This window comes from Colwellia ponticola, from assembly GCF_005885605.1.
Classification (GTDB): Bacteria; Pseudomonadota; Gammaproteobacteria; order Enterobacterales; family Alteromonadaceae; genus Colwellia; species Colwellia ponticola.
Genome location: NZ_SZVP01000012.1, coordinates 1 through 57,671 on the forward strand (window position 1 = coordinate 1; position 57,671 = coordinate 57,671).

Here is a 57,671-nt window from a genome sequence, read left to right on the forward strand (position 1 = left end):
TGAAGACTGACAAAGACATGAAAATGTAAAATCACGTACTGCGTGTTACTTGACTAAAGAAAACCAAACGATATTTATCGCTCAATGAGCAAAGCTTTCCAAGATTGTCCCCTTTTTGTTTAGCGACAATAGCGCTGTGGCCCCACCTGAACCCATTCCGAACTCAGAAGTGAAACGCAGTTGCGCCGATGGTAGTGTGGGAGTTCCCATGTGAGAGTAGGACATTGCTAGACTTCTAATTTGTGCAAAAGCACTAGAGAAGCCCGATTCGAAAGAGTCGGGCTTTTTGCTTTCTGTCATTTGAAAAAATTTGAAAAACAGGTAGATTGAACCCATGCGCCAAGGGTAGTGTGACTAATACCAGACATGCCCATGTGAGCGTAGGACATTCTCCACGGCTCATTTGTGCGAAAGCACTAGAAAAACCCGTCGTTAACGCTACGGGTTTTTTGCTTTCTGTCATTTGAAAAAATTTGAAAAACAGGTAGATTGAATCCATGCGCCAAGGGTAGTGTGACTAATACCAAGTCTATTAAGTTATTTCCCACTCAGCGAGAATTAAAAGGCTTAGAGGCAAGGCATTGATTGAAGAGAATGGTTATTCCCTTGTCAAAATCAATAACGCCGCATGTAAGCCTTTTAAACTCGCCCTTGGGAGCTTATTAGCAAACTGATAACAGCACAAAATTAATGAAATATAGAATAACTATAGTTAACAAATTTTGCTTGTTCTAAGCTCGCTAATACAGCTCTGAGTTGTGAATAAATTTAATAGAATTGGTATAATACCAGACATGCCCATGTGAGAGCGTAGCCGGACATTCTCCACGGCTCATTTGTGCGAAAACTCTAAAGAACCCCGTCGTTAACGCTACGGGTTTTTTGCTTCCTGGGATTTGAAAAACAGGTAGATTGAACCCATGCGCCAAGGGTAGTGTGACTAATACCAGACATGCCCATGTGAGAGCGTAGCCGGACATTCTCCACGGCTCATTTGTGCGAAAGCACTAAAGAAACCCGTCGTTAACGCTACGGGTTTTTTGCTTCCTGCGATTTGAAAAACAGGTAGATTGAACCCATGCGCCAAGGGTAGTATGACTGATACCAGACATGCCCATGTGAGATAGGATATTGCTAGACTTCCATTTAGAAAAGCCCGATTCGAAAGAGTCGGGCTTTTGCTTTTTTGGCTTTTAATAATCAGCGGCTTAATTGATAAAGTGGTATTGAGGTTATATCAATGCTGCTATGTCAATGTCACTTTACTAAAGGCGTCAATAAGGACTTGTCCATCGGCGCCTTCTTTACCGGCACATTCACTTAAGTGCTGTCTGAACTTTCTAGCGCCTGATAAGCCATTACAAAGCCCCAACATATGACGTAAGACATGCCAAGCTCTACCACCGTCTTTAATGGTTGCATTGATGTAAGGTACCATTAACTCAATAACTTCTGTTCGAGTTAGTTTAGTCGTATTGGTACGGTATATATCTGTATCGGCATCAGTTAGCATATAAGGGCTGTTATATATCTCTCTACCAATCATTACCCCATCAATATGTTGTAGATGCTCATTTGCTTCAGTGAATGACTTAATTCCGCCATTAATAGATATTTCTAATTTAGGGAAAGCCTTCTTGATTTGGTAAACACGGTTATAGTCTAAAGGTGGAACATCACGATTCTGTTTAGGACTTAACCCTGTTAACCAAGCTTTTCTCGCATGAATGATGACGTGTTTACAGCCAGCGTCTGAGACTTGCTCGATAAAGGTATGCAAGAACTCGTAAGAGTCGAGATCATCAATACCAATGCGTGATTTCACGGTAACTGGAATATTTGTCGCTGCTTGCATCTCATGCACACACTCTGCAACAAGTGCTGGCTCAGCCATTAAACACGCGCCAAACCGGCCATTTTGCACTCTGTCAGATGGGCAACCGACGTTTATATTCACTTCATCGTAACCGTATTGCTCTGCCATTTTTGCACATTCGGTCATTGCCTTTACATCACTACCGCCAAGTTGTAATACTAAGGGATGCTCTGCATCGTTATAAGAAAGATAATCACCTTTACCATGCAAAATAGCGCCGGTAGTGACCATTTCAGTATACAAGACGGTATGTTGTGACATTAACCGGTAAAAATAGCGACAATGCTTGTCAGTCCAATCGAGCATTGGAGCAATAGAGAGCTTATGTGAGATCATAATAGGATATCTTTTAGGGAATTAAACCGAATAGGTTGAGAGTTAAACCTCGTTAGTAGCAATTATAATTTAATTCACCTAAGTAAACAAAGTCATTACGCACTGCTAGTCGCGTAAATTAATGATAATAAATTATTGTTAAGCATGACTTAACAATATACACAATTGAACTTTACTTTGATAGAATATGAAAATTTTAATGAGAGAACATTTATGCCAAATTACGTTGTAGGTCACAAGATACCTGATTCAGACTCTATCTGTTCGGCGATCGCTTTATCATATTTAAAAACTACTTTGGGTGAGGATACTGTTCCTGCACGTTTAGGTGAGTTAACTCCTGAGACTATGTTTATTCTCGACAAGTTTGGTTTTGAACAACCTGAGCTTAAAACAAGTTACGCAGGTGAAGGTGTATATATTGTTGATCACAGTGATATTGAACTTGCTCCTGATGATATCGATAAAGCTACAATATTAGGCATTATTGATCACCATAAACTTGGTGATTTAACAACCACATCGCCACTTGAAATTTGGGTACGTCCAGTCGGCTGTACAAATACTATTATCAAGATGATGTATGATTTTCACAATGTAGAGATCCCAAAAAATATTGCGGGTGCAATGTTATGTGCCATTTTAAGTGATACCGTTATTTTTAAATCGCCAACGTGTACAACCGCTGATATTAAATGTGTGGAAGCATTGGCAGAAATTGCAGGTATAGAAGATTTTAAAGAACTTGGCATGGAGATGTTTCGAGTAAAGTCTGCTGTTGCCGGAACACCGATTAGAGAACTAGTTCAACGTGACTTTAAAGACTTTAATATGAATGGTCACAAGGTTGGTATTGGTCAACTTGAAGTAATCGATTTATCTGTTTTCGATGAAATTAAAGAAGCGTTGTATGCAGATATTGCAGTATTAAAAGATGAAGGTAATCGCCATAGTGTCTTCTTACTTTTGACTGATATCATGAAAGAAGGCTCAGAACTTTTAATTGCAAGTGATAGTGATACATTAGCAGAACAAGCATTTGGTGTTGTACCAAAAGATGGCAAAGCTTGGTTAGCAGGTGTGTTAAGTCGTAAAAAGCAAGTTGTTCCGCCGTTACAAGAAATTTTCATTAAATAGTTATTAATAGGTAAAAATAAAAAACCCAGCCAATAGCTGGGTTTTTTGTGTCTGTGTTTTATGTCTGTAATTAACTATTAAACACGTTCAAATACAGTCGCTATACCTTGGCCTAGCCCAATACACATAGTGGCTAAACCAAGATTGACATCTTGACCTTCCATTAAGTTAATCAAGGTACCTGAAATACGTGAACCTGAACAACCTAACGGGTGACCTAGTGCAATAGCGCCACCATTTAAGTTAATCTGATCCATCTTGTCTTCTACTTTTAATGCGCGAACACAAGATAATGCTTGTGCAGCAAATGCTTCGTTAAATTCAAATAATTCAATATCGGCAATAGATAAACCAGCGCGCTTTAAGGCTTTGTTAGTTGCTGGAACTGGACCAAAGCCCATTGTTGATGGATCACAACCGGCAACAGCCATTCCACGTATTTTAACGCGTGGTGTTAAGCCGAGTTTTTTTGCTTTGTCAGCAGACATCACTAACATTGCTGAAGCACCATCTGATAGTGCAGATGAAGTACCGGCAGTTACCGTACCATTGACTGGGTCAAATACCGGACGCAATGTAGATAAGCTTTCAGCGGTTGTTTCAGGGCGAACTACTTCATCATGCTCAACTAAGGTCAATGCGCCAGTAGCGTCATGACCTTGTGTTGCAACAATTTCATTATCCCAACGACCCGCTAGTTGTGCTTCATAAGCTTTTTGATGCGAACGCGCACCAAAAGCATCTTGCATTTCACGAGTAATACCGTGTTGCTTACCTAGTAGTTCAGCAGTTAAGCCCATATTACCTGACGCTAAAGCAATGTGCTTGTTTAGCGCAGGGTCAAAGTCAACATCGTACATCATAGGTACGTGACCCATATGCTCAACACCGCCAATAAGAAATACATCGCCTTGACCAGACATAATGCTAGTGCTTGCTTGGTGTAGAGCTTCCATAGAAGAACCACATAAGCGGTTAACTGTTACGCCACCAATAGATTTTGGTAAACCAGCAAGTAATGAGGCATTACGTGCAATGTTAAAACCTTGCTCTTTAGTTTGCTTAACACAACCCCAAATAACATCTTCAATGTCTTCTGGATTTAATGCGGGGTTACGGACTAATATTTGTTTCATTAAGTGCGCTGACAATGTTTCAGCACGTACATTGCGAAAAACGCCGGCCTTAGAGCGACCCATTGGAGTGCGTATGCAGTCTACAATTACAACTTCGTTCATTTTATTCTCCTGGGTTAAGCGTTAGTTTTAACGTCTGTAGTAAAATAAGATTTACCTGATTTAGCCATATCACGTAGGCCATCAGTCACTTGATAAATTTCACCTAAATGCGCATATTTGTCAGCCATTGCGATAAAGTTATCTAAACCGAGTGTTTCTAAGTAACGAATAGCACCACCTCTAAAAGGTGGGAAACCAACACCGTAGATTAAGCCCATATCAGCTTCAGCTGCCGTATCAACAACACCTTCCTCTAAACAGCGCACCACTTCATTAATCATAGGGATCATCATACGGGCAATAATTTCTTCACTGCTAAAGTCTTTTTTGTCAGCACAATGTTGTCCTAATAATTCATAGGCAACCGGAGCGGCTACTTTCATTGGACGACCACGCTTGTCTTTCATATGGTCATAGAAGCCTTTGCCATTTTTCTGACCAAAACGTTCATTAGCATATAAAGTACTGACTGGATCGTTAGCTATTTTTTTCATACGAGTTGGGAAACCAGATGACATAACACCTGTACAATGATCAGCCGTATCGACACCTACAACATCAAGTAGATAAGCAGGACCCATTGGCCAGCCAAATTGTTTTTCCATGACTTTATCAATAGCAGTAAAGTCAGCACCTTCAAGTACTAATTGACTAAAGCCGGCAAAGTAAGGAAACAAAACACGGTTCACGTAAAAACCAGGGCAATCGTTAACAACAATCGGTGATTTACCCATTTTAGCGGCGTAAGCAACGACGGCGGCAACTGTTTCATTAGAAGTATCTTTACCACGAATAACTTCCACTAATGGCATTTTATTAACGGGATTAAAAAAGTGCATACCACAGAAGTTTTGTGGACGTTTCACGCTTTTGGCTAATAAATCAATGGAAATAGTTGAGGTGTTTGAAGTAAGGATAGCATCTTCACTAATAACACTTTCTACTTCAGCTAACACCATACCTTTAACTTTAGGGTTTTCAACGACAGCTTCAACAACAATGTCGACATCTTTAACGCTGTCATAGCTTAAGCTTGGCGTAATATTATTCAATACACCGGCCATGGCTTTAACATTCATACGGCCACGTTCAACTTGTTTGGTTAATATGCTTGTTGCTGTCGATAAACCTAAATCAAGTGCTTGATCATTAATATCTTTCATAATGATCGGCGTGCCTTTATAAGCGGATTGGTAAGCAATACCCCCCCCCATAATACCAGCACCTAATACTGCGGCTTTATTCACCGTTTTTGTTGCAAGTTTACTGGCTTTTTTGGCTTTACTTTTAATAACTTGGTCAGCCATAAATAAGCCAATTTGCGCTGTTGCGGCATCAGTTTTGGCTAATTTGGCAAAGCCAGCATTTTCTGCAAGCATTGCACCACTGCGATCTAAGCCCGCAGCAGCAATTAAAGTATTTATCATGACCATTGGTGCTGGGTAATGCTTACCTGCTTGGGCAGCAATCATACCTTTACAGGTTGTCGAAGACATGATCATTTCAGTTTGAGATAACGTTAACGGCTCTAGTTTAGCTTGACGCTTAGCACGCCAATCTAGCTTGCCATTAATGGCCAATTTAAGCATATTAATAGCAGCAGTACGTAGGTTTTCAGGTTCTACAACGGCATCAATAGCACCCTGTGCTAGCGCTGCAGCTGGTTTAAATGCTTTACCTGTAGACATCCAAGTAGCGGCATTGTCAAAGCCTATTATACGTGGCAGTCTTACCGTACCACCAAAACCAGGCATTAACCCTAGTTTCACTTCTGGAAGGCCTATACTGGCATTAGTATCAGCAACACGATAATCACATGCTAAGGTCATTTCACAGCCACCACCTAAAGCGATGCCATTAATAGCGGCTATAGTAGGTAATTGAATATCTTCAAATGAGTCGAAAACATCAGAGGCAGTTTTTGCCCAAGCAGCTAAAGTGTCTTCTGGCTGACTAAATGACGTTAGAAATTCTGTGATATCCGCGCCAACAATAAATGTTGATTTACCCGAGGTAACCATAACTCCTTTGGCATCACTACAGTTATTAATGGCTGTAACGACAGCTCTATATTCTTCAAACGTTGCTTGATCAAACTTGTTTACTGATCCTTGAGCATCGAACTTAAGTTCGACAATGCCGTCTTCTAGTAACTGGGCTGAAAGGCTGTTGCCTTGATATATCATGCTTTATCTCCTTCACCTGAAAGCGGTGTTGATGTTTTGATGATTAATTGAGGCTTTTTAGTGTAATTTTTACGTAAAAAAACCTGAATAACTAATAATAGCTGACTGAGTGTGCCTTGAAAGAAAATTAAAAGCAATAGATTTAAACGGGTGTTTTAATCACTTGTTTTTATTTGAGCAGTCTCGCTGAAAATAGCGGTTGAATGACTTACGTTCATATTTTATGAGCAGAGTAATAAAAGATAGGAGTATTTATTTAATCACGAATAAAAGATATTAAGCTCCGTTTAAGCATTTATAAATAATAGCTAACTAGTCGGAGAGTTAACTTGTTAAACTAAAAATAAGAGAAGATGAAGTGGTAAAGGACAATATATGGATAAGTTAGTTGATATCTTTTTGTGATGGAGGTGATTTTTTTAGTATTTACTCTTAGAGAGTAGAAGCAATATGACAACGAGAGCAGTGATTATTACCTCGAATATGTTAATTATTTCTTATAGTGATGCTTATATTTATTTTAGCTACACTCGGCTCTTTATAGGGGATTTCTAAAGCATGTTGAAGTGGTCAAGTAATATTGGCTGTTTGAGAGGTGGTACGAGGTATTAGAAGATGATCTGATGATAGGACTTTTTGGGGAGCTTAAGTATGAGTAATAACTTCCAATCCCAAATAGTTCCTATGGTCTGATATATTTATATTTGAAGCATTTCTAGTGACTTAGCCTGTTTAAAATTAACAGTACCTACGTAACCAACGATACCTTCTCTTTCAGGTTCAGACTTTGCTGTTAAGTACGCTTGAACAAATTTAATATAGCGACTATCAGTGATCTTCATCGAGGAATGAGAAAGTTCGATGTTAAATGCAACTACTGAATCAGATGGCGGAGATTCTTTTTCTGCATTTAATGAAAAATGTGAACGCTTCGCTGCATCTTTTAATAATTCCATTTGCTTTGTTAACTCTTGTATAGAGTCGCTTGATATAACAATATCATCCATATATACACTAATGTTTAAAGTTGAATTGTTTGAACATGCTTTAATACATTCACCTAATGTACTGTCATCGAGGCATACTGAGGCTAAAATAGGGGACTGCACAAAGCCAAACGGTAGAGAATGCGAATGTTTCTCTAGTTTATAGTGTTTAACTGTAGAGGCCATTGCTATTTCTCTAGCTTGTTCATATCCAAAGTTTCTTTTAAGAGATCTTGTAATCCGACTTCGGCTAATGGAACCAAAGAAATCACTAATATCAATGCTCGCAAAATAATTGTCATTTAAATGTGAATGCAAGGCTTTAACGTGACCACCTTGATTTAGGTGATAAAAATAATTAGGAGCATGCCAAACACTTTTAACTTGCTTGGTTATTCGCTCTCCAAGGACTCTAGTTGCTGTTGATGGAATATACACCCACGACCCTGGCTTAACTTCAAATTTATGAATCCAAGGGGGGGCAAAGGACATATCAGCCAACGTACCTGTTTAGATGAGTAGTAAATAGCCATGTTAATGAGTTCAATAGCTACAGGTAAAAATTCACCTGTAACTTTTAGTAGTTTAACTATCAAGATAGCAACCACTAAACGCTCTTTAACGAGGCTATGATTTGAATTATTATTCATAATCACGCCCTCCGTATAATCCTGACGTGCCTAGCGCAAGCGCATGACTAAAACTAACTTTTCAGGACAACCATTATAAAATTGAAATCAATAAACATTGAAAGCAACAACATAGCATCCATAAGAATCACAATGTGACAGCTACAGAGGGGGCAACAAGTGCCTAACATCAGGAAAAGCAATCATATTTTGGAGTAGGCTTGCTGTCAATGTAATTCAGGAGGTAAACACTTATAAAATTCAAATACAGAGAGCAGAACAGGCCCGTTAATTCCCAATTCTACCGACCTAAATACCTAGAGTGATCATGTTGAAGAATAATTAATGTGGTCAGAGCGTTTGAAATAGGCGTTTGAGTTTTATTTTTGCAGTTAGGAAGTCTTTTCAGGTTAGAGTCCCAACTACAGCAATGAGCGGTATAGCTGCCAATCATGTTGTAGTGGCATAGTTAATTTGGCCACTTACAATAGATTGAAAAAATTAATATATTGATATGATGATAGTTAATGAGTATTTTGGATAAAAAATAATTAAATGATGTTATTAACCATAGCGATATTAGCAAGATCTGCTGATGTATTTGCATTAAGTTTATTTTTAATTTGAGTATTATAATTACAAATTGTTTTATAGCTCAAACAGAGTTCATTAGCGACATTATGCGCGTTTAGTCCCTTTGAGAGCAGACGAAAAACATCAAATTCACGTGGCGATAAAACTTTAAGTTTATGTTTTACTTTTTCATTTTCGGTTAAGCAAATATCATTTACTTCTGGTAATAAACCTTCCTCAATATAGCGTTTACCACTAGCGATAACAGCAACAGCCTTCGCTAAAACTTCAGCGGCACTATTTTTACTAACATAACCCCTTGCACCAGCTTCTAACGATCGTTCAATATAAATTTTTTCATCATGAATGCTATAAACTAAAATCAGTACCCCAGGGTAATGTTTACAGAGGCGGCGAATTGTTTCTAAGCCACCAATCCCAGGCATTGATAAATCCATTACCACCACGTCAGGCTGAAAACTATTATATTCTTTAACGGCAAGTTCACCGCGGTCAATATCAACAATAGTGCCAATATAGCACTGAGAAGCGAGTAGCATTTTAAATCCAGCTCTAACGACAGCATGATCATCAACCAGTAAGACTTTTATTTTTTTTGTTTTCATGACTTATCTTCTCTGTAAGGTAATTCTACATTGACGGTAACACCGCTATTTTTTGCAGCTTGTAGTTTAAATGTTCCTCCTAAACTTTCTGCTCTTTCACGCATCCCTAATAACCCAAAACCTGGGGAATTTAAGTACTTTGCTTGACCGTTATCCGAGACGGTAATGAGTACTTTACTATTTTTCTTGATGACCCGAATAACCACCTTGGATGCCTTGGCATGTCGAACAACGTTGGTTAAACACTCTTGAACAATTCGATATACATGAATAGTAATATCTTGACTTAAATTCTCTAAGGAAGCGTCATAATCTAAATCTAACTGTAAATTACCACTACGTCGTTGCCACTCGTTAATTAATTCAGATAAGGTTGCACCTAAACCAAGATCCGTTAGGCTAAGCGGATGTAATGTTTTCATCATTGAGCGAACAACTACCGATAAATGGTTACAAATATCAATAATAGAGCTTGTTACAGCGTTAACATCAGTATTAGCCTGTTGACAAGTGACCGCCATCGCTTTAATAGCTGTTAATGATTGCCCCATTTCATCATGTAATTCACGAGACATATTTTGTCGCTCTGTTTCCTGAATTTTCATGGTATGTCGAGCCAGTGCTTGGTTATTTTTTTGTGCTGTTTTTAGGGCTTTTGACATACTATTAATTTCTATTGCTATTGCGTCAAATTCACTAATGTTGAAATGCGGTAATACATGATCAAAATGACCTGTTTCAATTTGGCGTAACCCAGACAAAATAGTGTTAACTGTCTTCAACATGGTCTTAAATACCAGGTTAACAGTCAAAAACATAATAGAAAGCATGAGTACAATAGACCAAAAAAAAGCCTTTGTTTCGCCCCATGCTTCGTTTATTTCATCCATAGGGTTTGCAGTAATAAAGATCGTTTTTACGGTGCCATTTGCGATTTTAATATCATGATTATGAGTGACAAGATCAACCATAACAGATTTAATAAACCAATGAGGTGTTGAGCTTTGTTCATTATTTAAAATACCAGAGGAATTTTTTATGGTATTGTTTTTATTGTCTTTAATTGATATTTTCAAGTGCCTTACTGGCTGCATGCTGTCAATTTTTTCTAACCAGACATCCATTGCTTTACTTTTATAAGGAACTTGATTAATACTAAATTCAATCATTTGTACTGCCAAATTAATTGAAGAGTTCACTTCCCTTTCTACAGAGTTTCTTGCCTGCCAAATTGCAATAATTGCACTGAATAGGAGAATTAATATAACAGATGTAAAAATTCTAATATTAATAAGGGCATGTATACTCATTTGTGGGGTTTTTCGTCAAAGACTCAATCGTAGTCATTTCATCATACGCATCATACTTGATATAGGCACTGTACCTTTGAATCAAATTCATCATACTTTTGCACTAGATGAGTACATATTGAAAAGAAAGATTATAGAAGTGTTTTAGTATGACTTTGGGATGGTTTTATTGGGTATATCGCTGCTGTATTTTGTAAAATTTCCTAGGCATGCTTTGTGATGAAAGCAGTCATAAGGTTGAGACACGCCTAGTGCCTATAGAGTGGAGGAAGGTAAGCATTCTTTTGATATTCTAAAGTGAAGCGAGATAAAGTTAAGTACGCTTAAATACGACAATATTTGCCGTATTTAAGCGTACTTAATCACTAAAATATTAAATCTTAGAACTCAAAGGTTATCCCGCCAAAGAATAGTCGTTCACGGCCGGCTAATTTCCCTTCATTACGGCTGACTAAATATTCTTTATCGAATAAATTCTCTACGCTAGCAAACAAGGTCACGCTGGTGTTTGGAATATAATAGTTAACGGTTGCATTCCAAATTGTGTAACTAGGAATTATGCCCTCAATACCGTTGCCTGTCTCGATGCGGGTATTTTCGTCATCAACAAATTGCTTACTGACATGCTGTAGACCAATACGAGCATCGATACCACTAACATGTTCATAGCCTAAGTCAATATTGAGTAAGTCTTTTGGTGCATATTGCATACGGTTACCATCATTAGCTGGGTCCGATGCTTTTATATACTCAGCAGTCCATAGATTGGTGTATGCACCAGATAAATAAATATTATTGTTCCAGCTATAAATCTCACCAAAGTTAATTCGACCAGCTAACTCAATACCCTGTTGCTCACTTTCGCCACTATTATCAAAAGTTGCGCCATTATCTACAATAGTATTTTCGATGTCGTTATGAAATAAAGCGGCTGACATAGTAACCCCTCTGAAGTGATTACTTCTCATACCCAATTCGAATAAAGTACTTTCTTCTGGAACAGCGCGCGCACCAGATGCATCAAGTTCACGATCAGCTCGTGAAGGGGATATACCTTTGTGAACGCCAGCAAAAATAGTTGTATTGGCTATGCCATTCCAAGCAACACCGAGGCTTGGTAAAAACTCTGTGTAATTATCGGTAACACGATTAGACGAAAAGTCGTCGCTGTCACTTGTGCGGACATCCTCAACGCGAAAACCTGCTGTTACTGACCAGTTATCAATATAAGTAGTATTTTGTGCATAGTAAGACAAGGCATAGGCATTAAGACTTGTTCCTTCACGATCTTCACCTTCAAGTAATGCCAACTGGTAATCCAGACGCTCTGCTGTATTAGTCGCATAAACCTGTTCACGGTGTGCTGTTTCTTGATGATAACGAAGACCAAAGATGGCATCATTCTGCAGATCAAATAAACGATAGTTGAAGTCTGCACGGCTTTCTACTCCCCAGGTGTAATACTGACGAGGGGCGTGACGGCCACCACACACATTAATATCAGTATTACCAATATCGGATGTTGTTACGTTACCATCGTTGTTTACATCACCAACAGCATCACAATTGCGTAAGCGTGATTCCCATACGCCATTGACCTCTCTACCACTATTACTGCCACGTAAACCGTTACGGAAAGTATCTGTGTAATATGCTTGTGATTGCACAGAGAAGTTATTATTGACTTCTACTTTATGGGTTAGCTGAACAATATCACGATCTTGTTCCCATTGATCTAGTGCTACTGTTGGGTGAGAATAAGGATCACGTGCATATTCATCTCTCGTTAAGTAGTTTTCAGTTTGATTACGACGATCGCGTGTATGAACTAATTTTAGACCTAATGTTTGTTTATCAGTAAGACTTAATTCACCCTTAAAGCGATAGTCCTTAACATCATATTCACTGTCGTTAAAAATACCATCCCCTTTACTTTGTGAGAAATCAAACATAAACCCGCCTGTTTCATTACCAAAGCCAACATTACCTTGCAACCCACGCAAATCCTGATTACCAAATAATGACGTTATACTACCTTCAACTTCACCATTACGTGGTACCGCTTTAGTGACAAAATTTACGGCTCCGCCTAATGTTTGTGGACCATATAAGATTTGTCCTGCACCCTTAATGAGTTCTACACGACTGACAGATGTTGAGGGAGGGGCATAATGATTAACGGGATCTGTATAAGGAGCTAATTGTAATGGCATACCATCTTCCATCACCATGGTTTTAGCACTTCGGCGTGGATTTTGACCACGAATACCAATGTTTAAGTCAAAGCTCATACTACCATCAGGTACAACCATAACACCCGGTAGGGTTCTTAGTTGCTCATTTATTGATAATGGCCGGCGTGACTTGAGATATTTTTCATCAATAATATCAAATGAGCCAGCAACAGATTCAAGCTTTTCAGGCAAAATACCCGTTATAGTTAGCTTATCTATTTTGGTAGGTATTTTATCTTCGGCGTAGCTTGCGCCCGGAATAAGTAATAATGATGACAATATGGCTGTACTGAGTAACGTTGGTTTCAGAGTCATTTTGATTTCTCTTTTATTAGTATGAATAAAAGAATGTTATCTATCGCAGGTCAAAATTTATATAGGAAAAATTCCTTATTATTACTTGACCTGGTTGGATTATTTTTTTGAGCGTGTTGGAGGTATAGTTGATTTATAATCCGCTACTAGGTGTTTAATAAAATTGTCAAAAATAGCAGTATTGTGAGGTTAGTGATTAAAAATCGATTTTATAGGAGGCTAACCAATGAATAATTAACGTGTTTTATTGCCTTTATACCCTGTTAGTTGTGGCTTTTCAAAAAGTGTAAAAATTGACTTTTAGGCATCGGCTTAGCATAATAAAAACCTTGAACTTCATTACAGCCCAATTCAATTAAGCGCTCCTGTTGAGCTATATTTTCAACCCCTTCAGCAATAACTTTAAGGTTCATCTTTTTACCTAAATTAATAATAGTTTCAGCGATAACAGACTGACCTTTTTCATTAATATCAGTAATAAAAGCACGATCAACTTTTAGCCTATTAAGTGGTAGTTTTTGTAAGTAACTTAATGAGGAAAATCCTGTACCAAAATCATCTAACGCTATACTTATCCCCTGTGCTTTTAACTTAGCTAGCGCATCAATAATAATTTGTGGCTCATCCATTAAAATACTTTCAGTTATTTCTAGTTCAAGTTTACTTGGCTGAATATTATATTCAGTAATCGTGTTAATTATATTGTTTACAAAGTTTGCTTGCCTAAACTGCGGAATAGAGACGTTAACAGAAATACTTAAGTCAGAAAATTTTCCTTCAAGCGCTTTTAATTGTTTACATGCCTGATCAATAACAAAATCACCTATTTCAATAATTAAACCTGAATATTCAGCTAAAGGAATAAATACTGCTGGTGAGATAAACTTACCATCGACAGTACGCCATCGCAGTAAAGCCTCTGCACCAATCACTTGCCCTGTTTTTAGTGAAAGTTGTGGTTGATACCACAATTCTAGGCAGTTATTGGCGAAATCATGACGTAGTTGACGGATCATATTTAAACGCCACTGCATTTGATCTTCTATATCAGAATGATAGTAAGCAAAATGTTCTAAACGATTTTTTTTGGCGATATTAAGCGCAATGTTGATTTGGTTTAATACTTGTACACCGCTGCCTTTTGCATGTTCTTTAGTACATAAGCCAAAACATGCATTAATTGGCAAGTGCTGCTCCCCAGCAGTAAAAGGCTGATGGAATAGGGCAATTAAACTATCGGGAGTTAAATGGTCGGTCGAGCCAATAATGCCAAAAACATCGGCACCTACGCGAGCAAACTGGCAATCCCAGTCCATACTTTGCATTCGATTGCCTACCGCGGTTAGCAGTTTATTACCTATATCTTGTCCTAAGGCATCATTAATATCACTGAAATGGTTGATATCAATTAGAGCCGCGACTGTATTGTTGCAATCGCTCTGAGCAAAATGGTCAAGTAAGTGTACAAATTCAAGCCGATTAGGTAAGCCGGTTAGTGAATCCTTATAAGCAGCATTGGTGAGCTTTTGAAATAGATGAACATTTTCATAACCCACGGCAACACCGGTTAAAAATACATCTAATAATTGGGTTTGTATGTCAGTTAACGGATTGACAAGCTTTACATGAATTACTGCGCGATAATCACCCTTAGCAACATAAAGATTAAGGCTACCATTAAGGTAAGTATGCTCTTGCTGCAAAAAGCATCCTTTTACTTGTTTACTGGCTTGGTCATCATGTAGTGCATCAACTTTTTGATTGATTAAGTTATCTTCATAACCAACTTGCGCTAATACATAAAAGCTTAAATCATCAGCATTGTTAATAATACCTTGTCCTCTTGCACAAAAAACGGCTGAAATATCATCACTTATCAGTATTTTTAGTTGCGAAAGAACACTCTCACTATAGCTCAATAGTGAGAGTTTAGATGATAGCTCGGTTGCGCCAGAGACTATTTTTTCAAGACCTATACGGTTATTGTTTACCGTAGCTATTTGTTGAAAAGAACGAATGGCGGCAAACACAGTGGTAACTAACTTACGTCGAGTGAGTTCTGTTTTGGTTTTATAGTCATTGATATCGTATTCTTTGATAACACTTTCTTCGGGGGCATAACCAGGCTGACCTGTGCGCAGCACAATACGTATATCTTTTCGACCTAATGTATCTCTAACATGCTTTATTACGTGTAACCCAGCATCATCAGTCTCCATCACGACATCAAGTAGTACCAGTACAATATCAGGATTAGCTTCAATTAATTGGCATGCGTCTTTACCCGAATAAGCGTGTAGATATTCAAGTCGGCGGCCTAATACAACAAGATCTGATAAAGCTAATTGAGTAACAGAATGGATTTCTGGATCATCATCAACAATGAGCACTTGCCAGGTATCATTACTACTAAGGGGTATAATCTCATCTTCATCACTATCATCGATAAATAAAAAATCATCGTGTGAATTTTCTGATACTTGCATATTGTCCTCTTAACTAAGCGTATTTATTATAAATAAATATTTACTGTAAATAGGCGTAGTTAACATTGAAATTTTTTTTACAAAAAATAACTATAACCCAGTACTACTTTTTTACACTATTGCACTAGATAATAAAAGCTTGTTTAGTCATATTTCATTCGTTTTATTGAACTGAGTTATACTAAATATTAATAATCCATGTACTGTTGAGAGTAGTGAGTATTGAACTATCGTATAGTAAAGCGTTAGCTATAGTTTTAAACACTAGTCTTAAGTGGCAGTATCTATCCTATTAAAGGGATTGAAAAGGAGTAAGTACGGTGAGCAAAGAAACGTCAGAAATTGAAGTTATTGCACAGAGTGTCCCCAAAGAAAGTGATGCTACTGTCATAGTGAAGAGTAATGAAACTACTCATCAAAACTCAGCCGAGACAGGCGTATCTCCCTATTTTTTTAAGCTTGCTAAAAGGTTTGCTATCGATGGTGCATTATTACCGGAAGAGCAACAACTGCTGATTGAAGACCGTACGGCAAAGCGAGCTAGGTTAAGTCAGTTACGTAAACAGCAAAACATTGAAAATATTATGCAAAAAACCTTAGGGTATTGTGGCAATTTTGACCTTGGACAAAGAACCGATCATGACTGGTTAAGTCGCTATATTACTTTATCTGAAGAAGTGAGTAACCCGACTATGCAAGACTTGTGGGCAAAAATATTAGCGGGTGAATTAACTAAACCTGGCTCTTTTTCATTTAAGGCGTTACAAGTTTTTCGAGACATGAGCATTTATGATGCAAAATTATTAGCTAAAGCCTGCTCGCTAGCTATTAAGGAGCCAAATAAAAAAGGGATCAGACTTATTAGTGGCGTTTATCAACAACCAGGACTGTTTAACTTTTTCTCTAAGCAAAGGCAGCAATATTGTAATTTAAGTCAATTTGGTTTGAATTATACAGACGTACTTGCGTTAGCTGAAAACCATCTTATTTACCTGCAAGAAAGTGAGTCTAGTTTACTGAGCAAAGGTGAAAATATTCACTTTACCTTTAATGGCTTACCACTGAAATTAACCGCTAAAAAACGAAACGTATGTTTGCAGTTTTATAAGTTTACTCCGTTAGGCGCAGAGCTTGCTCATTTGATCAGCGATAAAAATAACGAAGAGTTTTTTGCATATTTAAAAGAGAAGTTAGCTTATTACTTTGTTATTGACGGCGACTAATTTTATTAATATTTAGATGCTGACGGTAATTTATTAATGTTATACTATATCAATTGTGATATTATCTCACTTCAGAACTAATAGCTCACTTACACAATTAACTAGATCATTAAACACAGTTAATCAGCTAAAACCCTACACCGCGGAATTATCATGTTAGATAGAATAGGTATCACAGCAACTTCTTTATGCGCATTACATTGCATATTATTACCTATATTATTACCTATGCTGCCATTATTGGGGTTAAGTTTCTTAGCAGACCACGCATGGGAACATGTTTTTCTGTTAATGACAGCAGCTTTGGGGACTATTGCTTTATTCTCAGGTTTTAAGCGTTATCATAAACGTCTTTACCCTTTTTATTTACTGTATTTAGGTGTTACTTTATACTGGATAAAGCATGATTTTTCACCAGAATTAGAGATGTATTTTATTATCAGCGGTGCGAGTTTAATTATCTCAGCTCACTTTATTAACATCAAACTGTGTAATAGCTGTAAGCAATGTGATGATGATATTTGCACTAGCGAAGCCGAAGTGTCGTAATGAGTATTCGTTATTAAGGTAAAGTAAGCGCACTCTTAGTAAGTGCGCACTGAGTTGATTTAGTTAGATAACTCTTTTAGTTTTCTCGTTAAAGTATTTCTACCCCAACCTAATTTTTTTGCCGCCTCTTGTTTATGTCCTTGGGTAAAAGCTAAAGCTCGCTCGAGCATTATCTGTTCAAATTCATTTTGTGCATAATCCATAATAGCCTCTTTTCCCTGTTGTAACTCTTGATCCATCCATTTGCTGAGTAGCTCCTGCCACGTATTGAGCTGATGTGAGCCTTGCGGTATAGCTTTTGATTGCGCCGTTAACTCATTGGGCAAATCTTCAATCAACACTTCTTGTCCACTAGCCATTACCGTTAAAAAACGACATATATTCTCTAATTGCCTAACATTCCCTGGCCAATGATAATTATTAAGAAAATCACTAGCCTTTTGACTTAATGTCTTCACTTCAACACTTAATTCATTGGCGGCTTGTGCTAAAAAGTGCTGACTTAGCTGCGAGATATCTTCTTTACGTTCTCTTAAGCTAGGTAAGTGAATGCGAATTACATTAAGGCGATGAAATAAATCTTCTCTAAACTCTCCCTTATTAACGCGTTCTTCAAGATTTTGATGCGTTGCGGCAATAATACGGACATCAACTTGAACGGGTAGGTGACTACCAACACGATACACTTGACCATCAGAAAGTACTCGTAATAAACGTGTTTGAATATCTAGAGGCATATCGCCAATTTCATCTAAAAATAATGTACCTTTATGTGCCTGTTCAAAACGGCCTTGTCTCACTGCATTAGCGCCAGTAAAAGCACCTTTTTCATGACCAAATAATTCAGATTCGATAAGATCTTTTGGAATAGCGGCCATATTTAAAGGAATAAAAGGTTCATTAACCCGAGGACTATGAGAGTGCAGTGCTTGTGCTACCAGCTCTTTACCTGTACCTGACTCACCATTAATTAACACACTAATGCTTGAACGAGATAGACGACCAATCGTTCTAAATACTTCTTGCATCGCAGGCGCTTCACCAATGAGGCCAACACTTAACGGCGCATTAGGCTGCTTTTTATTTTTTTCGTTTTGCTCTCTAGCATGAGTAAGCGCACGTTTAGTTAGGTTAATGGCTTCATCAATATCAAATGGTTTAGGTAAATATTCAAATGCACCACCTTGGTAGGCATTAACGGCACTGTCTAAATCAGAGTGAGCAGTCATGATAATGACTGGTATATGGTTATATTGTATTTGTAATTTTTTTAATAGCGCCATACCATCTATATTGGGCATACGAATATCAGAAATAATGATTTCGGGCTGTCCGTGATCTAATGCGATCAATAAATTTTCAGCACTTTCAAAAGCAGTACAACTTATATTTGCATTGGCATAAGCTTTCTCAAGTACCCATCTAATTGAGCTGTCGTCATCAACTATCCACACTTCTTCGGTGATCATAATATATTCCCTTGTGGTAATGGTGCTTGATTTAAAGGTTGCTGTGTTAGGGGCAGTAAAATGGTAAATTCCGTATGACCAGGTCGACTATGATACGATAATTTACCGTGGTGCTGGTTTATTAAGGTTTGTGAAATAGATAAGCCTAAACCGGTGCCGTTAGAGCGGCCTGATACCATAGGGTAAAAAAGGGTATCCTGAATTTTACTTGGAATGCCAGGACCGTTATCAATAATGCTTATTTGAACGGCGAGTTTTATTCGCTTGCCATGAATAGTTTTATTACTGGCAATACGAGTTCGTAGCGTTATGGTATTTTTCTTATCAATGGCCTGTATGGCATTGTTGACAATATTAATAACAGCTTGCTGTAGCTTTTCTTGATCACATTCAACAGGGGGTAAAGAAGGGTCATAATCGCGTAATAAATTAATTTTTTGTTCGTTTGAATAACTAACCAATTGACACACTTTTTCGAGTATTACGTGTATATTTTGTGCTTGTATTTGAGGTAGCTGATTAGGACCTAGTAGGCGATCAACTAAATTAGTTAATCGGTCAGCTTGTTCAATAATCATCGTGGTGTATTCTAGTTGATCATTATTTAATTCTTTACTGAGTAACTGTGCTGCACCTCTTAAGCCACCCAATGGGTTTTTTATTTCGTGCGCTAGCCCTTTAATAAGATCACGTGCGGCAAGCCATTGTTGGTACTGAAATACCTCTAAACTAATTTGTTTTTGTTGATCTATTTGTTTTAATTCAAGCAGTACATGTGGCGTCTTATTAAATTCGACTGAAGAAGCTGTTACCTCGGCTGTAAATCGGTGGTGCTCATTCAGTTCTATCACAATATCACTATCGGTAAATTCTTGGCCAGAAGTAAGCAATTGCTGTAAACGTGGGCTATTAATACTGGTATTGGCAAAAATAACGTCAGAAGCTGTATTATATAAACGATAGATACTTTTATTTAGTAAGGCTTCTGCAGCTGGGTTTACATAAACAATAGCGAGTTTTTTATTGAGAATAATAACAGCTGTGACCAACTGGTTAGCGAGTGATTGCTGATAAGATAATTTTTGTTCTTGTATATGACTGCGACTATGCATAAAAAACCTTAAGAATATAAATTTCATGCACTATTTTAGTGCGCATGGCGTAAGTTTACTAAAGAAAGGTTTTATTTACAGTGTTATATTTCTTCGTTATAAATTGTTAACTTGTTTATACCGTTTGATTAATAAGAAATAAATCAGGTATTTTAAATTAATGTCTGTTAACTTAGTTTATTGAAGCTCTGTGCATATAAAACGTTACTGAAGTTGATGATGCAATAACCTTGCCTTCTTCATTAAGGAGTAACATTTTTATTGTATGCGCGCCCCTATCAATATTTCTAAGTGAAAACATTGAATGGTTTTGTGGCGCTTTATAAGGTTCACCGTCAAGTAATAACTGCACTTCTAAGCCGTTTTTAAATCTTGGCTTAATATCTCCAGCAATATAGATAGAGCCGGTATTATCACGTATGGTGGTATGGTTTTTAGGGGTGTTGATAACTATTTCATAAGCTTCAGTCATTTTTTGAGGGGTAATATCTAACACTTCAGTATCAACAGAAGTACTTGATTGAATGATATTGCCTGGTTTAGTTTTAAGTTCTTCAGCATCAGGTCTTGGTGCGTCAGAAAAAACTAATACACCGCTTTCATTACGCCATACGTATATTTTAGCCGTTTGTGCATGTACAGGCATAGCTAAGGCAATTGTTAAAAATAAAAAAAGTAATAACTTAATCATCTGTTGTTATATTCCCCCACGCTGCATTCCTTTCAGCCTATACTGACTTATAGTAATAAAATTAATGTCTTATATATTATTACAAATATCAACGTCGTTTTACTAACGTATATTCATTCAGTATATAGCTATAGCCTTTAAATTAATAAATTATTTTAGCTCCAGACATAAAAAAGCTCACCTAGGTGAGCTTTGATAAAAGTAAACGTTTTAGAATAAAACTAAATACGATTAAACGCTGTAATACAGTTCAAACTCTAATGGGTGAGTTGTCATGTTAACATGTTGAGACTCTGCACGTTTAATGCCTACGTATGCATCAATCATATCTTTATCCATAACACCGCCAGCTGTTAAGAACTCATAGTCAGCTTCTAAACTTTGTAGTGCATCCTCAAGCGAAGTAGCTACTTGTGGGATAGATGCTGCTTCTTCTGCAGGTAAGTCGTATAAATCTTTATCCATTGCATCACCAGGGTGGATTTTGTTTTTAATACCGTCAAGGCCGGCCATTAATAATGCTGTGAAAGCTAAGTACGGGTTTGCAGCTGGATCAGGGAAACGAGCTTCAATACGCATTGCTTTTGGCGATGGAACAATTGGAATACGAATTGATGCAGAACGGTTACGAGCCGAGTATGCAAGCATTACCGGTGCTTCAAAATGTGGCACTAAACGCTTGTAAGAGTTAGTTGCAGGGTTAGTAAACGCGTTCAATGCTTTAGCATGTTTAATAATACCGCCAATGTAGAAAAGCGCCATTTCAGATAAGCCGCCATATTTATCACCCGCGAATAAGTTAGTACCATCTTTAGCAAGAGACATATGTACATGCATACCTGAACCGTTATCACCAACTAAAGGCTTAGGCATAAATGTTGCTGTTTTACCATAAGCATGTGCTACGTTATGTACAACATACTTATAAATTTGTACTTCATCAGCTTTCTTAACAAGTGTATTAAAGCGACAAGCAATTTCGTTTTGGCCACAAGTAGCTACTTCATGGTGATGCGCTTCAACAACTAAGCCCATATCTTCCATAACTAAACACATGGCTGAACGTAAATCTTGTGATGAATCAACAGGTGCTGTTGGGAAGTAACCGCCTTTAACACCAGGGCGATGACCCATATTGCCTTCTTCGTATTTAGTATCTGAATTCCAAGCAGCTTCTTTATCATCAATCTTGTAGAAAGAACCGCTCATATCTGTTTTAAAACGAACATCATCAAAAACGAAAAATTCTGGCTCTGGGCCAACTAATACCGTATCAGCAATACCTGTACTACGTAAGTATTCTTCAGCGCGGTTTGCAACCGAGCGAGGGTCACGACTGTAGCCTTGCATTGTGTTAGGTTCTAAAATATCACAACGGATATTTAAGGTAACAGCATCTGTAAAAGGGTCTAAAACAGCAGTTGACGCATCAGGCATCATCACCATGTCAGACTCATCAATGCCTTTCCAGCCTTCAATAGATGAACCGTCAAACATTTTACCATCTTCAAAAAAATCTTCATTTACTTGATGATGAGGAATAGAAATATGTTGTTCTTTGCCTTTTGAATCTGTAAAGCGAAGGTCAATAAATTTGACGTCGTGTTCTTTAATTAAGTCGAATACTGCTTGTGACATTTGTCTCTCCAATGAGGTTAAATTCATAAATTCTAAAAATAATCGATGAAGGTACAAAATGACTCATCATCGCTATCTATATATTAATTCATATATTCTTTTATTGTGTTTATATAAGCTAAAAGCGTGCCAAAATAAATACTACTGATTAATAAAGCTTTTTTTTATATCTGTAGTTATTAGTGCAACTATGTGCACCTGGTTGGTGCGCTTTTGCATTATAATGGTGCATTGTTCCATTATGATAAAGCACCTCCTATAGAATACAGCTAACCGTTTTCATTTAACAGTTAACTTATTTTTGTATTGCGGTGTTAAATACCAATAACTGATTGACCAATGCGTGAGGGTTAAAAATCCTTAGAAGCAAGGAAGCAAGCATTCGTGATAATAATGGTTAATACGGTTAACAAGCACCCTTATTGCTTCACATAAGCTACATCCTTGTAGCATCCTTGTCAAAATCAATAAGGCGATAATATGTCTTTTAAGTTCGATCTTGATTGGCTTAGTTAGTCGAACAATCGCAGTGTGAAATGAATGGAATATAGTTTTATTATGCTAATCTATTTTACCGATTCTGAACTAGCTGATATGTTTATTAGTGATTAATAAAGTTAATTAACTTGACCGTAAGATGGGTAAAGCAAATACAAAAGGACTGTTTTTAGCTCTGCTTGCCCATGTTAGACTTACCCTCTGAATTTTTTACTCGCTAAATAGCTGAAACATGGTTTTTATGAAAATATTTATCACAGCAATGTTCACTAAAGTGATCATTACTCTGTTATTACTAACATCTTCAATAAATAGTTATGCTCAAGATGATAAACCTAAGTGGCAAACACCAAGCCCGATTTTTAAACAAAAATTTGATTGGGTAAGACTTGTCTCTGATGAGTGGCTCAAAGGCGACATTGTTTCTATGTATGATGAAACACTCGAATTTGAGAGTGATGAGCTTAATACGCAAACTATTGATTTTGATGATGTTACTGAGTTACGTAGTCGTCAGTGGCAAAGTATTAGAATGTTTGATGGTACTATAGATGAGGGATATTTAGTCTTAAAAGATGGTCAGTTATCCTTAATTAAAGGCGGCGTAATCACTCACTATGAACTCAACAATTTGTTATCTATTGCCTCGTCAGGAAAGAATGAACGAGACTTATGGGATGGTTACATTCATTTAGGTATTAACCTACGCGGCGGGAATACCGTACAAGTTGATTATACGTTTGCCGCAGGCGCACAGCGTAGGAGTGCGAGTAGCCGCTTTAAAGTCGACTATAGCGCTGATTACAGTCGCTACGAAGACCAAGATACCAATGAAAAAAAAGTTACCGCTAATAGCGATCGATTAACGGCATCTTATGACTGGTTTTTTAGTCCTAAAATTTATTTTAGAGCCGTTGATTTTGAATACATATCGGATGAATTTTTAAACCTAGACTACCGTATTCACTACGGTATAGCCTTGGGGTATCATATTATGGATACCAGCAGAACGACTTGGGACGTCAATGCGGGTCCAAGTTACCAAAAAAGTAAATACATTGATGTACAGGTTAATGAAAGTGATAATGAAAAATCTTTTGGTTTAACCCTAGGTACTAACTTTACCTATGAGGTTACTAGTGATATTGATTATGATGCAGCATATAGCATACAAATGGTTGATGAAGCTTCTGGTGGCAATATTCATCATTTCCAAACCGGCTTAGAAGTTGAACTTGCCAATGATTTTGATCTTGATTTAACCTTTTATGCCGACCGCACTGAAAGCCCTAAACCTAATAGTGAAGGTGTTATTCCTGATAAAAGTGACTATCGTTTAGTGATTAGCTTTGGTTATGACTTTTAAGTTTATTATTTTTTCGTTAAAGCCTACTCATGGCTAATCTCAATATCTGTCAAGGCAGTGCAACTACATAATAAAATATAACCTTGGCTTTGCTCGCTTGCCAATAAACCTTCTGTTTCATTCTGTTGAACCTTGCCACTGATTAATTTTGCTTTGCAACGACCACAAGAGCCTGCTCGACAAGAGTAAGGCAGAATTAAACCAGCTTCTTCTCCTTGTTCAAGTAGTGTTGCTTGCTTATTACCTTGGTAGCGCTTATGCCAACGAGTAAAATTAATGACTACTTTAGCGTTATTATTTTGTTCACTGACTAGGCTATTTTTTGTCTCGGGAAGCTCTGGTTGATTTTCAGTAGTCGTATTATCTTGTATTACGTTCGAGTATTCATAGTGACCAAAACTCTCTTCATGGTAATGACTCGCAGGTAAGCCTAAATGTATTAATAATTGTTGTACTTTTTCTCTAAAACCTTTTGGCCCGCAAACATAACTTTGGTAGTTGTTAAGCTGCGTTATATTGCTAAGAATTTCTTTACCTAAACGGCCCTGAAAACCATGCCACTGCGAGTTTTTAGAATCAGTTAGTGTATAAATTACATGGCAATTACCATGTAACTTGGCTAAATTAGTAATGTCGATTTGCGCAATAATATCGGTTTTTCGTTTAGCGCTATGAATAAATATAACTTCATTTTTACACTTTTTAGCGACCATAAAGCGTAGCATCGACAGTATGGGGGTTATACCACTGCCAGCACTGACCAATAGTACTTTTTCAGCGACAGGTTCCTCTAGGTAAAAATCCCCGTTTACCTGCTCAACAACAATCGTTTGACCTACTGTAAACGCATCATAGAAAAAATTAGAGACCTTGCCTTGCGGTATTCGTTTTATCGTAATACTTATATAGTCAGCGCTTGTAGGTGAAGAAGACAAGGTATAACAGCAGTGCTGTATTTTACCGGCTATATTCACGGTGAAATTAATATATTGTCCAGCATGGTAAGGTAAAACGAGCTTATTTTTTGATTGAGGGTTACTGAAGAAAAAGGTTTTTACATCACGCGTTTCCTGTTCAATTTTTTGACAAACTAATTCAAGTACCGGGGTTTTGCTAGTCACGTTAGATAAAGTCATTTTTTATTTTTCTCATTTTAATTTACAGTGCTTTTTTATACTCATTTGATTCAATTTCTTCTCAACTCAGAGCTCTAGAGGCAATAACAAGGCAAACTTATCTCGTCATGCTAAATAAAATTTAACGCGGTTAGTGTGCATCGAGCAAGCTCCCAAAAGGCGAGTACCTAAAAAAGGTAAAGGCTTACCTACGCCGTTATTTATTTTGATAAGGGCGCTACACGAAGCTAGCTTATTAGAGCATGCAAGAGCACCTTTTCCTTAATAACCATGCTTTTCAAGCAAAGGCTTACTTCTAAACTTTTTAATTCTCGTTGAGCGGAAAAGTACTTAATCAACTTGGTATTACAGCCAACGCGTAGTTATTAATGTATGATATTGGCCATTATAACGTTTCTTTATCTTTTGATGATATCTATGACTAATAAAATTAAACACCTTCATATTTTAGGCATTTGTGGCACGTTTATGGGTGGACTTGCAGCGATAGCCAAACAACTCGGTTTTAAAGTGAGTGGCTCTGATGCCAATGTTTATCCACCGATGAGCACGCAGTTAGAACAACTAGGCATTGAGTTACTGTCAGGTTACCACATTGACAATTTTTCTGATGATATCGATTTAGTTATTGTTGGTAATGCTATGTCTCGTGGCAACGTAATGGTGGAATACATGCTAGATCGCAATATTCCATATACCTCTGGGCCACAATGGTTACTTGATAACGTGTTAAAAGATCGTTGGGTATTGGCTGTGTCGGGTACACACGGTAAAACAACAACCAGTAGCATGCTGGCGTGGATTTTAGAGTATGCCCATTTGTCACCTGGTTTTCTTATTGGTGGCGTACCGCAAAACTTTACTAGCTCTGCTCGTTTAGGTGATGCACCTTTTTTTGTCATTGAAGCTGATGAATACGACAGTGCCTTTTTTGATAAGCGTTCCAAGTTTGTGCATTATCGTCCTCGAACGTTAGTGATTAATAACTTAGAGTTTGACCATGGCGATATTTTTAATGACCTCAGTGACATTCAAAAACAATTTCATCACCTTATTCGTATGGTACCTAGTAATGGTTTAATTTTATCACCTATTAATGAGCAAGCTATTAGTGAAACGTTAGCAATGGGCTGCTGGACACCAACGGAGTTTTCTCGCCATAGTGAGCCAGCAGCTACTCAAGCCATTAGCCAAGAAAATAGTCAATTAGTTAATCAACCACTAGGTTGGCAAGTTGAAAAAATTAATGCCCAAGGTAGTGAGTTTATTGTTAACTTTAACGGTAAAAAGCAAGGCGTTGTTAAGTGGGACCTTATTGGTGATTTTAATATTGATAATGCGGTAATGGCTATTGCTGCGGCGCGTCATGCCGGCGTACCTAGTGCTGTCTCTATTGAAGCATTAGCTGAATTTATTAATACTAAACGTCGTTATGAGCTGCGTGGTAGCGTTAACAATATTAGTGTTTATGATGACTTTGCTCATCACCCAACCGCTATCGCTAAAACGTTAGCTGGCGTGCGTGCCCAACTCTCGCAACAAGCGCTAGAGCAAGTAACAGGGCAGTCAGTAACAGGGCGTATTTTTGCGGTATTAGAAATGCGTTCTAATACCATGAAGTCAGGTATTCATAAAGACGCACTGCCGCAATCATTTACTGATGCTGATCAGGTTTTTATTTATCAAGATGAGCAAGTCACATGGTCGGTGAGTGAGCTAATTAAACGAAGCAGGCCGCCTTGCCAGGTGGAAGAAAATATTGACAAGTTAGTTGACAGTATAGTTAAACAAGCACAAGCCGGTGATATTATTGTGGTAATGAGTAATGGTAGCTTTGCCGGTATACATGACAAAATCTTGAACCATTTAGCTAATATAAACGTATAATTAAGCTGGATCCATCAGTAAAATGATGAGTAAAAAAATACTGTTTAAAATGCCATTTTGACAGTTCATATTTAAAAACTTAGTGTAAATCAAAAAAGAGAACTTAGTATAATGACCGTATTAACAGTACTTACCGCACCTAACGATAAACTTATAAAGCAAGCATTACCTGTCTCTGATGTTAGTCAAATTCAAGTGTTAATCGATGATCTTTTTGAAACTTTATATAATACTGACGATGGTATTGGCTTAGCTGCAACCCAAGTTGGTCGCAGTGAAGCTGTGGTAGTGATTGATATTTCAGAGAACAGAGATGAGCCATTGGTACTGGTCAATCCAGTGATAACCCACGGGGAAGAAAAAGCCAAAGGCCAAGAGGGGTGTTTATCAATACCAGGCTACTATGGCGATGTTGAACGTTACACACATGTCACGGTGGACGCATTAGACCGACATGGAGAGGCCATTAGTATTACGAGTGATGATTTTCTCGCTATTGTAATGCAACATGAAATAGATCATTTACAAGGTAAGTTATTTATTGACTACCTATCACCGCTTAAGCAACAAATGGCATTAAAAAAAGTTAAGAAAACCATTAAAAATTCTTAAAAATATTAAAAGATCTGCTAGTTAATTAATGAAACGAGATTGGAACAATATGCATCAGCTAAAAAATGATTTTAATGGTAAAGTAACTATCGCTATTACAGGGGCATCAGGTGCCGCTTACGCTTTACGTTTAATTGAATGTTTAATTGCAGCAAATTATCAACTTTATATTTTGTGTTCAAGTGCTGGGCGCATTGTTGTAGACACCGAAGTTGGCGTTAAAATTCCCGGTTCTCCTGATGCGGCAAGTAAGTTTTTCACTGAAAAATATCAGGCTAAAGAGCAGCAAATAACCGTTTTTGGTAAAGAGCAGTGGTTCTCTCCTGTTGCGTCAGGTTCTGCGGCACCTAAAAAAATGGTGGTGTGTCCTTGCTCTACTGGCACAATGGCTGCTATTTGTCATGGCATGAGCGATAACTTAATTGAGCGTGCTGCTGATGTGGTAATAAAAGAGCGCGGTCAGTTAATTTTAATGGTCAGGGAAACGCCATTTTCCACATTACATTTACAGAATATGCTCAGCCTTTCTCAACAAGGCGTTACTATTATGCCAGCTTCACCTGGCTTTTATCATAAAGCTAAGTCGATTGAAGACTTGATTGATTTTATGGTTGGCCGAGTATTAGATCATCTTGGTATTGAACAAGATATTATGCCGCGTTGGGGATATAACATTTAACGGAAAAATCACATTAAAGTCATATCAGAACCATAAAAAAAACGACATCTGTCGTTTTTTTTATGGTTCAATTTCTTATGGTCGCTTAATAACAGCAAATTTATGTTGTTATTAACTTACGTTACTCATCAAAACTAAATTCAATATAGGCTCGACCTAATTCATTTTTTAATGGAATAATGACTATAGGCCCTTTCGCTTTGTGGTGAATAGAGTGATCAGCGCCAGAGACCACGATAGGGGTTGCCATATCAAACTCAATGCCTTTTTCACTTAGCATACGTTTGGCGCCACCAGTAACCATATTAGTTATTTCACCGACTAAATCAATAATCTCTTCGTTGACTTCATCAGGTGCTTCACCCACCATTTTTTTCATTGTGGCTAATGCCAGACCAGCTTCAAATGTAATAGATAATGAACCTTTTGCTTGTTCACTGACCATACCTATTAAGCCTGAAACATCACCTAAGGCAATTTCATTTTTTTTGAGGCGTGGTTTTTCTGGTGTTAATTCCATTTGTGCCATGGTTGACATGACATTGAGCATTGAAGATAAAAATGGATTTATATATTCTACATTCATGAATATTCCGTATCTTGGCTGTTTAGATAAATTATTTTATTGTATATCATTTTATTTTGCATGCTTATCTTACAAATGTAAATCAAATAGCGTGATACTTTGCACATTTATAGTGTTAATTATTTTTTTAGCGAGTCATTTATTTGGCTGATGACTTAGTTATGCGCTTATATTACCCGTAATGACTGCTTTTTTTTTGTTTTATAATCAAACGCTAAACTGACAAAAATGCTTCGCCTTGAAAGTTAACCGTATTAATGTACTTGTGGTAAGTCTCGGTTAATAAATGTATTTCTACTAATGTTTGCGGTAATAAATGAGTGAGTTAATTTTCTTGATAAGTTATTGTTTTTAAATATCTAATACAGGAGATACAGTGTATTCCATTGTTCTGACAAAGTCAGTTGGGGTAGGGCGTTTGAATTTCCAGCGCTGAATATATTCTTTAAAAGCAAAGTCAAACAGCTGCCTTATAAAGTCATTATGATGTTATTAAAGGGATAGGTGGGGAGAAAGCTAAACGTTATTACAGTTTTTACAGCGACCATGGGCTTCAATTATTTGATGGCTAATAATAAAGCCATTAGCATCAGCCATGGTCCGTAACGCTAAATCAAAGTTATTGGATTGTATTTCTTCTACATGACCACATTCATCGCAAATTAATAATTGCACAGGGTGGTTACATTCACCAAAGTGGTGACACATAATAAAAGCATTAATCGATTCGATTTTATGGACAAAGCCCTGTTTAGATAAAAAATCTAAGGCGCGATAAATAGTAGCGGGCTTGGCTGCAGCATCTAGTTCTTTTAGTTCTGCTAATAAATCATAGGCGCCGACAGCGCCTTGACGATTAGCTAATAATAAAAAAACTTGCTCTCTAACTTTAGTAAAACGCGCGCCTTTTTTTTGGCAAACGAGTTGTGCTTGTTGTAATAAAGAATCTGCCGTCATGGTGCTATTATGTTATTTTTTGTCTAAGTATTGATAATTTTCCAGTGTATCATAGCTACTTACTCTGCGCGTCACCTTTTTAACTTAGTGCTTGAATACTATTATTTTAAAGTAACACTTATTGAGTGTTAAGTGTTACACACAGAGAAATGTACTAATTAGATAATTTTTAAGTGAAGATCATTATAGGATTATGATTGGTAAACTATCAAAAATCCTTATTTTTGTTATACTTAACCGATGATATTTAATCATGAGTTACCATGCAAGTAAGGAGTTTTTACGAGTGAATAAAGCGAGACTCAGCCAAGATGAAAACTTGTCTTTTAAAATCAGCCATCAGTTACTACCACAAGACTATCAACGTATTGATTTGTATTTTTCACTACCTGTTGAAATGGGTATAAATTCGAGCACACTTAACGAAGAAGAGTTTTTTTACGCCAACATTAGAAATCATAGTGCTTACCATGCTGATAAGTTACATCTACCATTAGTGCGAAGTCGCTTTATTAGTCAAAATAAGGGTGAACAAAGTGATTATCGGTTAAACCTTAATTTATATTCTTACCAAGTTAAAAAAGCGCTTGATGCCGACATTAAACAAACGCTAAAACTCAAAACGGCGGAAGAGTTTTATCCGGCTGCGATTGAATTGGCAGAGCAAACGTTCTCGTTAACTAAAAAGCTAAGACGTTACACACCCTCAGATAGCAAACTTAATTCCTTCTTTGAAAATGCGGATAACTATTTAAGTTGGCACATAGAACAATCGTTCTTAAAGCTGTTATCCAAAGGACCTAAAAGCTCTGAATTTACCGTTGAAAGAGAGTTGCTATTAAGTTTATGTCGCAGTGAAAATGAGTATCGAATTGATAATAAGTATAACTCCCAAGTGACTCTTGATGACCCTAACCGTATTACTAATAAAATGCGATTACTACAGCGCTTGATAGAGTATGGGGTAGTCTTTCAACGACAAACGCGCTATTTAAACGTTAACTTAAAGCGCTTTGTACGTGGTGTTGTTACTACGGTTATCATGGCATTTGTTATGTTATTAGTCCTTAATGCTCGTACTAATTTTACTGAAGTAACAGTCGCCTTAGTGGCATTTTTAGGGGTCATTTATGGCTTACGAGAAACTTTTAAAGAAGATCTAACCAATTTAATATGGCGAAAAATTCAAAAAGGCTTACCTAAATGGCAAAATATATTTACTCACAGTGTCACTAAAAAACGTATTTTGAGTCAAATTCTTTGGTTAGAGTATATTAACAATACAGATTTACCTGATTCGGTTAACGATTTATTTCAACAGCGCAGGCAGCAAAATAAGCAAGCGGCACAGCTACTGCATTTTCGCTGTGATAATAAGGTGATGGCAAAAGAGTTTTTACCTGGTTATGACGAAATTCAGCAACAGATTTTTTTCAACTTAACACCTTTTGTGCGTTTTTTAAAAAAAGGAGCGGGTCGACTATATAGTTTAGAAGGACAAAAAATTTCTAGCCAAGGTGTGGAGCAGCGTTATCAAATAAACCTTATTCTACGACAATGTAGTTTGGGTAAAACAAAAGGTAAAGAATCGTTACAGCGCTTTAAAATTACATTAAACCGCTCAGAAATCGTCAATATTGAATCAATAAAATAGCGACACGGACAATATCGTACGTTACACATATAACTTTAATAGATACCGTTTAATATTTTCTTTTTCAGTAAGGGCATTGTTAATGAAATATCGGCTCAGCCGACTGTTTTTTATAAAATTTTTATAATGGCAAGCATGCTCTCGTTATTGCTTGCTTTTACTGGTTGTTATCTCTACAATACGCCTCCTTAATTCAGCCTAAATTTTTGTTCCTTGTCTCAACTGGTGTTGGCTGTGCCAGATTATGAGACTACAACCGTAAGGAGCTCGTAATGCGTCATTACGAAATCGTATTTATGGTTCACCCTGATCAGAGTGAACAAGTGCCTGGTATGATCCAGCGCTACACAGATTTGATCAATGCTGCTGAAGGCAAAATCCACCGTCTAGAAGACTGGGGTCGTCGCCAATTAGCATACCCAATCAATAAACTACACAAAGCACATTATGTTCTTATGAACATTGAAGCGCCACAAGTAGTAATTGATGAGCTTGAAACTGCTTTCCGTTATAACGATGTTGTTATCCGTAACATGATTATGCGTACTAAAGATGCAGTAACTGAAGCATCGCCAATGGCTGCTGCTAAAGAAGAGCGTCGTGACGATCGCCGCGAAGTTAAGAAAGATGTTGCTGCTGCGCCAGTTGAAGCTAAAGAAGACTCTGCTGAAGAGAAATCTGAAGAAACTGCTAGCGAAGAATAAGTAATCTGTGATGATCTCGCAAGGTTCCTTGCAAGACTCTTTTTTAGAGAATTGCCTTGTGTTGACCGGTGCAGTGGTAAGAACCCCTAAACAGTCAACCAGTCCTGCAGGTATTAGTCATAGTCAGTTTTCAATAGATCATAAGTCTATACAAAATGAAGCTGGCATGAATCGACAAGCATTTGTTCGAATACAAGTAGTGGCTACAGGTGATTTATCACGCTTAACTCGTGAATTAGTTGCGGGTAATGTAATAAAAGTGACTGGTTTTATAAATCGTCATGAATCTAGAAACGGTAATCCGCTTTTAGCATTACATGCTCAGCAAATTGAAATGATTAATTAGGCTTTATTTACTAACTATAATAGTTAATAACATAAAACCATATTGGAGAACTCCATGTCTCGTTTTTTTAGACGTCGTAAGTTTTGCCGCTTCACAGCGGAAGGCGCAACATCTATCGATTATAAAGATATTGCCACGTTAAAAAATTATATCACTGAAAGTGGTAAAATTGTTCCTAGCCGTATCACTGGTACTGCTGCTAAATATCAACGTCAATTAACTCGTGCAATCAAACGCGCTCGTTACTTGTCTTTGTTACCATACACCGACTTACATAAGTAAGCTAATAGGGGTTTAAAATGGAAGTAATACTTCTTGATAAAATCGCCAAATTAGGCGGCCTTGGTGACAAGGTATCTGTTAAATCAGGTTATGCACGTAACTTCTTATTACCACAAGGTAAAGCAGTTTTTGCATCACAAGCTAACGTTGAACACTTTGAAGCACGTCGTGCTGAAATTGAAGCTGAATTAGCAACAGTATTAGCTTCAGCTGAAGCACGTGCTGCTAAAGTTGTTGAATTAGCTGAAGTTACTATCGCATCAAAATCTGGTGATGCGGGTAAATTATTTGGCTCTATTGGTACTCGTGATATCGCTGATGCGATCACTGAAGCTGGCGTTGAAGTAACGAAAGCTGAAGTACGTTTACCATTAGGTGCTATCCGCGAAACAGGTGAATTCGAAATCGCTATTCACTTACATCATGATGTTGATACTAGCATCAAAGTTATTGTTATCGCTGAAGCAGAATAACTCACTATAGCGTTAAGCTATCGTAAGCGTTATTAATAAAAACACCGTATTCTCATTGAGATTACGGTGTTTTTTTATAGCTGTTTCTTTATATAACTTTTATGAACTTGTCTTTTCTGTCAGCGCGTTAGTTAAGGCTTGATAATTTGTGATGGCTGGAAAATCGGTAATAACACTGGCTGATTTTTTACTATCAGGGTTAGCAATAGCGAGTAAATATTTAATACCATATTGTTGAGCCGATTTTAAAATTTCAACACTGTCATCAATAAATAGCGTTTTACTACAATCAAAGCCATGCTTGGCTTGTAGTCGTTGCCATAATAATTGAGACTCTTTAGTGATACCAAATTCATGAGTAGAATAAAGCGTATCAAAATATTGATCTAATTGCGTACGCTCAATTTTAAGTGATAGTGCCTCAGGGTGAGCATTAGTAACTAACACAACATCTTTACCATTAGCTTTAAGGGCTAATAAAAAGTCTTTTGCGTCACTGCGTAACTGAATAAGGTGCTTTATTTCCCGTTTGAGTTCTTGTATCGGCATTTGTGTTTGTTCAGACCAATAATCTAAGCAATACCATTTAATGGTGCCAACAACGGCTAAATAATCAGTTTTAAGCTTGGCTTTTGCAGCATCAAGCGATATTGACATTTTTTCACTGTAACGTAATGGTAAGTGCTCTAGCCAAAAGTGGTTATCAAAGTGTAAATCTAAAATGGTACCATCCATATCGATTAAAACAGTAGAAATTTTTGACCAATTAATGTTTGCCATATCGGCCATCCCTCAAAATAAATTGCAGTAATACCAATTCTATTAAATTTATTCCCAACTCAGAGCTTTATTAGCGAGCTTAGAACAAGCAGAATTTGTTAATTATAGTTACGCTATATTTCATAAGTAGTGTGCTGTTATCAGTTTGCTAATAAGCTCCCAAGGGCGAGTCTAAAAGGCTTGCATGCGACGTTATTGATTTTGACAAGGGAATAACCATTCTCTTCAATCAATGTCTTGCCTCTAAGCCTTTTAATTCTCGCTGAGTGAGAAATAACTTAATAGGCTTGGTATAAAATAAATATTAGCATTTTACTATTCCAAAAGTATTGTTTATCGTGTCATTATAGTGACATCTAAAAAAAATAATTAACTAATGTAGCTAAAAATATGGCTGATAAAAATCAATTACCCGTTATAACTAATCGTCGACAAATAGCAAAAAGTGCACTTTTTGCTATTGAACAAATAGATCTGACTTTTACTAATGGTGAACAAAGGCAATATGAGCGAATGGAAGGCTCTGGCCGTGGTGCTGTTATGGTTGTGCCTATGATTGATGATGAGAACCTATTGCTGGTACGTGAGTATTGTGCTGGTACCCACAGTTATTTGTTGGGCTTTCCTAAAGGTTTAATTGATGAGGGCGAAGTGGCAGAGCAGGCTGCTAATAGAGAGCTTCAAGAAGAAATTGGTTACGGTAGTAAGCATTTATATCAATTGTCTGAATTGATGATGGCACCCGCTTTTTTTAATGCCAAAATGACCATTTTTTTAGCGAAACAGCTTTATAGCTCAGTACTTGAAGGAGATGAGCCTGAGGCCTTACAAGTAGTGTCTTGGCCTATTAAAGATTACAAAAATTTATTACAACAAAGCGACTTCACGGAAGCACGCAGTATTGCAGCATTAATGTTAGTACGCGATTTTCTTGATAATGAATATTAACTTGCATCGATTAGCTGGCTTTAATAGTCAATTAATCGTTGGTTCAGTGTGTACAGGCATAACTTCAAAACATAGTTAAAGCCATACTTTGACATAACAGTTTTAAAGTACGATGACAGAGGTATAAAGATGAGAGAAGATAAATTACTAAACATTGCTTTAGAAAGTGCAAAAAAAGCAGGCGTAGAAGTAATGAAATATTATCGTCAGGGAAACTATACTGCAGAAATCAAAGCGGATGAAAGCCCAGTAACTAGTGCCGATATTGCCGCAAATGATATTTTAATGGATCAATTACAAACGCTAACACCAGATATTCCTATTATTTCTGAAGAGGTGGGGGCTGTCCCCTTTAGCGAACGAAAAAACTGGTCTCGTTATTGGTTACTTGATCCCATAGATGGCACGGGGGAGTTTATTATTGGTAGTGGAGACTTTGCTGTAAACATTGCATTAGTTGAAAACGGCTGGCCAACCTTAGGCGTTATTCATGCCCCAGATCATAAACTCACTTATTATGGTCAGAAAAACCTCGGTGCTTATAAAGATAATAGTCAAGTAAGCCATGCCATTAGTGTTGCTCAGTATCAAGAGAATCGTCATATTAAAGTTGCTATAAGCCGTCGCCAGCAGTTGGAACTGATGGGGCAATATTTAAGTGAAGATTACGATTATGATTACGTCGCTTTAGGTAGCTGCTCCTTAAAAAACTGCCTTATTGCCGAAGGAGGTGCTGACTGCTACTTGCGTGTGGGTGTTACTGGTGAATGGGATACTGGCGCTAGCCAATGTATCTTAGAAGAAGCTGGTGGTAATATCATCGACAGTGAGTTTAATCCGCTAAGTTACAATAAGGGTGAAAGCTTACTTAATCCTGATTTTCTTAGTTTAGGGTCAAGGGATTTTGCTTGGCAAGAAATTATTAAAGCGCATAAAAAGCGCTATGAATAAACTCAAACTGTTATAGGTCTAAATCGAGAGTTACTAAAATGAAAATGAGTGTAGTTAAAAAGCTTACACGTAATAGTTTAACGAGTCATGTTGGCGCTAATGGCGCTAAGGCGATGAAAACATAATTATTACTACCAGGTAGGCAGCGTCCATACTTGTTTACATGTGCTACCCAATGAGGCGTTTCTTATGTGGCTAATCAAAAGTTATTGTTTGGCTATCTGTTATCATAGCGAGTAACTTAGTGAGATTGGTATATAAGAGGTAACATCATGACTGAACAAGTAAGCACACTCTTTAGTAAAATTTGGCAGCAGTATATTAACGTTACTCCGTCAGCGAAAAAAATTCATCAATTATTAGGTAATGGCAGTGATGTTATTAATGATCATGTTGCTTATCGTACCTTTAATCACCCTAAAATTAATTTAGCGCAGTTAGCTAAAGGTTTGTTAGCGTTAGGCTACACCGAGTGTGGTCAATATGATTTTTCAGCAAAAAAACTCAATGCTAAACACTTTGAGCATACTGATAGCACTATGCCTAAAGTGTTTATTAGTGAATTACGTGTTGAAGAATTTTCTAGTGAAGTACAGCAAATTATTTCAGGATTAATCGCTCAGTTACCAGATGATGTTAGTGATAGAGCTGACTTTCTTTATTCAGGGCGCTTGTGGGACATTAGCTCAACAGACTATGAAACTTTATTATCTGTTAGTGAGTATGCAGCCTGGTTAGCCGCATGGGGATACCGTGCAAACCACTTTACCGTGAGTATTAATCACCTAGCTAACTTTGATGATATAAAGGTGGTAAATGCTCAGCTTAAAGAGGCGGGTTACCTACTCAATGCCAACGGCGGAGAAGTAAAAGGTGATGAAACAGTGAAATTAGAGCAATCATCTACGCTTGCCGATAAAGCTCCGGTGGTTTTTTCTGATAAAACGATGGCTATTCCTAGTTGCTTTTATGAATTTGCTAAACGTTACCCGTTGGCTAATGGGCAACTATATACAGGTTTTGTCGCGGCATCGGCGGATAAAATTTTTGATAGTACTAACGCTAAAAGTTAGTTAATTGCTAAGAGCTAAGTAAATGTTAAGCCAGTGCAGTGTCATTGGCTTTTTATTATCTTGTTTGATAATTATATATCGTATTTTTTCATCATAGCGTCAATGACCCCTTGGTCTTTTAATTTCTTTAACGTCTGATTAAATTGCTCAAGCGTAATAGGTGCATTAGCAGATAACGCCGCTTTAATATCTATCTCGTTGACAATAATAGGGAGCACTTTAAATGCACTATTATTGTTATTTTGCTTTAATTGATAATTAATTAGAATATTAGAGTCAATGACTACATCAACTCGCTTTAAATTTAAGCGAATCAAGTTGACGCTTAAGGTAGTAACGCCATAAGGGATAAGCTCACCTTGGTCAAAAAATGGTTGTAGAGTGGGATACTTATACCCTCGAATAGTACCGATAACCATACCTTTAAAGTCTGCTAATTTTTCATAATTATTAGGGTTATCAGCGTTAATGACCATGCGGTTTTTTTGAATAAATAGCGTATCACTCCACTGGAACTTTTCACTATGACTTAGCCAAGCCGGGTTACTGATCAAATGGATATGGGAAGTATTGTTTGCTAAGTAACGTTCAATACGCTTTCTAGGTGTTCTTACAAAGCTAACCATAAACCCTAATTCATCACCAAGTTCAGTCGCAATATCCTTGATAATACCTGAAGATAGTTGTTCACCTGACTCCATAGCGTACGGCGCAGCGTTGTAGTCACCATAGCTAAATATTAAGGTAGTTTTATCACTTGCGAAGGCGAAAAAAGGGAGTATAGCACTGCACAGTAGTAATTTTTTAAAGGTTATTAATTTCATCATGTTCAGGTTTTATGGCTTTTAATTCGCTCAATTAAGTGTTGTTTTCACTCATATAGAATGGCATAGCTAATAAGCAATAAGCAATAAGCAATAAGCAATAATGGCACTGTTATCTAAAATTTTAGTTTTTACAGCATCATTATGTAATTAAATTGTCTTACTCTTCCATACCTGTTTTAAATTGTTCACTAGGTAAAATATTGATACTTTCATGTAGTTCAGAGTAAACCAATACAGCACTACCTTGGTGAAGTTGTTTTTTCACTTGTGCAATTTTGGCTGCTTTACTTACTTCTTCAGCGCCGTATTCAGTGCCTTCTCGTAAAATAAAATCTTCAATAATAGCCGTTAAGGTTTCAGCGGGTAATTGTTCTAAAGGGATAATCATAACGTTCTTTATAGCGGTTAAGTAATAATGCTATTGTAGCGCTAAATTAGCTTGAAACGTCAATTATTGAATTAGGTATTATATTAGGTATAAAAAGGGGAAGGTTTGGATGAGTTTGCGAGCTAAAAACGATTAGCCAGGTAATATATATTGAACACCTAGACAGATTAAATGGGGTTATTATGCGTTTAATTTATCATCACTACGTATAAGCTATAGCGTATGAAGCACAATAATTTACCATTATTTAATCTGTTTAAGCAAATTGCATTTAGTTGGTAACGTTAGATACTTTTATTTACCTTCAGTTGTATCATCTTGAATATTTTTAATAAAATAATAGACATAAAAAGCACAAATGGCGATTGAAATAGCCATACCGCCAAGTGAAAACATCACAACCGGATCGTTAGCTAACATTGATAATAAGTTCATATTGAGCTCCATACTTATCTAAGTAATTTTTGATGTAATAAGTATAATGACATTGTGCAATGATTAAGCTGATATAGATCAATAGAAGCGTTGCTTTTCTACCATTTTAGCTTGATTGTCCTGCTGCTCTTTTATTTTTCGATAAAGCTTATTTGCTTTGTCGATATTCTCTTCAATCTTTCTGACCGATAGCTCACGCTCGTCCATTAAACGACTTTTTTCTGCATTAGGGTAGCCATTCCAAGCGGCAATGGTATTCCATATATAAGATAGCTCAGTGCTTTTTTCTACGCCTTTACCTTCACTATAGAGTAACGCTAAATTATACTGCGCGAGTGCGTAATTTTGGTTGGCTGCGTATTTATACCAGCGTGTTGCGGTAAAGTGATCTTGCTTAACACCTGTGCCATTCGCGTACATCACTGCTAAATTAAATTGCGCGCTGGCTAAGCCCTTCTGTGCTGCTTGATGGGTAAGTTCAAAAGCTTTAGTAAGATCTTTTTTTACCAATTCTCCTGCAGCATAAAGTAACGCTAATTCAAATTGTGCATCAGGGTAGTCTTGTTCTGCTGCCAAGTTAAACAACTCTAACGCTTTCATCGGATCTTTAGGCACCGAATAACCATGCTGATAAACCAAGGCCATTTGATATTGAGCAGGAGCGTAACCTTCACTAACTAACGGACGAAATTGCTCGATAGCCGCTTGGAATTCACCACGATTTAATTCATAAACTCCTCTCTCAAGATCATTACCTTGGCTGAATACGGAAAAACTGGTCAGTAAGGTTAAGCTCAGCAGTAATATTTTAGTATTCATGATATTTCCTCTCTTAGTGATTAACTTGCGGTTAACTTAGCTAGGCGTTTAATTATAGGCAATAAATCAACCGTCATTGGCCATCATCTCTTCAATTTCTTCTGCTAGCTCAAGCCAAAGCATTTCATTTTCTTCTATATCATTTTTTAAGGTAGCTTGTTTTTTTAGTAAGTCAGTTAACTGTGTTTTACGTTCGCTTTGGTAAATATCGCTATCACTTAATAACGCGTCAAGTTTTGATAGCTCTTGTTGCCATTGTTGGATTTTTTTCTCTAAACTATCGGCCTTTTTACGTAAAGGTGCTGATATTTTTCGCAGCTCAGCTTGTTGTTGGCGCTGTTGCTTTTTGTCTAAGCCTTTATCGCTAGTTTTTTGGTCAGTTTTTATTGCTTTAATCGCTTGCTTTTTATCATCGTTAAGCCATTGCTGATAATCATCAATATCACCGTTAAAATCAATGACTCGACCGTTAGCAACTAGATAAAACTCATCAACACACGACTCTAATAAAAACCTATCATGAGCAATCAAAATAATAGCGCCGCCAAAATCCTGTAGTGCCATCACCAGCGCTTGGCGCATTTCTAAATCTAAATGGTTGGTTGGTTCATCAAGTAGTAATAATTGTGGTTTTTCTAGCACAATTAACGCCAGCACTAAACGTGCTTTCTCACCACCTGACATCGTGGCGACTTGTGATAAAGCTTGATCACCACTAAAACCAAATTTACCTAAAAAGGTACGTGCTTGTGGTTCACCTAAGGTAGGTTGAGCGCGTAAAATATGATCAACTGGGCTTGAGGGGGCATGTAGTTGTTCTAACTGGTGCTGAGAGAAATAGCCTACGGTTAAATCTTGTGCGCAGTAACGCTCACCCTGAAGTAAAGCAAGCTCACCCGCTAGCGATTTAATTAGGGTTGATTTACCTGCGCCATTTCTTCCCAATAAACCAATGCGGCTTCCTGGTATTAAGGTTAGCGCCACGTCCGCTAAAATAGTCGTTTGCTCACCGTGAACAGACTTAGCATAACCACAATCACTGTCATTTAATGATAATAGCGGATAAGGCAAGCTGTCAGGTTCGGCAAAGCTAAAGGTAAATTGGCTATCAACATGCGCTGGCGCTAAATCAGGTAATTTTTCTAAACGTTTTAAGCGACTTTGTGCTTGTTTAGCTTTACTCGCTTTTGCGCGAAAGCGATCAACAAAGGCGGTTAGGTGTGCGGCTTCTTTTTGTTGGCGTTGAAATTGTGCGTCTTGCTGCGCTAAATGTTCACGGCGCTGGCGTTCAAAGGCGGTATAGTTGCCGCTGTATAATTTAGCGCGTTGGTGTTCAATATGCAGGATTTGACCAATAACGGTATCAAGAAAATCACGGTCATGTGAAATAAGTACCAAGGTGCCAGTAAAGCGTTTTAACCAACGTTGTAACCAAATAACGGCATCTAAATCTAAATGGTTGGTTGGTTCATCCAGTAATAATAAATCAGCACGAGAGATCAATGCTTGCGCTAAGTTTAAGCGCATGCGCCAGCCACCAGAAAAGTCTTTTACCGGGTTATCAAGTTGTGATTGTAAAAAGCCTAAGCCATGTAGTAATTCACCAGCGCGTGCAGGTAAGCTATAGCCGTTGATAGTATCTATTTTATTGATAATAGTGGCTTCAAGATTACCATTGTTACTCGCACGAGCTTGCTCAAGTTGTTGCTCTAACTGGCGAAATTCTTTGTCGCCATCCATGACATAATCAAGGGCACTTTGCTCTAAAGAAGGAGTTTCTTGTTTTACTGTAGCAATATCCCAACTGCTCGGTAATGATAAATCGCCGGCATCGGGTGCTAAATCACCTAATAAAGCGGCGAATAAAGAAGACTTACCACAGCCATTACTTCCCACTAAGCCAACTTTATGATTAGGGTGAATAGTAAAGCTAGATGCTTTGATTAGGTTTTTAGCCCCTCTATCTAAACTTAGGTCTGTGGCGATAATCAATAGTATTTCCTCGAGAAAATGGCATAGTGAGCTAGAGATAATAGCCACTAAAAAAATGCAGATGCATTGTCGCTTTTCCTATGACTACTATTCAAGGTAAAATAGCGATAATAACGTATTTAATGCTGAGTCAAGCTGTGTTAAGTGAGTAAAAACTTAACACAGCAGCACCAAGCCTAATAATAAGTAGTAACTAATGATGAATAAAGCCCCAAAAAAGAGATTTATCGCCGGTGCGGTTTGCCCTAAATGTAAAGCGATGGACACTATGGCATTAACCAAAGAGCATGGCGTTGAAAAAGCGACTTGCGTTAGTTGTGGAGAACAGATGGTGCAAACGGAAGAGCACGTTGAGAAAGTGGTACGTCAACACGAGCAGGTAATTGGTGTGTTTAAGCCTTAATAAACCTTTATTGCAGTAGTTTTAATTAGATCTACTGCAATAAAGTAAACAGTCAGCTAGTTATTAGCTAATAACTATTAGTAATGCGGTGGCGGTGGCTCAATACTGTCATTATCATTATCGAGCGATAAACTAGCTGCATCTTTGATGCGGTTAGCGACTAATTGTATTTGCTGTTTTAGCTCGGAAATTTCATGTTGATGATTTGCTAACTCTTCACTTAGTTGTTCAATAACATCGTCTTGAAAAACATTTCGTGATTCTAAATCATCAACACGCTTCTCGAGTTGTTGAACATAGTTGGCGTTGGTGCTGTGAGCACTTAAAGTTACTTCGTTATTGGCCATGATTCAACATATCCTGATGAGCTTATCGTTAATAGGGTGTTATTATCGCCAAATGCGACACTATACACAACCGCTCCGGTCGGTCTTTTTGCTTCTTTAGGCGTAACAAACCAATGCGACAGGCGTTTACCCGTAGCAATATCCCAAACGCTAACCTTTCTAGTTGCTGCGCCAGTGATTAATTTTTTACCATCCGCAGAAAAACGAACTGAGCTAAATACTTCATGACGCTTAGTGCCTTGTAAACTACTAATACGTTTACCGGTTTTTAAATCCCAAATATAGGCACTTTTCATACTGTCAGCAGAAAAAGCATAACGGCCTCTTGGGTCTAAGGCCACTTTCGATACCCGAGAGCTATGATTAAATTGATAAACGACTTGCCCCGATTTAGTATCCCAAACATAAGCAGTGAAATCGTTACCACCTGAGATAGCAACGCGGCCATTAGGCAGCATATCTACTGAATTGATTTTCTCTTTGTGACCTAAAAACTCTAGCCGTCTGCCGGTATCAACTGTTACATGCACTACCGTGCCGTTACTTTTACCAATAAGTAAATAATTACCGCCATTACTGATAGCTATATCTCTAATATGCGATTCACGCACTTGCCAATAGCCTTCTGATTTACCTGATTGTAAGTTCCATAAAGCAAAGTTACTTCTATTAGCGGTTAACACATGACTGGCATTATCACTAATATCAATGGCTAGCACTAAATTGTCGCTACTGTTCTGCTCTTGCGCCCAATTATACAAGCGCTCATTTTTATTTAAGTCCCATACACTTAAGCCATGATGAATAGACGAGACTACTGAAAATTGAGCATCACTAGAAATTTGACCCGCGTAGGCGCCTTCGACAGACTGTTGCCATCGCTGCAGTGGTTCTTGCGTTACTGGCTTACACGCGGTAAGTGTCGCTAATAAGATGACTGAAAAAATCCAATTACAATTTAACAAGGTATTAATACTTTTTTATTTATACGTTTATCGTTAGTATAAGTTCTTTTATGAAATTGTTTAGTGTTATCTTTACTTTAATATTACTTTCAACATAGTTTAATCATAAGTTAACACCCACTTTTAAGTTTTTAATGGAGATATGAATGAAATTGTTTAAGCCTACCTTAGTGGCCCTTGCGTTATTTGCTGTTGTTGGTTGTAACGAACAAGCGACTGAAGAAGTAAAAGCGCCAGTATTAGATACTGAAGTACAAAAACAAGCCTATGGCTTAGGTGCCTCAATTGGTATGTACATGCAACGTAACTTAGAAGAGCATGACAAACTAGGCTTAACGTTAAGTAAAGAGCTTATCGTGCGTGGCTTTGTTGATAGCATTGAGGGTAAAGCAGTTATTGAAAAAGAAGAAATTCAAGCCTTGTTAATGAACCTTGACGAAAGCATGAAAGAAAAACAACAAGCCGCTGCCATTGCCGCCGCTGAAGCCGGCATTGCTGAAGGTACCAAGTACCTTGCAGAAAATGCTAAAAAAGAAGGCGTACAAGTTACTGAATCAGGTATTCAATATGTGGTCTTAACGGCAGGTGAAGGCGATAAACCTGCAGCAACTGATACCGTTACTGTGCATTACAAAGGTACTTTTTTAAACGGTGAAACCTTTGATAGTTCATATGATCGCGGCGAACCGGCGGTATTCCCACTGAATCGTGTCATTAAAGGTTGGACTGAAGGTGTACAATTAATGTCGGTCGGTGCTAAATATAAATTTACTATTCCTTCTGACTTAGCGTATGGTCCTAATGGTAACCCACCACGTATTCCGGGTAACTCAGTATTAGAATTTGAAATTGAATTGTTAGAAATTCAGCAAGCAGAAGAAGCGCCAAAAGCAGACGAACACGCGGTGCACTAAATCGCGCTTGGTACTTGTTAGCAGCTTAACGATTTAAAACCGTTAGTAATAACATCGACAACGCAGGCTGCAATAAATTTTTAAGCCATCGGTAATCACTTACTGATGGCTTTTTTATTGGCAGCAAGTGTTGATAGGATTATTGCTTTTACCGATAGAAATAATCACACCACGAGAGATATTGGTATAAAATACTGTCCATGAAAAAACTTCTTATAATTGGCTATGTTTGGCCAGAGCCTAACTCTTCTGCGGCAGGTAGCCGTATGATGCAGTTAATTCATTTTTTCCAAGCACAAGGCTACCACATTACCTTTGCCAGTCCTGCGCAGCAAACTGAGCATATGGTTGATTTACTTACCTTAAATATTGACGTTGAAAATATCAGTCTTAATTGCACCAGCTTCGATACATTTATTAACGCCTTACAACCTACTACAGTCATGTTTGACCGCTTTATGATGGAAGAACAATTTGGCTGGCGTGTTAGCGAGCAATGCCCACAGGCCTTACGTATTTTAGATACCGAAGATTTATTTTGTCTGCGTAATGCCCGCCATCAAGCCTATAAGCAGCAGCGTAGCATTACCGATGAAGACTTACTCAACAGTGATATGGCCAAGCGTGAGGTCGCATCAATATTTAGATCTGATATCAGTTTAATGATTTCTAGCGTTGAGATAGCACTATTACAACGCTTATTTAAAGTAGAGGCGAGTTTACTGCATTATTGTCCTTTTATGCTGAGTCACGCGCAACTAACACAAAATAATCCTACTTATCAGCAACGTGAAGACTTTATGGCGATAGGTAATTTTAGACATGCACCTAACTGGGATGCGGTATTATGGTTAAAACAACAAATATGGCCATTGATCCGCAAGCAACTACCTAACACCAAATTAAACATCTATGGTGCTTATCCGCCGCCGAAAGCTACTGATTTACATGATCAAAAAGCAGGTTTTCTAGTAAAAGGCTGGGTTGATAATGCCGTACTTGCCATGCAAAGTGCTAAAGTTTGTTTAGCGCCGCTACGTTTTGGCGCGGGTATTAAAGGTAAGTTAGCTGAAGCTATGTATTGTGCTACGCCATCAGTGACAACGGATATTGGCGCAGAAAGCATGCAAACGTCGCTACCTTGGGCTGGCGCAATTGCGAATGATCCACAAACTATTGCTAATGCAGCAATAAAGCTTTACCAAGACGAACAAGCGTGGCAAGTAGCCAGTAATTTAGGGCAACAAAATGCCCTGCTTATGTATCAGCAAGCCGGTATTTTAGCTCAGTTAGCAGAAAAATTAACGCAAGTAACAACGAACCTGGAGGTACATAGACAAACTAACTTTATTGGTAGTATGTTGAATCATCACCATCATAAAAGTACTCAATATATGTCGCAATGGATTGATGTTAAAACCCAATTAAAACTTCTTGAAGAGAATAACGTAGAGTAAAAGTAGCCCGGGGCATGTTTAGCAGCAGTTTTTATTACGCATAATTATAAAGACTGCTCAAGTATGCGTGTTAAGCGTTGGCTGGCGTTAAGTAATTGCTGCTCTATTACCGGTAAATAATACTCAGCATAATCATCCGTTAGCCTTATTTTTCCTTGAGGTCGTAGACAAACCTGCTGGTTTGTTAATTGGCAATATTGAAAACGTGGTGCTCGTATTAATTGATAAGATTCATCAGCCCACTGCCACACGTGTTTAGCTTGATAAGGCGCGGTATAACTTTTTGACCACTGAGCGTTTAAAGAAGCTAACCATTGTTTTTTCGTGCGCTTAGCTGCTTGAATTAAACAAGTATCCCAATACCAGTGTAAATTATTACACTGTCCTTCCTTCTTAGCGAAAGTAATTTTATTACCGCCTAAATCGCTGGCATAACTTACATGTAAAGGTTGGTGAATATCAGCTAACCAATGACCTAAAAATAATAACGCTTGCGCAGATTGCCAAGATACTGAAGAATCTTTTAATTGTTGTTGATGGTGAAGAATGGCTTGTGGTAAGCAGTTATTACTACAACTTGCTTGCGTTATTTTAACCAAGTTGCGTGGTACATTAAGGTAATGCCAACTTTGGTACTGCTTAAATGTTGCTTGGCTTTTTTGATGAGGTTTAATGGCGTCAGCCCAAGTACAGGCGTTAGCAAAAGTAAGCGGGGTATTTTTTGATAAATGATTATAGTGGTTAATAATCGCTTGATGCGTTTTGGGTACTGTTTGTAATAGTTCAATAACATTCTGCTTTTTTGACGCAGACAAGTGATCAAAAGCCAGTTGGCAAACAATGTTATGACCGAACTTCGCTAAAGCAAAGCTCGGTTGACTAAATACCATAAGACCGCTAAAAAATAACGAGCAGTATAGAATTTTGAACATAATTACTTACGTACTAATCGACAAATATCTGCATTTCTTTGCCAATTTTTTTACGCATTTCCATTAATTTTATTGCTGTATCATGTTGTCTTTGATCATCAGGTGTTTCAGGTATCCATTGTGGTACTTTTTCTGATTTACCATCTGGGCCAACGGCAACCATAATAACAATACAGTGGGTCGTTAACTTGCGATCTAATGATTTAGGATCACAGGCATTAACTTCTAAGGCAATATGTATTGAAGAATTACCAGTGTAAATTACTTTGGCTTCCACCTCTACTAAACTGCCAACATGTATAGGGGCAATAAAACGAATGCCACCCGCATAAGCGGTTACACAGTAACGGCCACTCCAACCAGCAGCACAAGCATAAGCGGCTAAATCTATCCACTTCATTACAGCACCGCCATGTACTTTACCGCCAAAATTTACATCTTGTGGTTCGGCTAAAAATCGTAAAGTAATGTCGCGTTGAGGAATCTTCATAATTGAGCTCTTTGTCGTTAATGATATTTTTTCAGGGGGTATGAAAAATAGTAGAATTTAAAAAAAGATTGCTAAAGTATAGTGTTCACTGTCAATTAGCAAATAATATATTTTTTGATGTGAGAACGTAGATTTTTTTTTGCTCATGATCTAAAGCTTAGGGTGTGGCGTATAACTAAAGATATCAAGGTAGTGAGAGGTTTATCTAGCGTTGCTTTTCAGATCAGCTAGTAAATATTAACTAAGAGTTTTAGTACTGGCAAGCATGCCCAATAGCGTCATTTAATAGTCAGTTAGGTGATAGTCATGACAAGCATGCTGTTATAGGCAATGACGATAAAGCATTGCCATGGTGTTCAGGCTTGTTAGTTTACAGTAGATTTAAGCCTTGTTTTAATGTGGTCGCAACTTCTTTATAACCATTGTTGTTTAAATAACCACTAAAGCTATTGATTAGCGCAGGTACTTGCTCAGTGGTTATACCTAAGCTTTGCATCGCTGAACGCAAATAATCGATACTTTTTGCTTTTTTTCCAGCATCACCAGCGTTAGTGAATAAAGAGCTTATTGAAGATTCGGTCATTTGAGGCGCTTTATTAAGATAATTTTGTACGTCAGGTAACGCTTTACTAATTAAAGCAAAGTTTGCTGTAGATAAGTTGTCTTTGGCGACGTTCAGTAATGAGCCAAAACTAGCAGCGACGGTAGACTCAGGTAAGTTTAATTGCGTTGCAACATAGTTAATCATGGCATTACTTTGCAATGGTACGCCTGCTTCTGTTGATATGGTGTTAATTTTTTCAGTAGGTGCGTTTGCCATAGCAGACAACTCTAACGCTCTGCTAGGCAATGAACTTAGGCTTGCGATACTCATTAAGGTAACAGAAGCAGAAAGGTAGATAATTGATAACTTCACGGTGGACTTCCTATTAACAATAGTGTCGATAAATGTTTAATAAATAAGGTCTCAGTAATAAAAAAGCCTTTCTCAAAGAGAAAGGCTTGAATTGCTCGCATTATGGTCTTGTTACCAAGCTTCTTATTATTGATTTTTTAGCTACTAATTTATTATTATTTTTAGTTTTTAGCTATTTTATTTGGGTTTTCTTTATTGTTTTTATTATTGTTTTTCTTTAGCGCAGGCAATTTATACCAAAGCCTTTTTGGCATCGCAACAACTTTAGTAGAGCATAAACTCCACTATTGCCTGTCTATAATACTGGTCTGACAAGCTATTGCAGCTAAGTTATTGATTCGAAATTCATTGGTAAAAATCAAGGTAAATATGCCCATTTAAAAAAATTTTAAATAAAAGTAAAAAAAAGTGAACTTTTTTGTTTAGGTATTATTTTGTCTGTGGTCAAGGGCGTTTATTTTTTTAGGGCTTTGATTTAGCGCATAGATCAAAAGGCTGGTCGGTGCTAAACTGCGCACCATAAAATACATCGGCGATATGCGTTACTACATAATAGCGGTCGCTAAATCATTAAAGTAAATGAGTCATCATGGCATTATTGTTAGTCAGTAATGCACTTTAAAATGACTTAAAGCAAAAGATAAGAGGAACTCTTGGTGACCGAACTAAAAAATGATACCTATTTACGTGCGCTATTAAAGCAACCGGTAGACTACACACCCGTATGGATGATGCGCCAAGCCGGTCGTTATTTGCCAGAGTATCGTGAAGTACGTAAAGATGCAGGTGACTTTATGTCAGTATGTAGAGATGCAGACTTGGCTTGTGAAGTGACTATTCAACCATTACGTCGTTTTCCATTAGATGCTGCCATTTTGTTTAGTGATATTTTAACTATTCCGGATGCAATGGGCTTAGGATTATATTTTGAAACAGGTGAGGGACCCAAGTTTGAACGTCCTATTACGTGTAAAGCCGATATAGATAAAATTGGCGTACCTGATCCAGAAGATGAATTAGGTTATGTAATGAATGCGGTGCGCACTATCCGTAAAGAGTTAAAAGGTGAAGTACCACTCATTGGTTTTTCAGGTAGCCCTTGGACTTTAGCAACCTATATGATTGAAGGTGGTAGTTCTAAAGCGTTCACAAAAATCAAAAAAATGATGTTTTCTGAGCCACAAACCTTACACTTATTACTTGATAAACTAGCAGACTCTGTGACTAGTTACTTAAATGCACAAATTGCTGCTGGCGCGCAATCAGTGATGGTATTTGATACTTGGGGTGGTGTATTGTCACCGCGTGATTACAACGAGTTTTCATTACGCTATATGGCTAAAATCGTTGACGGCTTAACGCGTCACAATGAAGGTCGTAAAGTACCAGTAACGTTATTCACTAAAAATGGCGGCATGTGGTTAGAGTCTATTGCTGCGACCGGGTGTGATGCTGTTGCCTTAGATTGGACTATTGATATTGAAAACGCTAAAGCACGTATTGGAGACAAAGTTGCGCTACAAGGCAATATGGACCCATCAATGTTGTATGCACCATTACCACGCATTGAACAAGAAGTGTCAAAAATACTAGCAGGCTTCGGTGAAGGCGGTACAGGGCACGTATTTAACTTAGGGCACGGTATTCACCCTGATGTGAACCCTGAACATGCAGGTCATTTTATTGAGTCAGTACATCGTTTAAGTAAGCCTTACCATAAGTAAACGTTAACTGAGTTTGAAGTAAACATACAAAAACCGCGCTTAATTTATCTTAATGTTATTTTAAAATAAGTTAAGCGCGGTTTTTTATTGACTTAATTTCAAGCTATTTAAGTAGCTAAACAGTTTCTAAAAGTTAGCAACAGATGATAAAAAAGGCACTGTGTGAGTGCCTTTATGTTAGTTTTTACTAAAACTAAAACTAAAACTAAAGCTCGCGTACAACTCAATATTAATCATCTTCAACTTCATAAGCGCTAAAGTCGGTAATACCTTTAGCTTCAAGTAAGCGTCTAACACTCGCGGGTAGCTTTTCATTATTATCTTTAGCTAAATCTTCATCGTCCGGTAGCGGTTGGCCAGTAAAGGCATGTAAAAACGCTTCGCACAACAATTCACTGTTAGTGGCGTGTCGAAGGTTATTTACTTGTCGTCTGGTGCGTTCATCCGTTAACACTTTCAAAACGCGCAAAGGAATAGAAACGGTAATTTTCTTTACTTGCTCGCTCTTTTTACCGTGTTCGGCATAGGGATTTATATACTCATCATTCCACTGAGCCATGGCTATTCCTCTATTTTGTTATAATACCAATACTATTAACTTTATTAGCAACTCATTAGCGCGATTAGCGAGTTTAGAACCGGTAAAATTAAGTAAACATAGCTCTGACTATATTTTATTAGTTTTAAGTAGTTATTAACTTGCCAATAAGCTCCCAAAGGGCGAATACCTAGTAAAAGTAAGGACGTATATGCTGCATTATTGTTCTAGATAAGGGAATTCCCCTCTTCTACAATTAATGTCTTGCTGCGATGCCTTTTAATTTCGCTTAGTTGTCAACAACTTAATGGGCTTGGTATAAGATATTCAATATTGTAATAATATAGATTTTACCTGTTGCAAAAAACCAGTCAAGTAGAAGTTTAGAAGTCTAAAATAACTTGACCCTATTAGTGAAAGTCTTTAGAGTTATAGACGTCCAAACATCTAAACGTGAATGTTATTATTACCGAGCAACAGGTATTGATATTTATCTTGATATATAAGTGCTACTACCGATATATCGAAAAATAAAACTGCGTTAGACTACTTAGTTTATTTAATGGAGAGAACAAAAATGTCGACTACTGACAAAAGTAATATTACCACTTCGGCAGTGAGAGCAGGCATTAATACCGATCAGCATCATGGTGCTGTGGTAGCTCCTATCCATTTATCGAGCACGTATTCATTGAAAGGCTTTAATGAAAAACGTCAATTTGATTATTCTCGTACGGGTAATCCAACGCGATCAACTTTTGCTGAAACGATTGCAAAATTAGAACAAGGTAGTGTTGGTATTGTTACCAGTACCGGTATGGCGGCAGTACATTTACTTTGCCAGTTATTATCAGTGGGCGATACCGTTGTTATTCCACATGATTGTTACGGTGGTAGTTTTAGATTATTTACCCATTTAGCGAAGCGTGGCCAATTTACCTTGATTGTTGTTGATCAAAATGATCAGCAAGCCTTAGCGGATGCTTTAGCACATAAACCTAAGTTAGTGCTATTAGAGAGTCCGAGCAATCCATTATTACGTTTAGTTGATATTGAAGCAACAACCAAAGCCTGCCAAGCGGTTGGCGCATTAGTTGCGGTAGATAACACCTTTTTATCACCAGCACTGCAACAACCTTTAACGTTAGGTGCCGATATTGTTTTCCACTCGACCACTAAATACATTAACGGTCATAGCGACGTAGTTGGCGGTGTTTTAGTAACCAAATCAGCAGAGCTGGGTGAAAAACTTGCTTGGTGGGCGAACTGTATTGGTATAACCGGTAGCGCTTTTGATAGTTTCTTGGCGTTACGTGGATTAAAAACATTACCTGTACGCATGAAGCAACACCAAGAAAATGCTCTACAAGTGGCTAATTTTCTAAAAAATCATCAGGCGATTGAAGCAGTTTATTTCCCCGGGTTTCCTGACCACCCAGGTCATGACATTGCTAAAAAACAACAGTTTGGTTATGGTGCTATGTTAAGTGTAGAGGTTAAAGGTGGTGTTGAAGCCGTTAAAAAGCTATTCGCTAACCTTGAATTATTTACCTTAGCGCAATCATTGGGCGGTGTTGAAAGCCTTATTAGCCACCCTTCTACTATGACCCACGCGGGTATGGAGATAGCTGATCAACTACAAGCGGGTATTACTCAGTCGTTAGTACGGATATCGGTAGGTATTGAAGATATTGACGATATTTTAGCTGATTTAACTTATGGTTTGGCGCAAAGCCAACAGTAAAAGTATTCATTCGGTTACTAAGACGACAAACAAATCAAAGTGTAAAAATAATCTAGCAGTACAGACGGACAGGCACAAAGATGAAACAAGAAAGTAGCACGCTAAGTAAAGTTAACAACGATAGTAGCATAGTCAACAATGAGTTTATTGAACATGATTTTGTTGCTCAAGGCACGGCAGAAAATAAACTGGCTAAACATGCTATTCAAGTACACAAATTTGGTGGGAGTTCATTAGCAACATCCGAGTGTATCAAACGTGTACTTGAAATTATTCGTGCAAACTGTCAACTCAATGACATTGTCGTGGTCTCTGCCAATGGTAAAACTACCGATAGTTTATTTGCTATTTATTCTTTGGTTGAGCGTACTATTGCCGAGCAAGAAAAACAATTAAGCGATGAAATAACAGCAGCAATTTCAGTCTTAGCACAAAGCCAAGCACAACTTATTACCGAGCTATTAAATGCTAATAATAGCAAACAATTATTGTGTCAATTAGATAAAGACATTAGTCAGTTAACTACGTGGTTAGCGGCTGATATTGCTCAACATAAAAATGATATTTTAGCCTTTGGTGAAGTGTGGTCTGCACGGTTGTTTTCAGCGCTACTTAATGAACAAGTTTGTCCAAGTAATTTCATTGATGCCCGAGACTTTCTTGTTATTGATAATGAACAAAGTGGTTTGGTTGACAATGCAACAAGCGCGGCACAGTTAAGGCAAAGACGCCAGTTTGGTAAGTTAGCCGTGATTACCGGTTATATCAGCCAAGATTCGCGTGGTACAAGTTGCACCTTAGGTCGCAATGGTAGTGACTACTCAGCCACTATTATTGCTGCTTTAGTAGCTGCGAGTAATGTGACCTTGTGGACTGATGTTGATGGTATTTATAGTGCTGATCCACGTGTAGTGCCAAGTGCCCGTAAGTTACATCGTTTACCTAACGGTGTTGCTAAAGAATTAGGACGATTGGGTAACCCTGTTTTGCACGCCAAAACATTATTACCACTGATTAACCCATTAAGTGAGCATCATACCCACTTACATGTTGCTAGCAGTTTTGACGCACAAGTTATTGGCACTGAAATTGGTAAATTTGGTCAAATTGCCAAACAAGAGTTATCAGTGACTTACCTTAATGATTTATTATTAGCGCAATCAGTGAGCTTTACTGGTGATTGTGCTGCTAAAGCGCGAGCAGAGTTTGCCCCTATTTGTATGGATGACCAGCAAGGCTTTATGGTTATCACCCAAGCACAACAAAAATCACTAAGTCATTGGTTAGCCAGTCACGATGTCGAAATTACCTTTAAGCCAGTAGCGATTATTGCTACGGTTGGTCATCGCGTAGCCGAGCGAGGCGATATTAAAGCACGCTTTAAACGCTCATTAAAAACAGCGAAACCTTTGCAGTTAGTGGGCGGTGATAATAGCCATAGTGTTATCGCTATTTTGCCAGAGCCATGTTCGATTGAACTACTCAATAAAGTGCATCATGAAATGACCAAAGATGCCCGGCATATTGGTTTAGTCGTTGCCGGTATGGGTAATATAGGTGAGCGCTTTTTAAGCCTATTACCAGCACAGCTTAATAATGTATACGCCTTAGAAAACTTGCATTTAGTTGGCTTGTTGTCATCAAAAAAAGCGTTAATTAATAATGATGGTATTGATGTAAACCAGGCGACATCGTTATTTGCTCAACAAGCGATAGCTTATGATAATGACCAACTTATTTCATGGTTAACCCAGCATCCCTACGATGAATTAATTGTGGTTGATATCACGCCAAGTGAAGACTTTAGCTTACTGTACGAACGCATTTTTGCCTTAGGTATTCATATTATAGGTGCTAATAAATGGGCTGCATCAAGTAGTACACAAGCGTATAACAAGTTAGTAAATACTGCTGATAGCCATAACAGCTTATGGTTAGGTAACACTACAGTAGGTGCAGGCTTGCCAATTAATTATGCCATTGATGACTTACGTCAAAGCGGTGATAGTATTAGTGAATTATCAGGTATATTTTCTGGTACACTTTCTTGGCTCTTTGAAACGTACGATGGCAGTGTTAAGTTTTCAACCTTGTTATTAAATGCCTTAGCACAAGGGATTACCGAGCCCGATCCTCGGGAAGACTTATCGGGTCGAGATGTCCAACGTAAGCTGTTAATTTTAGCACGCAAGGCCGGTTTTGAATTAGCACTTGAAGATATAGACTGTCAAAACTTAGTGCCTGAGGCATTACAACGATTATCCCTTGAAGATTTTCTAAGCAGAGCTAATGAGTTAGATGATTATTTTGCTAGCGCCCTATCTGAAGCGACAAGTAAAGCGGCATGTATCCGTTATGTTGCTCGTTTTCAATATAATGCTAATGCCATTACGGGGAATAATCCAGCAGGTATCAGCGCCAAAGTCAGTTTAGAAGTGCTGCCAAAAAATGATCCATTTGCCAATTTAATACCTGGTGATAACATCTTTAAAATTAACAGTCGTTGGTATCAGGACAACCCCTTAATTATTCAAGGACCTGGTGCCGGACGAGATGTTACTGCTGGCGGATTACATTCAGATCTTGTGAAAATTTGCCAGCAATTGGCCCATAAACAAAACCAAGTAAAAATTAAGGGTATGAGTTAATCAGCAGTAAGTAAGCAGTGTAATGCGTTGTATTTTTACTGCGTTATTTACCAAGGTACTTGCTTGGCTACGTGCTTAGCCAAGCAAGTACCAATCGGGTTCATTTATTAATCTGTTAATGGCTAGACCACTCGCTAACTATTGCTTTTAACTATAATTACTAGCATGATAGCTATTATTTATTTACTTTATCGGTACAATGGCTAAAGATTCACCTCATCAAACATTTTACACTCGACAAATTCAACGTCTGCTAGTAAAAGTCTACGGACAGAGCCCCGTTAAAGACTCATTATTAGATCATGCTATTAGCTATTTTGAACAAGAGCAGTTCCATCCTTCAAACGAACATAAGTCCCTTAATGCTACTCAACTTGAGCAACTACAGCGTGATGAACATCATGCTTGTTTACACGCTATCGCCTTAATTATTCTTGAGCTTGCCGAGGGTGAAAGTTATGCGGAAACTAATCGTAAATCAGCTCAATTCCTTGGTACGGTACAATTACTAAGCCCTACCGAAGGTAGACGGGTTGCTAAGAGTAATGAGCAGAGTAAATCCATTTATAAAGCAGTACTGTGTTTGCGTTTACTTGACCGTTTGATTATTGATGGCCAGGTTGTTGAACCCTATATCAATAAATTTTTAACTAATGTTAGTTCGGAGCAATATATCAATTTTGCTCGCTATGACCGTGAGGGTTATAACCGCTTTGTTGCGCAAGTAAAAATTCCATTGATTATGGCAGCATTATTGCAAGATATTGGTAATTATCATCCTAGCGCTCAAGTGATACTTTTTGGTGAAGAGGGCGAGTTAGATCCTTTTCGTACCCTTGATCTTGAGCAACGTAAAGCCTTGTTGAAAATAAATTACCGTGAAACCATTAAATATTTAAACGAGGGCATTGGTATACCTTCTTTTATTGGCGATACTAAAGAAGAGCGAGATCAGTTCCTTGCTGATGAACAAGGTAAAATGCACTTTATTAAGCTGCTATTAAAGACCAGTGTTAATCCGAAAAACACTATCGGCAATGTGCTTAAAGTACCACAAATTTATACCTCAATCATTTTGTCAACTAAGGCAAGCTATAACTATAAATTACTACCACAAGTTTTTCAGGTGTTAAATAAAAATGCTGAGCTTGGTGCTTGTGCACAAATTGCTGTCGATGCTTTATACACCATTACCGGCATGTTCCCGCAAGGGTTCGGTATTGTTTATATGCCATTAGGTGAATTTGGCGAGAAAGGTGATTGTTATGAATATGCTATTGTAAATAACTTATACCCAAGACAACCAGATCAACCCTATTGTCGGATAACAACACGAAAATTAACCTTTATTAGTTACGGGCAAAACGTCATTATTCCTACCAATAGTAATCTCTATTTTACCCAAACGGCGAAAAAATTAGCTTCATTAAGTAAAGAGCGCTTAAATGAAATACTGGAACTCTTAAGCTCTAATTATCAGGAACGCAAAAAATCTGATTTATTGCCTCGCTGCTGGTATGGCAATGAATTCTTTTCAATAAAAGCTAATCAAAACTTGTGGAATAAGGGGGATACATAATTACAGAACATCGCCATGGCTTGGCTGCTTTTGTCGCTATGTATTATTTTAATGATTACGGCAACATGTTTTTATTAAAGAAAAAAGCAGCTGGCAGGAATGGTTACACGTAAGCAAGTACCGACCTTCATCTTATTTTTATTACTGCTATAGGTACTATAAACAGTAATGTTGGATCATTTTTGTCAGTAGCTTATTGGTTTTATCAATTTCGCTATGCGCTAAAAATTCATTAGGCTGGTGAGCTTGGTCAATAGAGCCAGGGCCGAGCACTATCGTTTGGCAACCAAGCTGCTGAATATAAGGCGCTTCTGTTGCGTAATTAACCGCGCAACAGCTATGACCACTTATCTCTTCGGCAATATCAATCAGTGTACTGGGTTTTTGTTGCTCAAAGCTCGGTGAGCTAGGGTGCATCTCAGCAAAACTGATGCGACCAGGGTAACGTTCAGCTAAAGGTTTTAACGCATCACTTAACCAGTGAATTAATTCATCATCACTCATCCCCGGTAAAGCACGTAAATCAATATCTAAATGGCAATAACCACAAATTCTATTGGCGTTATCGCCTCCTGAAATAGCGCCTAAGTTTAAAGTAGGTGCTGGTACATCGAAGGCTTGGTTTTGGTAAGTAAGTTGAAATTTTTCTTTTAAGGTGATTAATTGGCCAATCACTTTGTGCATTATTTCTATGGCATTAACACCTAGACTGGGTTGGCTTGAATGGCCCGATTTTCCCTTAACAGTAATACGATGTGACATATGCCCTTTATGCATAACAACAGGCACTAAATTAGTGGGCTCACCGATAATGGCAACATCAGGCTTTATTAACTGACTTTTAGCAAAAAAACGTGCGCCAGCCATGGTAGTTTCTTCATCGGCAGTGGCAAGAATATATAACGGTTTTTTTAATTGTTCAGCGGTTAAGTTTTTACATGCTTGTAAAATAAAAGCAAAAAAACCTTTCATGTCACAGGTACCTAAACCAAAAAATTTATCGTCTT

General features: G+C 37.7%; 50 protein-coding genes and 1 rRNA gene (1 of these 51 running past the window's edge). 23 read left to right on the plus strand and 28 right to left on the minus strand.

The genetic code is table 11. The annotated features are described in order from the left end of the window. The first annotated feature begins 118 nt into the window (after positions 1 to 118). Positions 119 to 233, plus strand: a 5S ribosomal RNA gene (gene rrf / locus FCS21_RS11830). A 1,013-nt stretch (positions 234 to 1,246) separates the two neighbouring features. Here rrf and dusA read toward each other — a convergent pair. Next, entirely contained in the window at positions 1,247 to 2,212 is a 966-nt protein-coding gene (gene dusA / locus FCS21_RS11835; RefSeq protein ID WP_138623647.1) for a tRNA dihydrouridine(20/20a) synthase DusA, read from the minus strand. A gap of 213 nt (positions 2,213 to 2,425) precedes the next feature. Between dusA and FCS21_RS11840 the strand changes: the two genes are divergently transcribed. After that, complete coding sequence (locus tag FCS21_RS11840) at positions 2,426 to 3,349, plus strand: manganese-dependent inorganic pyrophosphatase (protein WP_138623649.1); 924 nt, start codon at positions 2,426 to 2,428, stop codon at positions 3,347 to 3,349. A 77-nt stretch (positions 3,350 to 3,426) separates the two neighbouring features. On the opposite strand, the gene fadA is transcribed toward FCS21_RS11840, so the two are convergent. The 7 genes from fadA to FCS21_RS11880 all read right to left on the minus strand — a co-directional run bounded on the left by fadA (position 3,427) and on the right by FCS21_RS11880 (position 15,932). Then, on the minus strand, positions 3,427 to 4,587 hold the full coding sequence (gene fadA, locus FCS21_RS11845) for an acetyl-CoA C-acyltransferase FadA (RefSeq protein WP_138623651.1): 1,161 nt from the start codon (positions 4,585 to 4,587) through the stop codon (positions 3,427 to 3,429). A gap of 14 nt (positions 4,588 to 4,601) precedes the next feature. Then, on the minus strand, positions 4,602 to 6,773 hold the full coding sequence (gene fadB / locus FCS21_RS11850; protein ID WP_138623653.1) for a fatty acid oxidation complex subunit alpha FadB: 2,172 nt from the start codon (positions 6,771 to 6,773) through the stop codon (positions 4,602 to 4,604). 698 nt (positions 6,774 to 7,471) lie between these two features. Beyond that, positions 7,472 to 8,251: a reverse transcriptase domain-containing protein gene (locus FCS21_RS11855; RefSeq protein ID WP_138623655.1), complete on the minus strand. Its 780-nt coding sequence runs from the start codon at positions 8,249 to 8,251 to the stop codon at positions 7,472 to 7,474. Positions 8,252 to 8,939: 688 nt separating this feature from the next. Further along, positions 8,940 to 9,587, minus strand: coding sequence for a response regulator transcription factor (locus tag FCS21_RS11865; RefSeq protein ID WP_138623658.1), 648 nt, complete (start codon positions 9,585 to 9,587; stop codon positions 8,940 to 8,942). Continuing rightward, positions 9,584 to 10,897 (minus strand): ATP-binding protein, encoded by a 1,314-nt coding sequence (locus FCS21_RS11870; protein WP_138623660.1) that lies wholly within the window; start codon positions 10,895 to 10,897, stop codon positions 9,584 to 9,586. Before FCS21_RS11870 ends, FCS21_RS11865 begins: the two co-directional genes overlap by 4 nt. A gap of 380 nt (positions 10,898 to 11,277) precedes the next feature. Further along, a complete protein-coding gene (locus FCS21_RS11875) occupies positions 11,278 to 13,446 on the minus strand; it encodes a TonB-dependent receptor family protein (RefSeq protein WP_138623662.1) in 2,169 nt (722 codons plus the stop codon). Between the two features lie 263 nt (positions 13,447 to 13,709). Continuing rightward, positions 13,710 to 15,932, minus strand: coding sequence for a bifunctional diguanylate cyclase/phosphodiesterase (locus tag FCS21_RS11880; protein WP_138623664.1), 2,223 nt, complete (start codon positions 15,930 to 15,932; stop codon positions 13,710 to 13,712). Positions 15,933 to 16,252: 320 nt separating this feature from the next. Here FCS21_RS11880 and FCS21_RS11885 point away from each other — a divergent pair, with 320 nt between their 5' ends. Together FCS21_RS11885 and FCS21_RS11890 are read left to right on the plus strand one after the other, a co-directional pair. Then, positions 16,253 to 17,155 (plus strand): TIGR03899 family protein, encoded by a 903-nt coding sequence (locus FCS21_RS11885; protein ID WP_138623666.1) that lies wholly within the window; start codon positions 16,253 to 16,255, stop codon positions 17,153 to 17,155. A gap of 153 nt (positions 17,156 to 17,308) precedes the next feature. Next, the gene (locus FCS21_RS11890; RefSeq protein ID WP_138623668.1) at positions 17,309 to 17,704 is read left to right on the plus strand and encodes a MerC domain-containing protein; all 396 of its coding nucleotides are present in this window, start codon (positions 17,309 to 17,311) and stop codon (positions 17,702 to 17,704) included. A gap of 59 nt (positions 17,705 to 17,763) precedes the next feature. On the opposite strand, the gene glnG is transcribed toward FCS21_RS11890, so the two are convergent. From glnG to glnA, 4 genes are all read right to left on the minus strand, one after another. Beyond that, complete coding sequence (gene glnG, locus FCS21_RS11895; RefSeq protein ID WP_138623670.1) at positions 17,764 to 19,173, minus strand: nitrogen regulation protein NR(I); 1,410 nt, start codon at positions 19,171 to 19,173, stop codon at positions 17,764 to 17,766. After that, positions 19,170 to 20,285, minus strand: coding sequence for a nitrogen regulation protein NR(II) (gene glnL / locus FCS21_RS11900; RefSeq protein ID WP_138623672.1), 1,116 nt, complete (start codon positions 20,283 to 20,285; stop codon positions 19,170 to 19,172). The genes glnG and glnL overlap by 4 nt, the downstream gene beginning before the upstream one ends. Positions 20,286 to 20,457: 172 nt before the next feature. After that, the gene (locus tag FCS21_RS11905; protein ID WP_138623674.1) at positions 20,458 to 20,976 is read right to left on the minus strand and encodes a DUF4124 domain-containing protein; all 519 of its coding nucleotides are present in this window, start codon (positions 20,974 to 20,976) and stop codon (positions 20,458 to 20,460) included. A gap of 231 nt (positions 20,977 to 21,207) precedes the next feature. After that, positions 21,208 to 22,614 carry a glutamate--ammonia ligase gene (gene glnA, locus FCS21_RS11910; RefSeq protein WP_138623676.1) on the minus strand — a complete coding sequence of 469 codons (1,407 nt, stop codon included), beginning with the start codon at positions 22,612 to 22,614 and terminating at the stop codon, positions 21,208 to 21,210. Positions 22,615 to 23,353: 739 nt separating this feature from the next. Here glnA and FCS21_RS11915 point away from each other — a divergent pair. Next, positions 23,354 to 24,478, plus strand: coding sequence for a DUF481 domain-containing protein (locus FCS21_RS11915; protein ID WP_138623678.1), 1,125 nt, complete (start codon positions 23,354 to 23,356; stop codon positions 24,476 to 24,478). 23 nt (positions 24,479 to 24,501) lie between these two features. Here FCS21_RS11915 and FCS21_RS11920 read toward each other — a convergent pair whose 3' ends face one another. After that, a complete protein-coding gene (locus tag FCS21_RS11920; RefSeq protein WP_138623680.1) occupies positions 24,502 to 25,614 on the minus strand; it encodes an FAD-binding oxidoreductase in 1,113 nt (370 codons plus the stop codon). A 417-nt stretch (positions 25,615 to 26,031) separates the two neighbouring features. Between FCS21_RS11920 and mpl the strand changes: the two genes are divergently transcribed. The 3 genes from mpl to FCS21_RS11935 all read left to right on the plus strand — a co-directional run bounded on the left by mpl (position 26,032) and on the right by FCS21_RS11935 (position 28,792). Continuing rightward, positions 26,032 to 27,501, plus strand: coding sequence for a UDP-N-acetylmuramate:L-alanyl-gamma-D-glutamyl-meso-diaminopimelate ligase (gene mpl / locus FCS21_RS11925; RefSeq protein ID WP_138623682.1), 1,470 nt, complete (start codon positions 26,032 to 26,034; stop codon positions 27,499 to 27,501). A 111-nt stretch (positions 27,502 to 27,612) separates the two neighbouring features. Further along, positions 27,613 to 28,113: a peptide deformylase gene (gene def, locus FCS21_RS11930; protein ID WP_138623684.1), complete on the plus strand. Its 501-nt coding sequence runs from the start codon at positions 27,613 to 27,615 to the stop codon at positions 28,111 to 28,113. Positions 28,114 to 28,162: 49 nt separating this feature from the next. Then, the gene (locus FCS21_RS11935) at positions 28,163 to 28,792 is read left to right on the plus strand and encodes a flavin prenyltransferase UbiX (RefSeq protein WP_138623686.1); all 630 of its coding nucleotides are present in this window, start codon (positions 28,163 to 28,165) and stop codon (positions 28,790 to 28,792) included. 121 nt (positions 28,793 to 28,913) lie between these two features. On the opposite strand, the gene FCS21_RS11940 is transcribed toward FCS21_RS11935, so the two are convergent. After that, positions 28,914 to 29,378, minus strand: coding sequence for a chemotaxis protein CheX (locus FCS21_RS11940; RefSeq protein WP_138623688.1), 465 nt, complete (start codon positions 29,376 to 29,378; stop codon positions 28,914 to 28,916). Positions 29,379 to 29,894: 516 nt separating this feature from the next. Beyond that, positions 29,895 to 30,335 carry a transcriptional repressor gene (locus FCS21_RS11945; RefSeq protein ID WP_138623690.1) on the minus strand — a complete coding sequence of 147 codons (441 nt, stop codon included), beginning with the start codon at positions 30,333 to 30,335 and terminating at the stop codon, positions 29,895 to 29,897. Between the two features lie 286 nt (positions 30,336 to 30,621). On the opposite strand from FCS21_RS11945, the gene FCS21_RS11950 reads away from it, so the two are divergent. The 5 genes from FCS21_RS11950 to rplI all read left to right on the plus strand — a co-directional run bounded on the left by FCS21_RS11950 (position 30,622) and on the right by rplI (position 33,794). Beyond that, a complete protein-coding gene (locus FCS21_RS11950; protein WP_138623692.1) occupies positions 30,622 to 31,989 on the plus strand; it encodes a hypothetical protein in 1,368 nt (455 codons plus the stop codon). Positions 31,990 to 32,261: 272 nt separating this feature from the next. Beyond that, positions 32,262 to 32,693, plus strand: coding sequence for a 30S ribosomal protein S6 (gene rpsF, locus FCS21_RS11955; protein ID WP_138623694.1), 432 nt, complete (start codon positions 32,262 to 32,264; stop codon positions 32,691 to 32,693). A gap of 10 nt (positions 32,694 to 32,703) precedes the next feature. Further along, on the plus strand, positions 32,704 to 33,039 hold the full coding sequence (gene priB, locus FCS21_RS11960; protein WP_138623696.1) for a primosomal replication protein N: 336 nt from the start codon (positions 32,704 to 32,706) through the stop codon (positions 33,037 to 33,039). 54 nt (positions 33,040 to 33,093) lie between these two features. Next, on the plus strand, positions 33,094 to 33,321 hold the full coding sequence (gene rpsR, locus FCS21_RS11965; RefSeq protein ID WP_011041278.1) for a 30S ribosomal protein S18: 228 nt from the start codon (positions 33,094 to 33,096) through the stop codon (positions 33,319 to 33,321). Positions 33,322 to 33,338: 17 nt separating this feature from the next. After that, positions 33,339 to 33,794: a 50S ribosomal protein L9 gene (rplI, locus tag FCS21_RS11970; RefSeq protein ID WP_138623698.1), complete on the plus strand. Its 456-nt coding sequence runs from the start codon at positions 33,339 to 33,341 to the stop codon at positions 33,792 to 33,794. A gap of 99 nt (positions 33,795 to 33,893) precedes the next feature. Here the strand turns inward: rplI and yrfG are convergent, their stop codons facing one another. After that, positions 33,894 to 34,574, minus strand: a complete 681-nt coding sequence (yrfG, locus tag FCS21_RS11975) for a GMP/IMP nucleotidase (protein ID WP_138623700.1) — start codon at positions 34,572 to 34,574, stop codon at positions 33,894 to 33,896. Between the two features lie 390 nt (positions 34,575 to 34,964). Here yrfG and nudE point away from each other — a divergent pair, with 390 nt between their 5' ends. The 3 genes from nudE (at position 34,965) to FCS21_RS11990 (ending at position 37,546) form a co-directional block, all read left to right on the plus strand. Continuing rightward, on the plus strand, positions 34,965 to 35,522 hold the full coding sequence (gene nudE, locus FCS21_RS11980; protein WP_138623702.1) for an ADP compounds hydrolase NudE: 558 nt from the start codon (positions 34,965 to 34,967) through the stop codon (positions 35,520 to 35,522). A gap of 129 nt (positions 35,523 to 35,651) precedes the next feature. Beyond that, positions 35,652 to 36,473: a 3'(2'),5'-bisphosphate nucleotidase CysQ gene (cysQ, locus tag FCS21_RS11985; RefSeq protein WP_138623704.1), complete on the plus strand. Its 822-nt coding sequence runs from the start codon at positions 35,652 to 35,654 to the stop codon at positions 36,471 to 36,473. 272 nt (positions 36,474 to 36,745) lie between these two features. Beyond that, complete coding sequence (locus FCS21_RS11990; protein ID WP_138623706.1) at positions 36,746 to 37,546, plus strand: DUF1338 domain-containing protein; 801 nt, start codon at positions 36,746 to 36,748, stop codon at positions 37,544 to 37,546. 71 nt (positions 37,547 to 37,617) lie between these two features. Here the strand turns inward: FCS21_RS11990 and FCS21_RS11995 are convergent, their stop codons facing one another. The 5 genes from FCS21_RS11995 to FCS21_RS12010 all read right to left on the minus strand — a co-directional run bounded on the left by FCS21_RS11995 (position 37,618) and on the right by FCS21_RS12010 (position 42,007). Then, entirely contained in the window at positions 37,618 to 38,373 is a 756-nt protein-coding gene (locus FCS21_RS11995; RefSeq protein ID WP_138623708.1) for a substrate-binding periplasmic protein, read from the minus strand. A 157-nt stretch (positions 38,374 to 38,530) separates the two neighbouring features. Beyond that, positions 38,531 to 38,761, minus strand: coding sequence for a YheU family protein (locus FCS21_RS12000; RefSeq protein ID WP_138623710.1), 231 nt, complete (start codon positions 38,759 to 38,761; stop codon positions 38,531 to 38,533). A 294-nt stretch (positions 38,762 to 39,055) separates the two neighbouring features. Next, positions 39,056 to 39,196: a hypothetical protein gene (locus FCS21_RS16810; RefSeq protein WP_171035696.1), complete on the minus strand. Its 141-nt coding sequence runs from the start codon at positions 39,194 to 39,196 to the stop codon at positions 39,056 to 39,058. A gap of 78 nt (positions 39,197 to 39,274) precedes the next feature. Further along, positions 39,275 to 40,015, minus strand: a complete 741-nt coding sequence (locus FCS21_RS12005; protein WP_138623712.1) for a tetratricopeptide repeat protein — start codon at positions 40,013 to 40,015, stop codon at positions 39,275 to 39,277. 66 nt (positions 40,016 to 40,081) lie between these two features. After that, positions 40,082 to 42,007, minus strand: coding sequence for an ATP-binding cassette domain-containing protein (locus FCS21_RS12010; RefSeq protein WP_138623714.1), 1,926 nt, complete (start codon positions 42,005 to 42,007; stop codon positions 40,082 to 40,084). Between the two features lie 199 nt (positions 42,008 to 42,206). On the opposite strand from FCS21_RS12010, the gene FCS21_RS12015 reads away from it, so the two are divergent. Further along, entirely contained in the window at positions 42,207 to 42,410 is a 204-nt protein-coding gene (locus FCS21_RS12015) for a YheV family putative zinc ribbon protein (protein ID WP_138623832.1), read from the plus strand. A 77-nt stretch (positions 42,411 to 42,487) separates the two neighbouring features. Here FCS21_RS12015 and FCS21_RS12020 read toward each other — a convergent pair whose 3' ends face one another. Next, the gene (locus FCS21_RS12020; protein ID WP_138623716.1) at positions 42,488 to 42,757 is read right to left on the minus strand and encodes a SlyX family protein; all 270 of its coding nucleotides are present in this window, start codon (positions 42,755 to 42,757) and stop codon (positions 42,488 to 42,490) included. Further along, positions 42,739 to 43,722 carry a WD40 repeat domain-containing protein gene (locus FCS21_RS12025; RefSeq protein ID WP_138623718.1) on the minus strand — a complete coding sequence of 328 codons (984 nt, stop codon included), beginning with the start codon at positions 43,720 to 43,722 and terminating at the stop codon, positions 42,739 to 42,741. Before FCS21_RS12025 ends, FCS21_RS12020 begins: the two co-directional genes overlap by 19 nt. Positions 43,723 to 43,868: 146 nt before the next feature. Here FCS21_RS12025 and FCS21_RS12030 point away from each other — a divergent pair, with 146 nt between their 5' ends. Beyond that, positions 43,869 to 44,636 (plus strand): FKBP-type peptidyl-prolyl cis-trans isomerase, encoded by a 768-nt coding sequence (locus tag FCS21_RS12030; protein ID WP_138623720.1) that lies wholly within the window; start codon positions 43,869 to 43,871, stop codon positions 44,634 to 44,636. A gap of 200 nt (positions 44,637 to 44,836) precedes the next feature. Next, positions 44,837 to 46,093: a glycosyltransferase gene (locus tag FCS21_RS12035; RefSeq protein WP_138623722.1), complete on the plus strand. Its 1,257-nt coding sequence runs from the start codon at positions 44,837 to 44,839 to the stop codon at positions 46,091 to 46,093. 44 nt (positions 46,094 to 46,137) lie between these two features. Here FCS21_RS12035 and FCS21_RS12040 read toward each other — a convergent pair whose 3' ends face one another. The 3 genes from FCS21_RS12040 to FCS21_RS12050 form a co-directional block, all read right to left on the minus strand. After that, entirely contained in the window at positions 46,138 to 47,025 is an 888-nt protein-coding gene (locus tag FCS21_RS12040) for a S1/P1 nuclease (protein WP_138623724.1), read from the minus strand. A gap of 13 nt (positions 47,026 to 47,038) precedes the next feature. Beyond that, positions 47,039 to 47,515, minus strand: coding sequence for an acyl-CoA thioesterase (locus tag FCS21_RS12045; RefSeq protein ID WP_138623726.1), 477 nt, complete (start codon positions 47,513 to 47,515; stop codon positions 47,039 to 47,041). A 370-nt stretch (positions 47,516 to 47,885) separates the two neighbouring features. After that, on the minus strand, positions 47,886 to 48,431 hold the full coding sequence (locus FCS21_RS12050; RefSeq protein ID WP_246047220.1) for a DUF2780 domain-containing protein: 546 nt from the start codon (positions 48,429 to 48,431) through the stop codon (positions 47,886 to 47,888). Between the two features lie 656 nt (positions 48,432 to 49,087). Between FCS21_RS12050 and hemE the strand changes: the two genes are divergently transcribed. Beyond that, the gene (gene hemE / locus FCS21_RS12055; RefSeq protein ID WP_138623728.1) at positions 49,088 to 50,155 is read left to right on the plus strand and encodes a uroporphyrinogen decarboxylase; all 1,068 of its coding nucleotides are present in this window, start codon (positions 49,088 to 49,090) and stop codon (positions 50,153 to 50,155) included. A 229-nt stretch (positions 50,156 to 50,384) separates the two neighbouring features. Here the strand turns inward: hemE and metJ are convergent, their stop codons facing one another. Further along, entirely contained in the window at positions 50,385 to 50,714 is a 330-nt protein-coding gene (gene metJ / locus FCS21_RS12060; protein WP_138623731.1) for a met regulon transcriptional regulator MetJ, read from the minus strand. Between the two features lie 556 nt (positions 50,715 to 51,270). On the opposite strand from metJ, the gene metB reads away from it, so the two are divergent. The 3 genes from metB to FCS21_RS12075 all read left to right on the plus strand — a co-directional run bounded on the left by metB (position 51,271) and on the right by FCS21_RS12075 (position 56,664). Continuing rightward, positions 51,271 to 52,437, plus strand: a complete 1,167-nt coding sequence (gene metB, locus FCS21_RS12065; protein WP_138623733.1) for a cystathionine gamma-synthase — start codon at positions 51,271 to 51,273, stop codon at positions 52,435 to 52,437. Positions 52,438 to 52,517: 80 nt separating this feature from the next. Continuing rightward, positions 52,518 to 55,085, plus strand: a complete 2,568-nt coding sequence (gene metL / locus FCS21_RS12070) for a bifunctional aspartate kinase/homoserine dehydrogenase II (protein WP_138623735.1) — start codon at positions 52,518 to 52,520, stop codon at positions 55,083 to 55,085. A 199-nt stretch (positions 55,086 to 55,284) separates the two neighbouring features. Continuing rightward, positions 55,285 to 56,664: a hypothetical protein gene (locus FCS21_RS12075; protein WP_138623737.1), complete on the plus strand. Its 1,380-nt coding sequence runs from the start codon at positions 55,285 to 55,287 to the stop codon at positions 56,662 to 56,664. A 156-nt stretch (positions 56,665 to 56,820) separates the two neighbouring features. Here the strand turns inward: FCS21_RS12075 and argE are convergent, their stop codons facing one another. Then, on the minus strand, positions 56,821 to 57,671 hold the 3' portion of the coding sequence (gene argE, locus FCS21_RS12080) for an acetylornithine deacetylase (RefSeq protein WP_138623739.1). 298 nt of this gene lie beyond the right edge of the window; 851 of the gene's 1,149 nt are visible here — the last part of the coding sequence; its start codon lies beyond the right edge, outside the window; the stop codon is at positions 56,821 to 56,823.

Coding starts and splice junctions, on each gene's coding strand:
- dusA (WP_138623647.1), bottom strand. CDS start 2,212: ATGATCTCACATAAGCTCTCTATTGCTCCAATGCTCGATTGGACTGAC.
- FCS21_RS11840 (WP_138623649.1), top strand. CDS start 2,426: ATGCCAAATTACGTTGTAGGTCACAAGATACCTGATTCAGACTCTATC.
- fadA (WP_138623651.1), bottom strand. CDS start 4,587: ATGAACGAAGTTGTAATTGTAGACTGCATACGCACTCCAATGGGTCGC.
- fadB (WP_138623653.1), bottom strand. CDS start 6,773: ATGATATATCAAGGCAACAGCCTTTCAGCCCAGTTACTAGAAGACGGC.
- FCS21_RS11855 (WP_138623655.1), bottom strand. CDS start 8,251: ATGTCCTTTGCCCCCCCTTGGATTCATAAATTTGAAGTTAAGCCAGGG.
- FCS21_RS11865 (WP_138623658.1), bottom strand. CDS start 9,587: ATGAAAACAAAAAAAATAAAAGTCTTACTGGTTGATGATCATGCTGTC.
- FCS21_RS11870 (WP_138623660.1), bottom strand. CDS start 10,897: ATGAGTATACATGCCCTTATTAATATTAGAATTTTTACATCTGTTATA.
- FCS21_RS11875 (WP_138623662.1), bottom strand. CDS start 13,446: ATGACTCTGAAACCAACGTTACTCAGTACAGCCATATTGTCATCATTA.
- FCS21_RS11880 (WP_138623664.1), bottom strand. CDS start 15,932: ATGCAAGTATCAGAAAATTCACACGATGATTTTTTATTTATCGATGAT.
- FCS21_RS11890 (WP_138623668.1), top strand. CDS start 17,309: ATGTTAGATAGAATAGGTATCACAGCAACTTCTTTATGCGCATTACAT.
- glnG (WP_138623670.1), bottom strand. CDS start 19,173: ATGATCACCGAAGAAGTGTGGATAGTTGATGACGACAGCTCAATTAGA.
- glnL (WP_138623672.1), bottom strand. CDS start 20,285: ATGCATAGTCGCAGTCATATACAAGAACAAAAATTATCTTATCAGCAA.
- FCS21_RS11905 (WP_138623674.1), bottom strand. CDS start 20,976: ATGATTAAGTTATTACTTTTTTTATTTTTAACAATTGCCTTAGCTATG.
- glnA (WP_138623676.1), bottom strand. CDS start 22,614: ATGTCACAAGCAGTATTCGACTTAATTAAAGAACACGACGTCAAATTT.
- FCS21_RS11915 (WP_138623678.1), top strand. CDS start 23,354: ATGAAAATATTTATCACAGCAATGTTCACTAAAGTGATCATTACTCTG.
- FCS21_RS11920 (WP_138623680.1), bottom strand. CDS start 25,614: ATGACTTTATCTAACGTGACTAGCAAAACCCCGGTACTTGAATTAGTT.
- mpl (WP_138623682.1), top strand. CDS start 26,032: ATGACTAATAAAATTAAACACCTTCATATTTTAGGCATTTGTGGCACG.
- def (WP_138623684.1), top strand. CDS start 27,613: ATGACCGTATTAACAGTACTTACCGCACCTAACGATAAACTTATAAAG.
- FCS21_RS11935 (WP_138623686.1), top strand. CDS start 28,163: ATGCATCAGCTAAAAAATGATTTTAATGGTAAAGTAACTATCGCTATT.
- FCS21_RS11940 (WP_138623688.1), bottom strand. CDS start 29,378: ATGAATGTAGAATATATAAATCCATTTTTATCTTCAATGCTCAATGTC.
- FCS21_RS11945 (WP_138623690.1), bottom strand. CDS start 30,335: ATGACGGCAGATTCTTTATTACAACAAGCACAACTCGTTTGCCAAAAA.
- rpsF (WP_138623694.1), top strand. CDS start 32,262: ATGCGTCATTACGAAATCGTATTTATGGTTCACCCTGATCAGAGTGAA.
- priB (WP_138623696.1), top strand. CDS start 32,704: ATGATCTCGCAAGGTTCCTTGCAAGACTCTTTTTTAGAGAATTGCCTT.
- rpsR (WP_011041278.1), top strand. CDS start 33,094: ATGTCTCGTTTTTTTAGACGTCGTAAGTTTTGCCGCTTCACAGCGGAA.
- rplI (WP_138623698.1), top strand. CDS start 33,339: ATGGAAGTAATACTTCTTGATAAAATCGCCAAATTAGGCGGCCTTGGT.
- yrfG (WP_138623700.1), bottom strand. CDS start 34,574: ATGGCAAACATTAATTGGTCAAAAATTTCTACTGTTTTAATCGATATG.
- nudE (WP_138623702.1), top strand. CDS start 34,965: ATGGCTGATAAAAATCAATTACCCGTTATAACTAATCGTCGACAAATA.
- cysQ (WP_138623704.1), top strand. CDS start 35,652: ATGAGAGAAGATAAATTACTAAACATTGCTTTAGAAAGTGCAAAAAAA.
- FCS21_RS11990 (WP_138623706.1), top strand. CDS start 36,746: ATGACTGAACAAGTAAGCACACTCTTTAGTAAAATTTGGCAGCAGTAT.
- FCS21_RS11995 (WP_138623708.1), bottom strand. CDS start 38,373: ATGATGAAATTAATAACCTTTAAAAAATTACTACTGTGCAGTGCTATA.
- FCS21_RS12000 (WP_138623710.1), bottom strand. CDS start 38,761: ATGATTATCCCTTTAGAACAATTACCCGCTGAAACCTTAACGGCTATT.
- FCS21_RS16810 (WP_171035696.1), bottom strand. CDS start 39,196: ATGAACTTATTATCAATGTTAGCTAACGATCCGGTTGTGATGTTTTCA.
- FCS21_RS12005 (WP_138623712.1), bottom strand. CDS start 40,015: ATGAATACTAAAATATTACTGCTGAGCTTAACCTTACTGACCAGTTTT.
- FCS21_RS12015 (WP_138623832.1), top strand. CDS start 42,207: ATGAATAAAGCCCCAAAAAAGAGATTTATCGCCGGTGCGGTTTGCCCT.
- FCS21_RS12020 (WP_138623716.1), bottom strand. CDS start 42,757: ATGGCCAATAACGAAGTAACTTTAAGTGCTCACAGCACCAACGCCAAC.
- FCS21_RS12030 (WP_138623720.1), top strand. CDS start 43,869: ATGAAATTGTTTAAGCCTACCTTAGTGGCCCTTGCGTTATTTGCTGTT.
- FCS21_RS12035 (WP_138623722.1), top strand. CDS start 44,837: ATGAAAAAACTTCTTATAATTGGCTATGTTTGGCCAGAGCCTAACTCT.
- FCS21_RS12040 (WP_138623724.1), bottom strand. CDS start 47,025: ATGTTCAAAATTCTATACTGCTCGTTATTTTTTAGCGGTCTTATGGTA.
- FCS21_RS12045 (WP_138623726.1), bottom strand. CDS start 47,515: ATGAAGATTCCTCAACGCGACATTACTTTACGATTTTTAGCCGAACCA.
- metJ (WP_138623731.1), bottom strand. CDS start 50,714: ATGGCTCAGTGGAATGATGAGTATATAAATCCCTATGCCGAACACGGT.
- metB (WP_138623733.1), top strand. CDS start 51,271: ATGTCGACTACTGACAAAAGTAATATTACCACTTCGGCAGTGAGAGCA.
- metL (WP_138623735.1), top strand. CDS start 52,518: ATGAAACAAGAAAGTAGCACGCTAAGTAAAGTTAACAACGATAGTAGC.
- FCS21_RS12075 (WP_138623737.1), top strand. CDS start 55,285: ATGGCTAAAGATTCACCTCATCAAACATTTTACACTCGACAAATTCAA.